The organism is Methylocella sp. (genome assembly GCF_044226135.1).
Taxonomy (GTDB): Bacteria; Pseudomonadota; Alphaproteobacteria; order Rhizobiales; family Beijerinckiaceae; genus Methylocapsa.
The window spans coordinates 1-53731 of record NZ_JBGAHM010000011.1; the positions used below are offsets into that span (position 1 = coordinate 1).

Annotated in this window: 56 protein-coding genes and 1 pseudogene (1 of these 57 cut by a window edge); 21 read left to right on the forward strand and 36 right to left on the reverse strand. The window is 69.6% G+C overall.

What is annotated here, in order from left to right:
- Nucleotides 1-543, forward strand: a pseudogene (locus ACILRB_RS07055) (hypothetical protein); the annotation flags it as partial.
- A 99-nt stretch (nucleotides 544-642) separates the two neighbouring features.
- Here ACILRB_RS07055 and leuC read toward each other — a convergent pair.
- A complete protein-coding gene (gene leuC / locus ACILRB_RS07060) occupies nucleotides 643-2049 on the reverse strand; it encodes a 3-isopropylmalate dehydratase large subunit (protein ID WP_395665590.1) in 1407 nt (468 codons plus the stop codon).
- 159 nt (nucleotides 2050-2208) lie between these two features.
- Between leuC and ACILRB_RS07065 the strand changes: the two genes are divergently transcribed.
- On the forward strand, nucleotides 2209-2610 hold the full coding sequence (locus ACILRB_RS07065) for a VOC family protein (protein ID WP_395665591.1): 402 nt from the start codon (nucleotides 2209-2211) through the stop codon (nucleotides 2608-2610).
- Nucleotides 2611-2703: 93 nt separating this feature from the next.
- On the opposite strand, the gene rplS is transcribed toward ACILRB_RS07065, so the two are convergent.
- On the reverse strand, nucleotides 2704-3144 hold the full coding sequence (gene rplS / locus ACILRB_RS07070; protein WP_395665592.1) for a 50S ribosomal protein L19: 441 nt from the start codon (nucleotides 3142-3144) through the stop codon (nucleotides 2704-2706).
- A gap of 71 nt (nucleotides 3145-3215) precedes the next feature.
- Entirely contained in the window at nucleotides 3216-4010 is a 795-nt protein-coding gene (locus tag ACILRB_RS07075; RefSeq protein WP_395665593.1) for an alpha/beta hydrolase, read from the reverse strand.
- A 210-nt stretch (nucleotides 4011-4220) separates the two neighbouring features.
- Here ACILRB_RS07075 and ACILRB_RS07080 point away from each other — a divergent pair, with 210 nt between their 5' ends.
- From ACILRB_RS07080 to ACILRB_RS07105, 6 genes are all read left to right on the forward strand, one after another.
- Nucleotides 4221-5396, forward strand: a complete 1176-nt coding sequence (locus ACILRB_RS07080) for a glycosyltransferase (protein WP_395665594.1) — start codon at nucleotides 4221-4223, stop codon at nucleotides 5394-5396.
- Between the two features lie 143 nt (nucleotides 5397-5539).
- A complete protein-coding gene (gene rsfS, locus ACILRB_RS07085) occupies nucleotides 5540-5938 on the forward strand; it encodes a ribosome silencing factor (protein ID WP_395665595.1) in 399 nt (132 codons plus the stop codon).
- Between the two features lie 27 nt (nucleotides 5939-5965).
- Nucleotides 5966-6439 (forward strand): 23S rRNA (pseudouridine(1915)-N(3))-methyltransferase RlmH, encoded by a 474-nt coding sequence (rlmH, locus tag ACILRB_RS07090; RefSeq protein ID WP_395665596.1) that lies wholly within the window; start codon nucleotides 5966-5968, stop codon nucleotides 6437-6439.
- A 151-nt stretch (nucleotides 6440-6590) separates the two neighbouring features.
- Nucleotides 6591-8021, forward strand: a complete 1431-nt coding sequence (locus ACILRB_RS07095) for a murein hydrolase activator EnvC family protein (protein ID WP_395665597.1) — start codon at nucleotides 6591-6593, stop codon at nucleotides 8019-8021.
- Nucleotides 8021-9358: a S41 family peptidase gene (locus ACILRB_RS07100; RefSeq protein WP_395665598.1), complete on the forward strand. Its 1338-nt coding sequence runs from the start codon at nucleotides 8021-8023 to the stop codon at nucleotides 9356-9358. Before ACILRB_RS07095 ends, ACILRB_RS07100 begins: the two co-directional genes overlap by 1 nt.
- A gap of 192 nt (nucleotides 9359-9550) precedes the next feature.
- Nucleotides 9551-10093 (forward strand): RNA pyrophosphohydrolase, encoded by a 543-nt coding sequence (locus tag ACILRB_RS07105; RefSeq protein WP_395665599.1) that lies wholly within the window; start codon nucleotides 9551-9553, stop codon nucleotides 10091-10093.
- A gap of 86 nt (nucleotides 10094-10179) precedes the next feature.
- Here ACILRB_RS07105 and infC read toward each other — a convergent pair whose 3' ends face one another.
- Complete coding sequence (gene infC / locus ACILRB_RS07110) at nucleotides 10180-10707, reverse strand: translation initiation factor IF-3 (RefSeq protein WP_395665600.1); 528 nt, start codon at nucleotides 10705-10707, stop codon at nucleotides 10180-10182.
- A 201-nt stretch (nucleotides 10708-10908) separates the two neighbouring features.
- Between infC and ACILRB_RS07115 the strand changes: the two genes are divergently transcribed.
- The gene (locus tag ACILRB_RS07115) at nucleotides 10909-11841 is read left to right on the forward strand and encodes an alpha/beta hydrolase (RefSeq protein WP_395665601.1); all 933 of its coding nucleotides are present in this window, start codon (nucleotides 10909-10911) and stop codon (nucleotides 11839-11841) included.
- 35 nt (nucleotides 11842-11876) lie between these two features.
- Here the strand turns inward: ACILRB_RS07115 and ACILRB_RS07120 are convergent, their stop codons facing one another.
- From ACILRB_RS07120 to ACILRB_RS07145, 6 genes are all read right to left on the reverse strand, one after another.
- A complete protein-coding gene (locus ACILRB_RS07120) occupies nucleotides 11877-12362 on the reverse strand; it encodes a MerR family transcriptional regulator (RefSeq protein ID WP_395665602.1) in 486 nt (161 codons plus the stop codon).
- Between the two features lie 32 nt (nucleotides 12363-12394).
- Nucleotides 12395-12733, reverse strand: a complete 339-nt coding sequence (locus ACILRB_RS07125) for an integration host factor subunit alpha (RefSeq protein WP_395665603.1) — start codon at nucleotides 12731-12733, stop codon at nucleotides 12395-12397.
- A gap of 365 nt (nucleotides 12734-13098) precedes the next feature.
- Complete coding sequence (locus tag ACILRB_RS07130) at nucleotides 13099-14088, reverse strand: beta-ketoacyl-ACP synthase III (protein ID WP_395665604.1); 990 nt, start codon at nucleotides 14086-14088, stop codon at nucleotides 13099-13101.
- Entirely contained in the window at nucleotides 14085-15161 is a 1077-nt protein-coding gene (plsX, locus tag ACILRB_RS07135; RefSeq protein ID WP_395665605.1) for a phosphate acyltransferase PlsX, read from the reverse strand. The genes ACILRB_RS07130 and plsX overlap by 4 nt, the downstream gene beginning before the upstream one ends.
- Nucleotides 15162-15334: 173 nt before the next feature.
- On the reverse strand, nucleotides 15335-15883 hold the full coding sequence (locus tag ACILRB_RS07140) for a YceD family protein (protein WP_395665606.1): 549 nt from the start codon (nucleotides 15881-15883) through the stop codon (nucleotides 15335-15337).
- 37 nt (nucleotides 15884-15920) lie between these two features.
- A complete protein-coding gene (locus ACILRB_RS07145; RefSeq protein WP_395665607.1) occupies nucleotides 15921-16457 on the reverse strand; it encodes a ubiquinol-cytochrome C chaperone family protein in 537 nt (178 codons plus the stop codon).
- Nucleotides 16458-16698: 241 nt separating this feature from the next.
- Between ACILRB_RS07145 and ACILRB_RS07150 the strand changes: the two genes are divergently transcribed.
- The gene (locus ACILRB_RS07150; protein ID WP_395665608.1) at nucleotides 16699-17190 is read left to right on the forward strand and encodes an outer membrane protein assembly factor BamE; all 492 of its coding nucleotides are present in this window, start codon (nucleotides 16699-16701) and stop codon (nucleotides 17188-17190) included.
- Nucleotides 17191-17243: 53 nt separating this feature from the next.
- Complete coding sequence (sugE, locus tag ACILRB_RS07155) at nucleotides 17244-17564, forward strand: quaternary ammonium compound efflux SMR transporter SugE (protein ID WP_395665609.1); 321 nt, start codon at nucleotides 17244-17246, stop codon at nucleotides 17562-17564.
- A 43-nt stretch (nucleotides 17565-17607) separates the two neighbouring features.
- On the opposite strand, the gene ACILRB_RS07160 is transcribed toward sugE, so the two are convergent.
- The 4 genes from ACILRB_RS07160 to ribH all read right to left on the reverse strand — a co-directional run bounded on the left by ACILRB_RS07160 (nucleotide 17608) and on the right by ribH (nucleotide 21923).
- Nucleotides 17608-19743 carry a sodium-translocating pyrophosphatase gene (locus tag ACILRB_RS07160; RefSeq protein ID WP_395665610.1) on the reverse strand — a complete coding sequence of 712 codons (2136 nt, stop codon included), beginning with the start codon at nucleotides 19741-19743 and terminating at the stop codon, nucleotides 17608-17610.
- A gap of 173 nt (nucleotides 19744-19916) precedes the next feature.
- Nucleotides 19917-20903 carry a thiamine-phosphate kinase gene (gene thiL, locus ACILRB_RS07165; protein WP_395665611.1) on the reverse strand — a complete coding sequence of 329 codons (987 nt, stop codon included), beginning with the start codon at nucleotides 20901-20903 and terminating at the stop codon, nucleotides 19917-19919.
- Nucleotides 20904-20937: 34 nt separating this feature from the next.
- On the reverse strand, nucleotides 20938-21417 hold the full coding sequence (gene nusB, locus ACILRB_RS07170) for a transcription antitermination factor NusB (RefSeq protein WP_395665612.1): 480 nt from the start codon (nucleotides 21415-21417) through the stop codon (nucleotides 20938-20940).
- Nucleotides 21414-21923, reverse strand: a complete 510-nt coding sequence (ribH, locus tag ACILRB_RS07175) for a 6,7-dimethyl-8-ribityllumazine synthase (protein WP_395665613.1) — start codon at nucleotides 21921-21923, stop codon at nucleotides 21414-21416. Before ribH ends, nusB begins: the two co-directional genes overlap by 4 nt.
- A 196-nt stretch (nucleotides 21924-22119) precedes the next feature.
- Here ribH and ACILRB_RS07180 point away from each other — a divergent pair, with 196 nt between their 5' ends.
- From ACILRB_RS07180 to ACILRB_RS07190, 3 genes are all read left to right on the forward strand, one after another.
- Nucleotides 22120-23664: an AAA family ATPase gene (locus ACILRB_RS07180; RefSeq protein WP_395665614.1), complete on the forward strand. Its 1545-nt coding sequence runs from the start codon at nucleotides 22120-22122 to the stop codon at nucleotides 23662-23664.
- An 83-nt stretch (nucleotides 23665-23747) separates the two neighbouring features.
- The gene (locus ACILRB_RS07185; protein WP_395665615.1) at nucleotides 23748-24527 is read left to right on the forward strand and encodes a hypothetical protein; all 780 of its coding nucleotides are present in this window, start codon (nucleotides 23748-23750) and stop codon (nucleotides 24525-24527) included.
- Nucleotides 24528-24631: 104 nt separating this feature from the next.
- Complete coding sequence (locus ACILRB_RS07190; RefSeq protein WP_395665616.1) at nucleotides 24632-25054, forward strand: hypothetical protein; 423 nt, start codon at nucleotides 24632-24634, stop codon at nucleotides 25052-25054.
- 76 nt (nucleotides 25055-25130) lie between these two features.
- Here the strand turns inward: ACILRB_RS07190 and gatB are convergent, their stop codons facing one another.
- From gatB to gatC, 3 genes are all read right to left on the reverse strand, one after another.
- Nucleotides 25131-26618, reverse strand: a complete 1488-nt coding sequence (gene gatB, locus ACILRB_RS07195) for an Asp-tRNA(Asn)/Glu-tRNA(Gln) amidotransferase subunit GatB (RefSeq protein WP_395665617.1) — start codon at nucleotides 26616-26618, stop codon at nucleotides 25131-25133.
- Between the two features lie 174 nt (nucleotides 26619-26792).
- On the reverse strand, nucleotides 26793-28274 hold the full coding sequence (gene gatA, locus ACILRB_RS07200; protein WP_395665618.1) for an Asp-tRNA(Asn)/Glu-tRNA(Gln) amidotransferase subunit GatA: 1482 nt from the start codon (nucleotides 28272-28274) through the stop codon (nucleotides 26793-26795).
- 31 nt (nucleotides 28275-28305) lie between these two features.
- On the reverse strand, nucleotides 28306-28593 hold the full coding sequence (gene gatC, locus ACILRB_RS07205) for an Asp-tRNA(Asn)/Glu-tRNA(Gln) amidotransferase subunit GatC (RefSeq protein WP_395665619.1): 288 nt from the start codon (nucleotides 28591-28593) through the stop codon (nucleotides 28306-28308).
- Nucleotides 28594-28800: 207 nt separating this feature from the next.
- On the opposite strand from gatC, the gene ACILRB_RS07210 reads away from it, so the two are divergent.
- Nucleotides 28801-29628: an alpha/beta hydrolase gene (locus tag ACILRB_RS07210; RefSeq protein WP_395665620.1), complete on the forward strand. Its 828-nt coding sequence runs from the start codon at nucleotides 28801-28803 to the stop codon at nucleotides 29626-29628.
- Here the strand turns inward: ACILRB_RS07210 and ACILRB_RS07215 are convergent.
- On the reverse strand, nucleotides 29625-30329 hold the full coding sequence (locus ACILRB_RS07215) for a metal-dependent hydrolase (RefSeq protein WP_395665621.1): 705 nt from the start codon (nucleotides 30327-30329) through the stop codon (nucleotides 29625-29627). The genes ACILRB_RS07210 and ACILRB_RS07215 overlap by 4 nt on opposite strands.
- A 148-nt stretch (nucleotides 30330-30477) precedes the next feature.
- On the opposite strand from ACILRB_RS07215, the gene ruvX reads away from it, so the two are divergent.
- Nucleotides 30478-30975 (forward strand): Holliday junction resolvase RuvX, encoded by a 498-nt coding sequence (gene ruvX, locus ACILRB_RS07220; protein WP_395665622.1) that lies wholly within the window; start codon nucleotides 30478-30480, stop codon nucleotides 30973-30975.
- Here the strand turns inward: ruvX and ACILRB_RS07225 are convergent.
- Nucleotides 30959-32512 carry an amino acid permease gene (locus ACILRB_RS07225; protein ID WP_395665623.1) on the reverse strand — a complete coding sequence of 518 codons (1554 nt, stop codon included), beginning with the start codon at nucleotides 32510-32512 and terminating at the stop codon, nucleotides 30959-30961. The genes ruvX and ACILRB_RS07225 overlap by 17 nt on opposite strands.
- 74 nt (nucleotides 32513-32586) lie before the next feature.
- Here ACILRB_RS07225 and ACILRB_RS07230 point away from each other — a divergent pair, with 74 nt between their 5' ends.
- The 3 genes from ACILRB_RS07230 (at nucleotide 32587) to ACILRB_RS07240 (ending at nucleotide 35657) form a co-directional block, all read left to right on the forward strand.
- Nucleotides 32587-33858, forward strand: a complete 1272-nt coding sequence (locus ACILRB_RS07230; protein WP_395665624.1) for a flavin monoamine oxidase family protein — start codon at nucleotides 32587-32589, stop codon at nucleotides 33856-33858.
- Between the two features lie 71 nt (nucleotides 33859-33929).
- Nucleotides 33930-35156 (forward strand): GNAT family N-acetyltransferase, encoded by a 1227-nt coding sequence (locus ACILRB_RS07235; RefSeq protein WP_395665625.1) that lies wholly within the window; start codon nucleotides 33930-33932, stop codon nucleotides 35154-35156.
- Nucleotides 35157-35222: 66 nt separating this feature from the next.
- The gene (locus tag ACILRB_RS07240) at nucleotides 35223-35657 is read left to right on the forward strand and encodes an HIT family protein (protein WP_395665626.1); all 435 of its coding nucleotides are present in this window, start codon (nucleotides 35223-35225) and stop codon (nucleotides 35655-35657) included.
- A gap of 101 nt (nucleotides 35658-35758) precedes the next feature.
- On the opposite strand, the gene clpA is transcribed toward ACILRB_RS07240, so the two are convergent.
- From clpA to ACILRB_RS07255, 3 genes are all read right to left on the reverse strand, one after another.
- On the reverse strand, nucleotides 35759-38242 hold the full coding sequence (gene clpA, locus ACILRB_RS07245; RefSeq protein WP_395665627.1) for an ATP-dependent Clp protease ATP-binding subunit ClpA: 2484 nt from the start codon (nucleotides 38240-38242) through the stop codon (nucleotides 35759-35761).
- A gap of 11 nt (nucleotides 38243-38253) precedes the next feature.
- The gene (gene clpS, locus ACILRB_RS07250) at nucleotides 38254-38688 is read right to left on the reverse strand and encodes an ATP-dependent Clp protease adapter ClpS (protein ID WP_395665628.1); all 435 of its coding nucleotides are present in this window, start codon (nucleotides 38686-38688) and stop codon (nucleotides 38254-38256) included.
- A 467-nt stretch (nucleotides 38689-39155) separates the two neighbouring features.
- Nucleotides 39156-39497: a phasin family protein gene (locus ACILRB_RS07255; RefSeq protein WP_395665629.1), complete on the reverse strand. Its 342-nt coding sequence runs from the start codon at nucleotides 39495-39497 to the stop codon at nucleotides 39156-39158.
- Nucleotides 39498-39736: 239 nt separating this feature from the next.
- On the opposite strand from ACILRB_RS07255, the gene ACILRB_RS07260 reads away from it, so the two are divergent.
- Nucleotides 39737-41578, forward strand: coding sequence for a D-alanyl-D-alanine carboxypeptidase (locus tag ACILRB_RS07260; protein WP_395665630.1), 1842 nt, complete (start codon nucleotides 39737-39739; stop codon nucleotides 41576-41578).
- A 72-nt stretch (nucleotides 41579-41650) separates the two neighbouring features.
- Here ACILRB_RS07260 and ACILRB_RS07265 read toward each other — a convergent pair whose 3' ends face one another.
- The 3 genes from ACILRB_RS07265 to ACILRB_RS07275 all read right to left on the reverse strand — a co-directional run bounded on the left by ACILRB_RS07265 (nucleotide 41651) and on the right by ACILRB_RS07275 (nucleotide 43925).
- A complete protein-coding gene (locus ACILRB_RS07265; RefSeq protein WP_395665631.1) occupies nucleotides 41651-42430 on the reverse strand; it encodes a DnaJ domain-containing protein in 780 nt (259 codons plus the stop codon).
- 112 nt (nucleotides 42431-42542) lie between these two features.
- Nucleotides 42543-43250: a VWA domain-containing protein gene (locus ACILRB_RS07270; protein ID WP_395665632.1), complete on the reverse strand. Its 708-nt coding sequence runs from the start codon at nucleotides 43248-43250 to the stop codon at nucleotides 42543-42545.
- Between the two features lie 24 nt (nucleotides 43251-43274).
- The gene (locus ACILRB_RS07275) at nucleotides 43275-43925 is read right to left on the reverse strand and encodes a glutathione S-transferase family protein (protein ID WP_395665633.1); all 651 of its coding nucleotides are present in this window, start codon (nucleotides 43923-43925) and stop codon (nucleotides 43275-43277) included.
- A gap of 114 nt (nucleotides 43926-44039) precedes the next feature.
- Here ACILRB_RS07275 and ACILRB_RS07280 point away from each other — a divergent pair, with 114 nt between their 5' ends.
- Complete coding sequence (locus ACILRB_RS07280; protein ID WP_395665634.1) at nucleotides 44040-44723, forward strand: DUF599 domain-containing protein; 684 nt, start codon at nucleotides 44040-44042, stop codon at nucleotides 44721-44723.
- A gap of 4 nt (nucleotides 44724-44727) precedes the next feature.
- On the opposite strand, the gene ACILRB_RS07285 is transcribed toward ACILRB_RS07280, so the two are convergent.
- From ACILRB_RS07285 to ACILRB_RS07335, 11 genes are all read right to left on the reverse strand, one after another.
- Complete coding sequence (locus tag ACILRB_RS07285; protein ID WP_395665635.1) at nucleotides 44728-45522, reverse strand: YdcF family protein; 795 nt, start codon at nucleotides 45520-45522, stop codon at nucleotides 44728-44730.
- Nucleotides 45523-45528: 6 nt separating this feature from the next.
- Nucleotides 45529-45753 carry a DNA gyrase inhibitor YacG gene (yacG, locus tag ACILRB_RS07290; protein ID WP_395665636.1) on the reverse strand — a complete coding sequence of 75 codons (225 nt, stop codon included), beginning with the start codon at nucleotides 45751-45753 and terminating at the stop codon, nucleotides 45529-45531.
- A gap of 20 nt (nucleotides 45754-45773) precedes the next feature.
- The gene (locus ACILRB_RS07295; RefSeq protein ID WP_395665637.1) at nucleotides 45774-46418 is read right to left on the reverse strand and encodes a Maf-like protein; all 645 of its coding nucleotides are present in this window, start codon (nucleotides 46416-46418) and stop codon (nucleotides 45774-45776) included.
- Between the two features lie 87 nt (nucleotides 46419-46505).
- The gene (gene infA, locus ACILRB_RS07300) at nucleotides 46506-46724 is read right to left on the reverse strand and encodes a translation initiation factor IF-1 (RefSeq protein WP_102844496.1); all 219 of its coding nucleotides are present in this window, start codon (nucleotides 46722-46724) and stop codon (nucleotides 46506-46508) included.
- 229 nt (nucleotides 46725-46953) lie between these two features.
- Nucleotides 46954-47829, reverse strand: a complete 876-nt coding sequence (gene pssA / locus ACILRB_RS07305; protein WP_395665638.1) for a CDP-diacylglycerol--serine O-phosphatidyltransferase — start codon at nucleotides 47827-47829, stop codon at nucleotides 46954-46956.
- A 57-nt stretch (nucleotides 47830-47886) separates the two neighbouring features.
- Nucleotides 47887-48591 (reverse strand): hypothetical protein, encoded by a 705-nt coding sequence (locus ACILRB_RS07310; protein WP_395665639.1) that lies wholly within the window; start codon nucleotides 48589-48591, stop codon nucleotides 47887-47889.
- 43 nt (nucleotides 48592-48634) lie between these two features.
- Entirely contained in the window at nucleotides 48635-49321 is a 687-nt protein-coding gene (locus ACILRB_RS07315; protein WP_395665640.1) for a DUF4396 domain-containing protein, read from the reverse strand.
- Nucleotides 49322-49432: 111 nt separating this feature from the next.
- A complete protein-coding gene (locus ACILRB_RS07320) occupies nucleotides 49433-50434 on the reverse strand; it encodes a phosphotransferase family protein (protein WP_395665641.1) in 1002 nt (333 codons plus the stop codon).
- Nucleotides 50435-50437: 3 nt separating this feature from the next.
- Nucleotides 50438-51841 (reverse strand): ribosome biogenesis GTPase Der, encoded by a 1404-nt coding sequence (der, locus tag ACILRB_RS07325; RefSeq protein WP_395665642.1) that lies wholly within the window; start codon nucleotides 51839-51841, stop codon nucleotides 50438-50440.
- Complete coding sequence (locus tag ACILRB_RS07330) at nucleotides 51841-52914, reverse strand: tetratricopeptide repeat protein (protein WP_395665643.1); 1074 nt, start codon at nucleotides 52912-52914, stop codon at nucleotides 51841-51843. Before ACILRB_RS07330 ends, der begins: the two co-directional genes overlap by 1 nt.
- Before the next feature lie 127 nt (nucleotides 52915-53041).
- On the reverse strand, nucleotides 53042-53731 hold the 3' portion of the coding sequence (locus ACILRB_RS07335; RefSeq protein WP_395665644.1) for an aldo/keto reductase. The gene runs 177 nt beyond the window's last position; 690 of the gene's 867 nt are visible here — the last part of the coding sequence; its start codon lies beyond the right edge, outside the window; its stop codon occupies nucleotides 53042-53044.

Here is a 53731-nt window from a genome sequence, read left to right on the forward strand (position 1 = left end):
GACGTTCTGGCCGCGGCCCGGCCGAGCGTCCCCGACGCAGCGCCGGCCTCGAGTGAGGCCGCCTCCGAAGTCGCGGCCATGGAGCCCGCCGCCGCGCCCGCCCCGCTCGCCGCCGACCGCGCGCCGGTCGCGCCGCCGCTCGCCGCGCCGCCGCTCGCGGAGCCGCCTCTTGCCGCGCCCGTTCTCGCGGAGCCGGCGGTCAGCGGCCATGTCGCCGCGCCAAAACCCGTCGCCGCGCCCGAATCCGCCGCCGCCGCGCCGCGGCCGCCGCAGAAGCCGGCGATGGAGCCCGCGGCGAAGCCCGCGCCGCGCAAGGCGTTTGAGCCGCGCACGCGCCAGACCCGCGTCGCCGCCGCCGAGCGGCGCCATGGCGGGCGCGAGCCGGCGCCCCAAGCGCGTGGACAGATCTACGCCGCGCGCTGGCCTGTCGCCCCGGCAGTCCAGCCGGGCGCCGCGCCGCTGCGCTTTTCGGGCTCCTTCGGCGGCTGCCGCTATCGCGGCGTCGTCACGCCCGACGGCTACCGGATCGAAAGCGCCTGCTGAGCGCGAAAGCGCCGGCCCTTCGGACGGTCAAAATCAGCAAAGGAAAAAGGCGCTCCTCGCGGAGCGCCTTTTTCCGTCTGTGGCGAAAGCCGGCCCTGTTCAACGCCAGTTGCGGATGTCGACGAAGCGGCCGGCGACGCCCGCCGCGGCGGCCATGGCCGGCGAGACGAGATGGGTGCGGCCCTTGAAGCCCTGCCGGCCCTCGAAATTGCGGTTCGAGGTCGAGGCGCAGCGCTGGCCGGGCTCAAGCCGGTCGGGGTTCATGGCGAGGCACATGGAGCAGCCGGGCTCGCGCCATTCAAACCCCGCCTCGCGGAACACGGCGTCGAGCCCCTCGGCCTCCGCCTGCTCTTTCACGAGGCCGGAGCCCGGCACGACGATGCCGTTGACATGAGCGGCGATATGCTTGCCGGCGACCATCGCGGCGGCGGCGCGCAGATCCTCGATGCGGCCGTTGGTGCAGGAGCCGATGAACACGCGGTCGATCGGAATGTCGGTGATTTTCTCGCCGCCCTTGAGGCCCATATAGTCGAGCGCGCGGGCGATCGAGGCGCGCTTGGCTTCGGTCGCGCCCGAATCGACCCTCGGCACCTCGCCCGTCACCGTCGCGACGTCCTCAGGCGAAGTGCCCCAGGTGACGATCGGCGGCAGCAGCGCGGCGTCGAGACGGATTTCGCGGTCGAAATGCGCGCCTTCGTCGGTGTGGAGCGTGCGCCAGTGCGCGACCGCGCGCTCCCAGGCCTCGCCCTTTGGAGCCATCGGCCGGCCCTTGAGGAAGGCGAAGGTCTTTTCATCGGGGGCGACGAGGCCGGCGCGCGCGCCGCCCTCGATGCTCATGTTGCAGACCGTCATGCGGCCTTCCATCGACAGGGCGCGGATCGCTTCGCCGGCGTATTCGATGACATGGCCGGTGCCGCCGGCCGTGCCGATCTCGCCGATGATGGCGAGGATGATGTCCTTCGCGCCGACCCCCTCCGGCGCGACGCCGTCGACGGTGACGCGCATGTTCTTCGCCCGGGTCTGGATCAGCGTCTGGGTCGCGAGCACATGCTCGACCTCGGAGGTGCCGATGCCATGGGCGAGGGCCCCGAACGCGCCGTGCGTCGAGGTGTGGCTGTCGCCGCAGACGATGGTCGCGCCCGGCAGGGTGAAGCCCTGCTCCGGCCCGATGATATGCACGACGCCCTGACGGCGGTCATGCTCGTTGAAATACTGGACGCCGAACTCCTTCGCGTTGATCGCGAGCTGCTCGACCTGCGCGCGGCTCTCGGGATCGGCGATCGGCAGGCTGCGGTCGGTCGTGGGCACGTTGTGGTCGACGACGGCGAGGGTCTTTTGCGGCGCGCGCAGCTTGCGCCCGGCGGCGCGAAGCCCCTCGAAGGCCTGCGGGCTCGTCACCTCATGCACGAGATGGCGGTCGATATAGATGAGGCTCGATCCGTCCGGCGCCTCATGGACCAGATGTTCGTCCCAGATCTTGTCGTAGAGCGTGCGCGGCTTGGCCATTGTCCCTGTCCGTGATGCGCCGGAAGCGCGGTCCTCAAACAAAATATCTGCGCGGCCGACGAAAAGTCGCTCGCAAGCGGGGAGGCGGGCAAGTAGGTTACGCCCGCACACAAGCCGAATGCCCCGCCCCTGCGGCTGCATATAAGCGCGGAGAAGCAGATGCGCCCCCCCGTCGCGCCTTATCTCACCGTTTCGCCCGCGCTGGCGGCGATCGCCTATTACACTGCGGTGTTCGGCGCGAAGCAGAAATCGATCATGCCGGCCTTCGACGGTCTGCGCATCATGCATTGCGAGCTGGCGATCAACGGCGGCGCCGTGATGCTCGCCGACGCCTTTCCCGAGCTCGGCCATACGCGCATGTCGGTGCCGGGCGAGCTCGTCACCACTTCGGTCAGCCTCGAATTCGACAAGGCCGACGACGTGGACGAAGTGTTCGCCAGAGCCACGTCGCTCGGCGGCAAGGCCGAGACGGCGCCCACGAAAAGCTTCTGGGGCACGCGCTTCGCGACCTTCCGCGACCCGTTCGGCCATCGCTGGATTTTGAACGGGCCGCTGCGCTAGCAGGACGCCCCGCGGCCGGGCGAAAGCCGTCCGGCCCGAGATTTCGCGCGCGCCAAGGGCGGGCGCCCCGGCTGCGGGGCGCGGGCGCCGGCCTTATTCGGCGGCGGGCGCGGCCTTCTTCTTGGCGGCCTTGGCCTCCTTCTTGGCGGCCTCGCGCTGCGCCTTCTGGGCCGGCGACTCCATCTTTTCGGCGATGCGGGCCGATTTGCCGCGGCGGTCGCGCAGGTAATAGAGCTTGGCGCGGCGCACCTTGCCGCGGCGCACGACCTTGATCGAGTCGATGTTCGGCGAATAGATCGGGAAGACGCGCTCGACGCCCTCGCCATAGGAAATCTTGCGAACCGTGACGCTCTCGTTGAGGCCGCCGCCGTTGCGGGCGATGCACACGCCCTCATAGGCCTGCACGCGGGTGCGCTCGCCTTCCTTGACCTTGACGTTGACGACCACCGTGTCGCCGGGCTGGAAGTCGGGGATCGTCCTGCCGGCCGAGAGCTTCGCCGCCTGCTCGGCTTCGAGCTGTTCGATGATGTTCATGAGTTTGACCTTGCCGTTTCGCCGCTTGCGCGGCGAGCGTTTCGGAACGCTGTTTTCATTTGAAGGCGGCCTCATACAGGAGACGACGGGATTTGTCGAGACTCTAGCGCCTCGATCCCCTCGACCGCCGCCCAGATCAGCGCCAGATCCTGCGGCCGCGACAGCCTGTGGCCGCCGTCCCTCGCCAGCGTCAGGGTCACGGGGTCGGCCGGCATGTGCTCGACCAGCTTCAGCGCGTGGCGATAGGGCGCGTCCTCGTCCTGCATGCCCTGCACGATATGGACCGGGCAATGGCTGCGCACCGTCGCGCCGAACAGAAGATGCCGCCGCCCCTCCTCCAGAAAGCCCGCGCCGACCGGATAGGGCCCGTCGCCATAGCGCGAGGGGCGCAAAAAGACGCCCGTCTCGGCGAGCTCGCGGCGCTGCGCGGCGCTCATGCGCTCGCAGATCAGCGCCTCGGTCATGTCGACCGCCGGCGCGGCCAGCACGAGGCCCGCGAGCCGATCCGCCTCGCCGGCGCCGGCGAGCGCCCGCGCGGCGAGCAGCGCGAGCCAGCCGCCCATCGAGGAGCCGACGAGAATCTGCGGCCCCTCGGTCAGGCCGCGGATCAGGGCGAGGCTTTCGTCGAGCCACCGGCCGATCGTCCCGTCCTCGAAGCGGCCGCCGGAGTCGCCATGGCCGGAATAGTCGAAGCGCAGGAAGGCGCGCCCCGTCTCCAGAGCCTTCGCGGCGAGAAAACTCGCCTTCTCGCCGCGCATGTTCGAGCGGAAGCCGCCAAGAAAGACCACGCCCGCCGCCTCGACGCCGGGGCGCGCGGCGAGGCGGCGACAGGCGAGCCTGCGCGCCGTCTCTCCCGCGCCCGCCATGAAGCTCCGCGCCTCGTCGCCGGCGCCATGAGCGCGCGCGACTGAGGACTGGGCGCGCGCGGGAAAAGATTGTTCAGATTTTATCATTATCCTGCGTCCGGTCGTCGACCGCCTTTTCCTTCTCGCGCCGAAGCCCGTTTCCGACGCATGTCCTCAGGCTCAAGCTCACCCTTCCGTGGCGGAACCGCGCATCCGCTCTCCGGCGCCACCGTGCTCCAGATCACCCCCGATCTCGAGGACGACCCCGGCGCGCGAGCGACGATCGAGATCGCGGCGGCGCTGGTGCGCGTCGGCGCGCAGGCGCTGGTCGCGGCGCGCGGCGGGCGGCTCGTGCCCGAACTGCAGGCTCGCGGCGGCCTGTTTACGCCATTTCCGGCCGACGCCGCCAATCCGCTGAGCCTCGTCCTCAACGTGCGCCGGCTGGCGCGGCTCGCGCGGACCGAGCGCGTCGACCTTGTGCACGCCCGTTCACGCGGCGCCGCCTGGTCGGCGCGCGGCGCGACGCGGCTCGTGAAAATCCCTTTCGTCACCTCCTTCCAGAGCGCCTACGCCCGCGGCGGCCCGCTCGCGCTGCGCTATGGGTCGGTGATGGCCGAAGGCGACGCGGTGATCGTCGGCTCGACCGCCGCGGCGCAGGAGCTGGCGCGGCTTTATCCCGCCGCGGCGCGCCGGGCGCATGTGGTGGTCGGCGGCGTGGACTGCCGCCAGTTCTCGCCGCGCGGCGTCGCGCCGCTTCGGGTTCAGGCGGCGCGACGGCTGTGGGAGGCGCCGCCCGACGCGCGTCTCGCCCTTGTCGCCGCCCGCGACGCCGAGGACGCCAGGCCTGCGCTCTCGGCCTTCCGACGGCTCGCCGAAGCCGGCGACCCCTGCCTCGCCGGCGTGCGGATCGTGCTTGTCCTTGAAGGCGCGGACGCGGGGCTGCGGGCGCAGGCGGCGCTAAAGGCCGCCGGCCTCCAGGGCGCGGGGCGCGGCGCGGCGCTCGGCGACGACCGTCCCGCGGCGCTGCTCGCCGCAGCCGCGGTCGTCACGGCCACGCGTGATCTTGAGGCCTATTGCGCGCTGGCCCTTGAGGCGGAGGCGATGGGCGCCGCCGTGCTGACCGCCGGAGACGGCGCCGCCGCCGAATCGATTCTCGCGCCGCCCGAGACGGACGCGGCGCGCCGCACCGGCTGGCGGGTCCCGCTCGACGACGCCGACGGCTTCGCGGCGGCCCTGCGCGAGGCGCTCTCGCTCGGCGCCAGCGCGCGCGACCGCCTGAGCCTGCGCGCGCGGGCGCATGTCGAGACGCGCTTCTCGATGGAGCGGATGTGGACCCAGACGCTCGACGCTTACGCCTCGGCGCTCGCCCTGCATGAGGCGGCGCAGGCTTCGGCGCGGCGGCGCTGATCCGGCGCGTCCGCGCCGGCCGGGCGCCCGTCCGGGCGGCGGACGCGCCGCGCAATATTGCAAATCGACTGGATTTACGCCATCTTAAGTTTTGCTTTCGGCGCAATGGCCGAGCGGTGCAAGAGGATCGCAAACTGACGCCCATGATTTCCGTCGAAGCGGCCGCGCAGCCGCTTCCCCCGGTCTCCGGTCAGCCTCGACCGCAAGCCGGAACGCTCGTGCGGGATATCCTGACGGCTCTCGACGACGGCAAGGCCGAAGACGTCGTCTCCATCGATCTGCACGGAAAAACCTCCCTCGCCGACGTCATGGTGATCGCCACCGGACGCTCCAACATGCATGTCGGGGCGCTCGCGGACCGCGTCGTCAAGGCGTTCAAGGAGGCCGGAGTCACGCCGCGCGTCGAGGGCCTCCCGGCCGCGGACTGGGTGCTGATCGACGGCGGAGACGTCATCATGCACATCTTCCGCCCGGAAGTGCGCCAGTTCTACAATCTCGAAAAGCTGTGGGGCGTCGGCCGGCCGGGCGAACTGCGCGCCTGACCCTTCGGCTCCTGCCCCTCTGGCGCCATGCGGCTGCTTCTCCTCTGCGTCGGGCGCGCCAGGGCCGGCGCTGAGCGCGACCTCGCCGCGCGCTATCTTGACCGCGCCGCCGCCGCCGGGCGCCCGCTCGGCTTCTCCAGGATCGAGGCGCGCGAACTCGACGAAAGCCGCGCGCGCGACGCCGCCGCGCGCAAGGCGGCCGAAGCCAGGGCTCTGCTCGCCGCGGCGTCCGGCGCCATTTTCGCGCTCGACGAAAAGGGCGAAACCCCGACGAGCCGCGAATTCGCCGCCCTGATCGGAGCCGTGCGTGATTCGGGCGCGGGCGCGCTCACATTGCTGATCGGCGGGCCGGACGGCCTTGGCGACGACGCGAAAGCCGCCGCGCGGCTCGTGTCCTTCGGGCGCATGACCCTTCCGCACCAGCTCGCGCGGATCATGGCGGCCGAACAGATCTACCGCGCCATGACCATTCTCGGCGGCCATCCCTATCACCGCGACTGAGCGAAATTTTTCGCGCCACGACGAGGCTCCCGACCTTCTGACTTGCGGACGGCCGGCGTTCCGGCTTTCCTCCGCCGCCGTGATCGCCGATGATCGCCGCGGCGCCCCGACCGGCGTCGCAGGGACCGGCGCCAAAAGGAGACACAGGGGAATGCGCGCGGCGCCGACGGCTGCCCCGACCTCGTCGACGCGACCGTCCTGGCGACTTTTCGGGTCGCTTGCCGGATCGCTCGCCGGACTGCGCCTGTGCGCCGCGCTGGCCCTTTGCGCGGCGGGCGCGGGCGACCCCGGCAGAGCCGTCGCCGCGGGCGCGCAGGACGAGGGCGCGGCGCGCAAGCCCGCGGCGCCCGAAGATCTCGAAGGCCGCAAGCTCGAACTGCGCGGCATGGAGGACACGCTCGGCGCCTCGCAGGCGCAGCGCGCCAGGATCGAGGCCGAGGCCGCGGCGCTGCGCGAAGACCGGGCGCGGCTGACCGAAACGCTGGTCGATCTCGCGCGCCAGATCGACGAACGCGACCGCAAAATCGCCGAGGCGGAGCAGCGTCTCGACACGCTGACCGGCAGCGAGGAGGCGATCCGCCGCTCGCTTGCGAGCCGCCGCGCGCTGATCGCCGAGATTCTCGCGGCGCTGCAACGCATGGGCCGCAAGCCGCCGCCCGCCCTGCTCGCCTCCCCGGACGACCTGCTCGCGGCGCTGCGCGCCTCCATGACGCTTGGCGCGGTGCTGCCCGAGATGCGCGCCGAAACCGAGGCGCTCGCCGCCGACCTCGCCGACCTCACCCAGTTGCGCCGCTCGATCGCCGCCGAGAAGGAGACCCTGTCGGACGAGCGCGCGCGTCTCGCCCTCGACCGCGAGCGGCTCGCCGCGCTGATCGACGCGCGCCAGTCGTCGCTCTCCGCGGCGCAGCAGGCGCTCGGAGCCGAGAACGCGCGCGCCGCCGAGCTTGCGCGCCAGGCGGCGAGCCTCAAGGACCTCATCTCGAAAATGGAGAGCGAAGTCGCGGCCGCGGCGAAAGCCGCCGAGGCCGCGCGCCAGGCCGACGAGGCGCGCAAGGCCGCCGAAGCCGCCTCGCCCGAGGCCCAGACGAAGCTCGCGCTCGCGCCCTTCGCCGATCCCGGGCGGCTCGCTCCGGCGACGGCCTTCGCCAATCTCAAGGGACGCCTGCCGATGCCGGCGGCGGGAACGCCGCAGCGCGGCTTTGGCGCGCCCGACGGCTTCGGCGGCTTTGAAAAAGGCATGCTGCTTGCGACGCGCCCGCGCGCCGGCGTCGTCTCGCCGACCGACGGATGGGCGGCCTACGCCGGCCCCTACCGGGGGTATGGACAAGTCTTGATCATCAACGCCGGGCAAGGCTATTATGTCATTCTTGCCGGAATGGACCGGATCAACGTGAACGTCGGGCAGTTCCTGGCGGCGGGAGAGCCTGTGGCGACGATGGGAGACGGCGCGGCCAGAACGGCGGCCGCCATTGCAATCGGCGCGGCGCAGCCCATTCTTTACATCGAATTCCGGAAAGACGGGGCGGCGATCGACCCTAGCCCATGGTGGGCGAGGCCAGAATTGCAAAAGGTTCGCGGATAATGCGCAAAGCGTCACTTGTCATGCTCGGCGCCGTGATGGGCGCCACCGTCGCGACGGTCGGAACGCAGACGAGATTCATTTCGGAGGGCATGGCGCGCGCCGCCGCTTCCGACACCTATCGCAATCTCAATCTCTTCGGCGACGTGTTCGAGAAGATCCGTTCTGACTACGTCGAGAAGCCGGACGAGCAGAAGCTCGTCGAATCGGCGATCAACGGCATGTTGACCTCGCTCGACCCGCATTCGAGCTACATGGACGCGAAAAGCTTCCGCGACATGCAGGTGCAGACCCGCGGCGAGTTCGGCGGCCTCGGCATCGAGGTGACGCAGGAGGACGGGCTGATCAAGGTCGTCACCCCGATCGACGACACGCCGGCCTCGCGCGGCGGCGTCCTTTCGGGCGACGTCATCTCGGCCATCGACGGCGAGCCGGTGCAGGGCCTGACCCTGAACCAGGCGGTCGACAAGATGCGCGGCGCGCCCAACACCCAGGTGACGCTGAAGATCCTGCGCGGCCCGAACAAGGAGGCGCAGGACGTCAAGCTGACCCGCGCCGTCATCCAGATCAAGTCGGTGCGCTCGCACGTCGAGGACGGCGACATCGGCTATATCCGCATCACCCAGTTCAACGAGCAGACCGGCGAAGGCGTCGCCGCGGCCATGAAGAAGTTCCAGAGCGAGATCCCGGCCGACAAGTTCAAGGGCTATATCCTCGACCTGCGCAACAATCCGGGCGGCCTGCTCGACCAGTCGATCGCGGTCTCGAACGCCTTCCTCGACCGCGGCGAGATCGTCTCGACGCGCGGCCGCAACGCCGACGAGACGATGCGCTACAACGCCCATCCGGGCGACCTCTCCAAAGGCAAGCCCGTGGTCGTGCTGATCAACGGCGGTTCGGCCTCGGCCTCCGAGATCGTCGCCGGCGCGCTGCAGGACCACAAGCGCGCGACCATTCTGGGCACGCGCTCCTTCGGCAAGGGCTCGGTGCAGACCATCATTCCGCTCGGCCAGAGCAACGGCGCCGTGCGCCTCACCACGGCGCGCTACTACACCCCGTCGGGCCGCTCGATCCAGGCCAAGGGCATCGACCCCGACGTCGTCGTGCTGCAGGACGTGCCGGACGAGCTCAAGGGCAAGGACGACACCAAGGGCGAGGCGTCGCTCAAGGGCCATCTCAAGAACGGCGACGATGAAAAGGGCGGCTCGCAGGCCTATGTGCCGCCGGACCCCAAGAACGACAAGCAGCTCGCCGCGGCCCGCGACATCCTGCGCGGCGTCAAGACCTCCAGCAAGACGCCCGTCCCGCCGGAAAGCGACTCGAAGAAAGTGCCGAACTGACGGCGCCCGGCGCCGGCCGCCCCCGTGTGGCCGCCGGCGCGCAAAATTCGGGACGGCGAGGCGCAGGGCCTTTCGCCGGCCCGCCCGAGAGGACGCGCAGAGCCGAAGGCTTCGCGCGTTCACGCGCAATAAGGAGCCGGGGCTAGGGCGCGAGCCCTGCGACCGTGGCCGGAACGGCGATGAGGCGCGCAGATGACGCAGACCGGCAATTATCGTCCTTGCGTCGGAATCATGCTCCTCAACCGCGAAGGACGCGTCTTCGTCGGCCGGCGGCGCGCCAAGAAATCCCTCGACGTCCCCCGCATCGGCCATGAATGGCAGATGCCCCAGGGCGGCATCGATTCCGGCGAAGGGCCGCTCCAGGCGGCCGTCAGGGAGCTGCGCGAAGAGACCAACGTCGTCTCGGTCTCCCTGCTCGCCGAATCGCCGGACTGGCTGTCCTACGATCTCCCGGAAGAGTTTTCGCGCCGCTCCTGGAAGGGCCGGTTCCAGGGACAGCGGCAGAAATGGTTCGCCTTCCGCTTCGAGGGCGACGACGCCGAGATCAACATCGACGCGCCGGCCGGCGGCTGCCGGCCGGAATTCGACGCCTGGCGCTGGGCCGGGATCGACGAGCTCGTCGGGCTCATCATCCCGTTCAAACGTCCGGTCTATGAGAAAGTGGTCGAGACGTTCCTCCCCCTCGCCGCGCCCGGCGAGGCCGTTCGCGGCGGCGCGACGACGTCCGCGTTCTGACGCAAACGGCCTCGCCCTGACGCAACGCGCGGGCTCATGACGGAAAGCGTCCTCAAGGTCAGCGGGACGACGTCCGGCGGCTCGCGCTATTTGGGCGCGAGCACCATGATCATCTGGCGTCCTTCCATGGAAGGCTCGGCCTCGACCTTGGCGAGGGCGCCGGTCTCGCTCTTGACGCGCTCGAGCAGGCGAAATCCGATGTCCTGATGCGCCATTTCGCGGCCTCGGAAGCGCAGGGTCACCTTGACCTTGTCGCCTTCCTCGAAGAAGCGCCGCACGGCTTTCATCTTGGTGTCGTAGTCATGCTCGTCGATGCCGGGCCGGAGCTTGATCTCCTTGATCTCGACGATCTTCTGCTTCTTGCGCGCCTCGGCGGACTTCTTCTGCTCAAGGAAGCGAAATTTCCCGTAATCGAGAATCTTGCAGACCGGAGGATTGGCGTTGGGCACGATCTCGACCAGATCGAGACCCGCCTCTTCGGCCGTCTGAAGGGCGGCCAGCAGATCGACCACGCCCTTGTTCTGGCCTTCGGCGTCGATCAACTGGACTTCACGAGCGCGGATTTCACGGTTGGTGCGTGGCCCTTCCTTTTGCGGGACCGGAGGCGCTTTCATGGGTCGGCGAATGGGGTGTCTCCTTGGCTGTTGACTGGAACGGGTTCTGACGGAAAAAGCGGCAGGGACGGCCGGCGCTCTCGCGCCGCGCCGCTGCGGCTCAAACTATAGAGATCGGGCGATTGCGCGCCAAAGTCAATGCGCCGCATCGTCTTGGCGCGCGCGGCGTCACGGCTCTTCGCGCCCGCACAAATTCACGCTATGGCGAATGAGCCCTTCCGCCACTCTTCGCGAGGCTCGCACATCGCCATGGTCAGCCCACAGGCGCGTCAGTTCTGGACCTTCATCGCCAACAGCCCGCGGCTGTTCGAACTGCCGCTCGACATGCGCCGGCGCGCCGCCGACCGCGCCGAAACCATGACCGGCGATCCGCGCGGGGTCGCTTATTCGGCGCCGCGCCGGCCGGCCGGGCTTCTCGCCGAGCCGGCCGAATCACGCGAAGGCGCGGCGATCGTCTATTTTCACGGCGGCGGCTATGTCTGCGGCTCGCCCGCATCGCGGCGCAAGACCATCGGCCATCTCGCCAACGCCGCCGCCGCGAAAACCTATGCCCCCGCCTATCGGCTCGCGCCCGAGCACCCCTTCCCGGCCGCCGTCGAAGACGCGCTGTCGGCCTATGAGGCGGCGATCTCGCAGGGCGCGGAACCCGGCCGGACGATCCTTGCGGGCGATTCGGCCGGCGGCGGGCTGGCGCTCGCCTGCGCCCTCGCCGCGCGCGAGAAGGGCCTTGCGCCCTGCGCCGGCCTCGCCCTCATTTCGCCCTGGACGGATCTTTCCCTGTCGGGCGCGAGCCATGAGAGTCGCGCCGGGCGCGACCTGACCTGCGGCCGGCGCGCGCTCGAGGAAATGGCCGCGAGCTATCTCGGCGGCGCGCCGGCGCGCGATCCGTTCGCGTCGCCGCTGTTCGCCGATCTTACGGGCCTGCCGGCGATGTTCGTCATCTGCGGCGGCGAGGAGACCCTGCTCGACGACACGCTGTCGCTTGCGCGCCGCGCCGCCGACGCGAAGATCGACGTGGCGGTCCATGTCGCGGCCGACATGCAGCATGTCTATCCGATCTGGGCCGGCCTGCTGCCCGAGGCCGACGACGCCATCGCCGCGCTCGGCGACTTCATCCTGACGCGGACGGCCTGAGCGCGCGCGGGGCGGGCCGCGGTCCTGACGGGCGTTCAGGCCGGACGGCGCACGGCGTCGAGCAGGCGCTCGCAGTCCTCGAGGTCGCGCAGCGCCGCGCGCAGGCGCTCGATCGATTCGGGAGGAACGGCGACCGCCGGGGCCGGGGCGAAAAGGTCGGCCGGCTCCGGCCGGCCGTCGCCCGTTTCGGCGAAGGGCGCGTCGTCGCCGGGGTCGGCCGCGCCCTCGAATGCGAAGGGGGCGCTTCGCTCCGCGTCGCCCGCGACGATCGCCGCGCGCCCGCCCTGCTCCTTGAGGATGCGCTGCACGCCGCGAATCGTATACCCCTCATTATAAAGAAGGCGGCGGATCGCGCGCAGGATCTCGACGTCGGCGGGGCGGTAGAAACGGCGGCCGCCGGCGCGCTTCAGCGGCCTGATCTGCGGAAAGCGCGTCTCCCAGAAGCGCAGCACATGCTGCGGCAGATCGAGCTCCTCGGCCACCTCGCTGATGGTGCGGAAAGCGTCGACGTTCTTGGTCATGGGACGTAAGGCTCCCGCTGCGGTTGCGGCCCTCAATCCTCGTTTGGCGCGACCTGGCCGTTGACGCGCGCCTTGAGAACGCTCGACGGCTTGAAGACGAGCACGCGGCGCTGGGTGATCGGCACCTCGATGCCGGTCTTGGGGTTGCGCCCGACGCGTTCTGACTTCGAGCGCACGACGAAGGAGCCGAAGGAGGAGAGCTTCACGGCGTCGCCTTCGGTCAGCGCTTCGGCGAGTTCGTTCAGCACCATCTGGACGAGCGCCGCGGATTCCTTGCGCGACAGCCCGACGCAGCGGTAAACCGATTCGGCGAGATCGACGCGGGTGACCGTGCGCCCGTTCGTGGCGGGTTTTCCAAATTCTTCAACCATTCGTCGCGCCGAAGCCTCCCCAAGCTCATCCGCGGCAGTTATGGCCGTCACCTTCGTCATTCTGCAGTCTCGTCATGCTCGCGCGGTCCGCTCACGACCGCAGATGGCGCGTCGCGCGGACGTATCCCGTGGCCGCGCCGCAAAATCCTTCAAGAAGCGGGCCAGACAGGAACGCCGGTAGGTTGAAGCGAGGGCAGCATATCGAAGGCCGGCCGGATGTCCATCGCCCCAATCAAATTGATAAAAAAAGAGTTTGGCGCGTGCCCGGATTCAATGGCGATGACGTCCTTCCCGGGGCGGCGGCGAGACTAGTCGAACTTCGCGCCAAATCAAGGGCCGGTTTTCCGGCCCCGCCCCGGCTCGCCTCACCAGCGGATCAGCGCCGCCCCCCAGGTGAATCCGCCGCCCATCGCCTCGATCATCACGAGATCGCCGCGCTTGATGCGCCCGTCGGCCTTCGCCACGGACAGGGCGAGCGGAATCGAGGCGGCCGAGGTGTTGGCGTGCAGATCGACCGTCAGCACGACTTTGGAGGGCGCGACGCCGAGCTTTTCGGCCGAGGCTTCGATAATGCGCCGGTTCGCCTGATGCGGCACGAACCAGTCGAGATCCTCGGCGTTCGTCCCCGTGGCGGCGAAAGCGTCCTCGGCGACGTCGGTCGCCATGCCGACCGCATGGCGGAACACCTCGCGTCCGGCCATCCGCAGCACGCCGGTCGTGCGCGTCGTCGAGGGCCCGCCGTCGACATAAAGCTTCTCGCGGTGGCGTCCGTCCGAGCGCAGGTGGGTCGTCAGCACGCCCCTGCCCTGCGCCTGTTCGCGGCTTTGCGCCTCGAGCACGATCGCGCCGGCGCCGTCGCCGAACAGGACGCAGGTCGAGCGGTCGGTCCAGTCGACCAGGCGCGAGAAAGTTTCGGCTCCGACCACCAGGGCGCGCCGGTGCGAGCCCGAGCGCAGGAACTTGTCGGCGGTCGCGACGGCGAAGACGAAGCCCGAGCACACCGCCTGAAGGTCGAAGCCCGCGCCATGGGTCATGCCGAGGCCCGCCTGGATCTGCGTCGCGACCGAGGGGAAGGTGTGGTCGGGCGTCGAGGTGGCGACGATCACGAGGTCGACGTCGTCGGGCGAGAGCCCGGCGTCGGCGAGCGCCGCCTGCGCCGCGCCGAGGCCGAGCTTCGAGGTCGGCTCGTCCTCGCCCGCGACATGGCGCTGGCGGATGCCGGTGCGCTGGACGATCCATTCGTCGCTCGTGTCGAGCGACTTCTGAAGATCCGCGTTGCTGACGATCCGCTTCGGCAGGCGTGAGCCGACGCCGACGACGACGGAGCTGAGGCCGCCTTCCGTAAGATGTGTCAAACTTTGGAATCCATGCGCAGCTGCGGGCGGGCCGGCTCCCCCGCCGGCGCGTCCTTGTGAGCGTCCGCGAGCGCGGCGCGGATCTGCCCGAGCAATTGATGATGGGCGACGCGGTAGGCGATCTCGACGGCGTTGGCGGTGCCGACGGCGTCGGACCGGCCGTGGCTCTTGATCACGGCGCCTTCGAGGCCGAGAAAGACGCCGCCGTTGACGTTGCGCGGATCCATCTTGGCCTTGAGCGTGGCGAGCCCGCGCCGCGCCAGGAGATAGGCGATCTTGGACAGGAGGTCGCCGCCGAGCGCCTCGCGCAGATACTGGCCCATCTGGCTCGCGGTGCCTTCCGCGGTCTTCAGGGCGATGTTGCCGGCGAAGCCCTCCGTCACCACGACGTCGGCCGCGCCGCGGCCGATCTGGTCGCCTTCGACAAAGCCGATGTAGTCGAAGTCGGGCGGCGGCGCTGCGCGCAGGAGCTTCGAGGCGGCGCGCACCTCGTCCACGCCCTTCATCTCCTCGGAGCCGATGTTGAGCAGGCCGACGGTCGGGCGCGGCGCGTCGAACACGGCCCGCGCCATGCCCGCGCCCATGATGGCGAGATTGACGAGATGGCGCCCGTCGGCGCCGATCGACGCGCCGACGTCGAGCACGATCGACTTGCCGCGCAGGGTCGGCCACATGGCCGCGAGCGCCGGACGGTCGACGCCCGGCAGGGTGCGCAGGCAGGTCTTGGCCATGGCCATCAGCGCGCCGGTGTTGCCGGCCGAAAGCGCGACGTCGGCTTCGCCCTTCTTGACCGCCTCGATGGCGAGCCACATGGAGGAGTTGCGCCGCCCCGCCCGCAGCGCCTGCGCCGGCTTGTCGTCCATGCGCACGAAGACGTCGGTGTGGCGCGTCTGCGAGGCCGCGGCGAGCGCCGGCGCCGCGTCGAGATGCGGACGCATCCGCGCCTCGTCGCCATACAGGATGAAGAAGGCGTCAAGCCCGCGTTCGAGCGCGAGCGCGGCGCCCGGCACCATCACCTGAGGGCCGAAATCGCCGCCCATGGCGTCGACAGCTATGCGCACTGTTTTCGTCATCGCGCCGCGATCAACCTCGCCCCAAGGGGCGCCTCAAGAACTGCCTTGCCCGGCGTGCGGACGCCGGCGCGATCAAATATAGGATAAAGGGCGCAGAACATAGTGGCGCAAACGCGCCACGACCGAGAAATCTTGCGCCGCCAGGCCCCGCGCCCCCGCCTTCACGCCGGCGCTTACTCTTTTTTAAGACCTTTGAGCGCCGCGAAGGGAGACGCCTCGCCTTCAGCCGGAAACTGAGCCGCGTCGAATCGGGCGCCGGGCCGGCGCGGATGGGGATCGAGGTTCAGCGTAAAAAACTCCTCGACCAGCGCCCCGAGGTCGATCTCGCCGTTGACGATCGGATCGGCGTCGTCCATCGCCGCCTCCTGCGGCGCGTCCTGCGCCTCGCCACGCCCGCCGCGCGGGCGGCGCGCTTCAGCCGCGGCGGCGAAGCGGGCCTCGATCTCGGCTTCAAGCGTCGTCTCGAAGGGTTCGAGCGTCACGACGCACATCTGCGTGAGGCGCGCGCGCAGCCGCCCCGAGACCTCGGCCCTGCGCTCGCCCTTTCTGACCACCGTCAGATCGGCGGAAAGGCTTTCGAGCGAGACGAGCGCGTCGGCGCCGGCGATCGCCGCCCGCTCGGCCGGGTCGGCCTCGATCCTGACGTCAAGGCCCGTCTCCGGCACGTCGGCGAGCCTGACGGGGCGCGTCATGAGCGGCTCTCGCGCGTCATCGTCGGTCATGGCTTGTTCTCTCACGCCTTCATCATGGTTTCGCGGCTCAGGCGACGCGCAGCGGGTCGGGAAACGGCGGGCGCCCTTCGAAGAAAGCCTCGACCGGCGCGACGTCGAGCGCGGCCCGCGCGGCCTGCGCATAACGCGCGAGGCGGGCGGCGTCGCCCGCGCCCGCATAAACATTTCGCTTCAGCGCGGCTTCGAGCCTCGCCCCGTCGCCGAGCGCCGTCTCATAGGCGAGGCTGCGGCCCAGAAAGGCCTCGGCCAGGGTCTTCATGCGCTTCGGCACCGACGGGTCGCCGACGCCCATCTCGCGCAGCGTCGCGTCGAAATGGGCGAACACCGCGTCGACGAGGTCCTGCGCGAGCTCGGGCCCCGGCGCGGCCATGGCGTTGAGGCGGCGCAGCGCGAGCGCGGCGTGCAGCGTCAACATTTCGAAGCGGCCTTCGAGCGTGTCCGGCGCGCCATAGTCGAGGAACAGAGCCGGCGCGCGCGCGGCCTCGACGATCGCGCCATGCAGGCGGTCGACGGTCCGGCGGCTCGAGGCGCGCGCCGAAAGCCAGGAGAACAATTTCGCAAACATGCGCGCAGCTAACCCATTCGCGCGCGCGCGTCCATATGCGCTTCGGCGCGCCCGCATCGTTCACGCCGGCTTAACCTGCGCCAGGCAGATTGGCGCCGGAACGCGCGCGCCCTTCGCACGCGCGTCTTGCAATTGCGCCGGCCCAAGGCTAGGCAACGCCGTCCGGCCCTGCGCCGGCCTCGCGCCCTTGTCCCGTTCCTCGCGCGTCTGTCGTAACTTGCACCCTGCGGAGAGTTAACCCATGGCGCTGGCGCTGGCCTCCAAATTCCGCCCGGACGCGACGACCCCCCGGCGCACGCGCCCCGCTCCGGTCAGGATCGCTCTCGCGACGGCGCTCTGCCTCGGCCTTGGCGGCTGCCTCGGCTATGACGGCACGGTGACGCATGGCTATCAGGCGGACGCGCGGCTTTATGATCAGGTGCGCGTCGGCTCGTCCGCGGAGCAGGTGCTGACCCTGCTCGGCACGCCGACGACGACCTCGACCGTCGGCGGCTCGGCCTGGTATTATGTCTCCCAGACGACCGACCGCTCCCTCGCCTTCATGAAGCCGCGGGTCGTGGACCAGCGTGTGTTCGCCGTCTATTTCGACAAGAACAAGAAGGTCGAGCGCATCGCCAACTACGGCCTCCAGGACGGCAAGGTGTTCGACTTCGTTTCGCGCACGACGCCGACGGCGGGCGCCGAATCGACCTTCCTCAAGGGCATGTTCCTGAACCTGATGCGCTTCCAGTAGGCGCGCGCCAGCCCGCGCGGCCGGCGGCCCTCGCTCCTCCAGCCGGAGGCCGCATGGCCTGGATCGTCCTGATCGCCGCCGGGCTGCTTGAGGTCGTCTGGGCCTTCGCGATGAAGCGCTCGGAGGGGTTCACGCGGCTCGCGCCGAGCGTCGTCACAGTCGTGGCGATGGTCGCAAGCGTCGGACTTCTCGCCTACGCCATGCGCAGCCTGCCGCTCGGGACCGCCTATATGATCTGGACCGGGATCGGCGCGCTCGGCGCCTTCGTCGCGGGCGTGGTCTTTCTGGGCGAGGACGCAGGCGCCATGCGCCTTCTCGCCGCCGGCCTCATTCTCGCCGGGCTCATCCTGATGAAGACGGCCTCATCGGCCTGAACCGGCGCGCGCGGCGCGCCGGCCTGGCTTCGGCCGCTCGCGCTCAGCGCGCCAGAAAGGCGAGCAGCAGCAGCGCGACGATATTGGTGATCTTGATCGCCGGATTGACCGCCGGGCCGGCGGTGTCCTTGTAGGGGTCGCCGACCGTGTCGCCGGTGACGGAGGCCTTGTGCGCCTCGCCGCCCTTGAAGTGCTTGACCCCGTCCTTGTCGGTGAAGCCGTCCTCGAAGCTCTTCTTGGCGTTGTCCCAGGCGCCGCCGCCGGACGTCATCGAGATGGCCACGAACAGCCCGTTGACGATCACGCCGAGCAGCGAGGCGCCGAGCGCGGCGAAGGCCGAGGCCTTCGAGCCCGAGATCAGCAGCACGCCGAAATAGACGACGAGCGGCGCGAGCACCGGCAGCAGCGACGGGATGATCATCTCGCGGATCGCCGCCTTGGTCAGCATGTCGACGGCGCGGCCGTAATCGGGCCGCTCCGTCCCCTGCATGATGCCGGGCTTCTCCTTGAACTGGCGGCGCACCTCCTCGACGACCGAGCCCGCCGCGCGGCCGACCGCCGTCATGGCGATGCCGCCGAAGAGGTAAGGCACGAGGCCGCCAAAAATCAGCCCGGCGACGACATAGGGGTTCGAGATGTCGAAGGACACCTCGCCCATGCCGCGGAAGTAGGGGAACTGCTCAGGGTTCGCCGAAAAATAATGCAGATCGTGGCTGTAGGCCGCAAACAGCACGAGCGCGCCAAGGCCGGCCGAGCCGATGGCGTAGCCCTTGGTCACCGCCTTGGTGGTGTTGCCGACGGCGTCGAGCGCGTCGGTCGCCTGGCGCACCTCCTTCGGCAGGCCGGCCATCTCGGCGATGCCGCCGGCGTTGTCGGTGACCGGGCCGAAGGCGTCGAGCGCGACGATCATGCCGGCGAGGCCGAGCATGGTGGTCACCGCGATCGCCGTTCCGAACAGGCCGGCGAGCTGGCTCGTGGCGATGATGCCGGCGATGATGACGAGCGCCGGCAGCGCCGTCGATTCGAGCGAGACGGCGAGGCCCTGGATGACGTTGGTGCCATGGCCGGTGACCGAGGCCTGGGCGATCGACACCACCGGCCGCTTGCCCGTGCCCGTATAATATTCGGTGATGACGACGATGCAGCCGGTCACGACAAGGCCGACGACGCCGCACAGGAACAGGTGGAATCCGGTCACGGGATGGCCGTCGGCCATGCCGATCGTCCCCCAGCCGACGCTGAGCGTGACGGCGAGCGCGAGGCCGACGACGGACAGGAGCCCGGCGGCGATCAGCCCCTTGTAGAGCGCGCCCATGATCGAGCCCGAGGGGCCGAGCTTGACGAAGTAAGTGCCGGCGATCGAGGTGACGATGCAGGCGGCGCAGATGGCGAGCGGCAGCAGCATGGCGCCATAGAGCGACGGCTGGCCGGCGAAGAAGATCGCCGCGAGCACCATGGTCGCGACCACCGTCACGGCGTAGGTCTCGAACAGGTCGGCGGCCATGCCGGCGCAGTCGCCGACATTGTCGCCGACATTGTCGGCGATGGTCGCGGGATTGCGCGGATCGTCTTCCGGGATGCCCGCTTCGACCTTGCCGACGAGATCGGCGCCGACGTCGGCCCCCTTGGTGAAGATGCCGCCGCCAAGCCGCGCGAAGATCGAGATCAGCGAGGCGCCGAAGCCGAGCGCGACCAGCGCGTCGATCACCGGGCGGCTGTTTGGCGCATGGCCGAGCGGCACGGTCAGCACGAAGAAATAGACGGCGACGCCGAGCAGCGCGAGGCCGGCGACCAGCATGCCGGTCACCGCGCCCGCCTTGAAGGAGATGTCGAGCCCCTCGGCGAGCGATTTGGTCGCGGCCTCGGCGGTGCGGACATTGGCGCGCACCGAGACGTTCATGCCGACGAAGCCGGCCGCGCCCGACAGGAGCGCGCCAATCAGGAAGCCGATGGCGATCTCGCCGCCGAGCAGCAGCCAGAAGGCGACGAAAATGACGGCGCCGACGACGCCGATGGTGAGATATTGCCGCTTGAGATAGGCCTGCGCGCCTTCGGCGATGGCCCCCGCGATCTCCTGCATCCGCGCCGTGCCGGCGCTGGCGCTCATGAGCTTCGCGGACGTGACATAGCCGTAAGCGACAGACAGCAGACCTGCGAGGATGACGAGCCAAATGGCCATCTGCTTCCACCCCTGGGAGTATTGTTGTTTATGGATTTTGGAGCGCCGAATTGGCGAACGCCCGCGCCCGATCGAAGGGAGCCTATAGAAAGCGCGAAAGCTCCGCAATCGGCCGGATCAAATTCGCGCACGGCTCACAAACGTCCCATTCTGCAAGCTGCGCCAAGGACTTGTCAGAAATGGCCGAAGCTTGCGCGCTTGAGCGCGACGGGCGCGCCGTCCTCCCCGATAAAGCGCGGCGCGCCCTCGCCGCGCCGCGCCGCGCCGATTCGTTTCACCGCGACGCCGGCGCGCGCCGCCGCCCCCGCGAAGGCCTCGGCCCGCCCGGGCGCGCAGACGCAGAGGATTTCATAATCGTCGCCGCCGGACAGGATCGTTTCAATCAGCGCCGGCTCGCGCGCGAGCGCCGCGGCGGCGGCCGCCGAAAGCGGCAGATCGCGCGTTTCGATCTCGGCTGAAAGCCCGTCGAGGCGCAGCATTTTCGCCAGATCGCCGGCGAGCCCGTCGGAGACGTCCATCGCCGCCCGCGCATGGACGCGCAAGGCGTCGCGCAGCGCGAGGCGCGGGCGCGGCAGAAGATAGCGCTCGGCGAGGAAGCCCGCGTCGGCGGCGCCGAGCGCGTCGATCCAGCCGCGGTCCTGCGCCGCGCCGAGACGCATCCGCAGGCCGAGCGCGGCGTCGCCGACCGTGCCTGACAGAAAAAGCGCGTCGCTCTCGCAAACGCCGCCGCGGCGGATCATGCCGGCAGGCGGCGACGCGCCGAGCGCGGTGACGGAAATCGTGAGCGGCCCCGGCGTCGCAACCGTGTCGCCGCCAAGCAGCGGAAAGGCGTATTCGGCGGCGTCGGCCCCGAGCCCCTGCGCGAAACGTTCGAGCCAGTCGGCGTCCGCCGCCGGCAGGGCGAGGCCGAGCAGAAAGCCGAGCGGCGCGGCGCCCTTGGCCGCAAGGTCCGACAGGTTGACGCGCAGCGCCTTGCGGGCGATGGCGTCCGGCGGATCGTCGGCGAAGAAATGCACGCCGGCGACGAGCATGTCCTTGGTGAGCGCGAGCGCGCCCTGCGCCTGAAGCTCGGCGGCGTCGTCGGTCAGGCCAAGGCCCGCCGCCCCCGCGAGCGGCGCGAAGAAACGCGCGATCAGCTCGTCTTCAGTGAGGCCGGCCATCTCGCCCCGCTTCGCCCTGCCCCCTTGCCGCGCCTCAGCGCGGGCGTTCGAACTCGGCGGCGCGCAGGCGCCGCGCGAGCGCGTCGAGCACGGCGTTGACCATGCCGGCCTCCTCGCGCTCGAAGAAGGCGCCGGCGACGTCGACATATTCCTTGATCGCGACCCGCGCCGGCACGTCGGCCCGCGCCTTCAATTCATAGGCGCCGGCGCGCAGAATGGCGCGCAGCACCGCGTCGACCCGCGCCAGCGGCCAGCCTTCGGCGAGCGTCTGGTCGACCACGCGGTCGATCGCGCCCTGGTCCGACTGCACGCCGGAAAGCACGTCGCGGAAAAAGACGACGTCGGCCTGCTTGTAGCGCTCGCCCTCGACTTCGCCGCCGATCCAGAAGGACTCGAATTCGGCCAGGGTCTCGGCGAGGCCCTTGCCGCCAAGGTCCATCTGGTAGAGCGCCTGCACGGCGGCGAGCCGCGCGGCCGAGCGCCCTTCGGCCGAAGTCACGCGCCCGCCGCTCATCGGACGGCCCCATGCCGCGACGCTTCGAGGCGACGCTTCAGCCCATGAAGCGCAAGCGCCGCCCGCGCGGCGTCCCCGCCCTTGTCGCCACGCGTCGGATCGGCGCGCTCGATCGCCTGCGCCTCGTTTTCGACGGTGAGGATTCCATTGCCGAGCGCAAGGCCGCGTTCGAGGCCGAGCGTCGTCAGGGCGCGCGCGCTCTCATTGGCGACGATTTCGAAATGATAGGTCTCGCCGCGAATGACGCAGCCGAGCGCCAGCGCGCCGGCGAAAGGCGCGCCGGCGGCCTCGGCCGCATCGAGCGCGATCTTCATGGCGACGGCGATTTCGAGCGCGCCCGGCACGTTGACGAGTTCATGGCGCGCGTCCGCCGTCGCGAGCGCCGCGCGCGCGCCCTGGAGCATCATGGCGCCGATCTCGTCATAATAGCGCGCTTCGACGATGAGGAAGCGCGCGCCCTCCGCAGTCTGCGCGAAGGCGTCGCTCGAGCGCCGCGGATGAGCCATAAGAGTCAAAAACCCGGAGATTGTGGCGCGTCACGGCGCCGGTCGGGCCTTGCAGTATCAAGGCGCGGCGGGAGCCGCAAGGCCGCCGCCCCGGAGCGCGCCGGAAACTCGCGGATCAGCCCTGCGGCGGCGCGCGCAGGCGAAGCGGACGGCGCGCGTTTGCGCCGCTGTGGCGGATTTCATTGAGGGAGGCCCCATGGACCAGCATCAGGCCGACGACCAGAGCGCGGCGTTCGCCTTTCTCGCCGACCCGGCGACGCATGGGCTCGGCGCCGGCGCCCCGGTCGCGCGCGTTTCGACCCATGGCGCGGAGCTCTTTCTCGCCGGACCCGACGTGTACAAGGTCAAGCGGGCGGTGCGCTTTCCCTTCATGGATTTCTCGACGCTCGAAAAACGCCGCGCGGCCTGCGAGGCCGAGATCGCCGTCAACCGGCCGAACGCGCCGCAGCTCTATGTCGAGGCGCTGCCGATCACGCGCCGGAACGGGGGGCTCGCGCTCGGCGGCGAGGGCGAGATCGTCGAATGGGCCGCGCGCCTGCGCCGCTTCGACGCTGAGGCGACCTTCGACCGGCTCGCCGCCCGCGGCGCGCTCGACGAGACGCTGGCGCGCAAGCTCGGCGCGACGATCGCCGCGGCGCATCGCAAGGCGGCGCAGCGGCGCGACAGTGAGGCCGCGGCGCGGCTCGAAGGCGTGATCGAGGACACGACGCAGGCGATCGCCGACGCGCCCGAACGGTTCGACGCCGCGACGACGACAAAGCTGGCGCGCCGCATGCGAACCGCCCATGCGGCGCTGCGCTCCCTGCTCGAACGCCGCGAGGCGCACGGCTTCGTCCGGCGCTGCCACGGCGATCTTCATCTGCGCAACATCGTGCTCCTCGACGGAGAGCCGACGCTGTTCGACGCGCTCGAATTCGACGAGCGGCTTGCGACCTGCGACGTGCTTTATGATCTCGCCTTCGCGCTGATGGACCTCTGGACCCGCGGGCTCGAGGCGCAGGCGAACGCCGTCATGAACAGCTATCTGGCCACGGCCGGCGAAATGGAGGCGGCGCTCGAAGGGCTCGAAGCGCTTCCGTTGTTTTTAAGCCTGCGCGCCGCGATCCGCGCGCGCGTCGCGCTTCTCGAGCCAGAGCTGACGCCGGACAAGATCGCGGCGGCGCGCAGGCTGTTCGAGCAGGCCTGCGCCTTTCTGGACGAAAGGCCGCCGGCGCTCGTCGCCGCGGGCGGACGGTCGGGGACCGGAAAGACGCGCTTCTCGCAAGCGCTCGCGCCGCGGCTTGGCCGGGCGCCGGGCGCCGTGCATCTGCGCAGCGACGTCGAGCGCAAGCGGCTGAACGGCGTCGGCGAACTGGACAGGCTGCCACCTGACGCCTACCGGCCGGAGCTCTCGGCGCCGGTGTATCGCCGCCTCGAGGCGCTCGCCGCCGTCGCGCTCGGGGCCGGCCAGGCCGTCGTGCTCGACGCGGCCTTTCTCAAGCCCGCCGAGCGCGCCGGGGCGGAGCGCACGGCGACTGACGCCGGAACACGCTTCTGCGGCCTGTGGCTCGACGCGCCGCTCGCGCTGCGGCTCGAACGCGTCGCCGCGCGCAGGTCCGACGCGTCCGACGCGGGCGTCGAGGTCGCGCGCGCTCAGGAGGATTATGAGACCGGCGTCATGTCATGGACGCGGCTCGACGCCGCCGCGCCGCTCACGGCGATGACGAAGGCCGCGCTCGAAGCGCTCGACGCGAAGGGCTGACCCGCCGCGCGGAGCGGCCGGCGGATCAGCGGCTCCCTCGTCAAAGCGAGGCGGCGCGCGCTGGCCAGGCCCGCGTTCAGGCCATGGGCGGGGCCGACGCCCTGGCCTTGCGCGTCGTCTTCTTCGCGGTCGTCGCCTTCTTCGCCGCCGACTTCGGCGCGCTCAGCTTGGATGCGACGGCCTTTGGGGCGGCGGCTTTCGTCGACGTCTTCTTCGCGGCGCCTGGCTTCGACCCGGTCGATTTGGCCACAGTCGATTTAGCGGCGGGTTTCGCAGCGGACTTCGGCGCAGCGGACTTGGGCGCAGCGGCTTTGGGCGCAGCGAACTTGGGCGCCGTCGATTTGGCGACGGCGGGTTTCGTCGCCGGCTTGGCCGCAGCCGTCTTCACGGACGCCGCCGTCTTCGCCGCGGCGGCGGCCCTGGCCGGCTTGGAGGCGGACGGTTTGGCGGCGGCCGGCTTCGCCGCTTTCGTCTTCGCCGCTTTCGTCTTCGCCGCTTTCGTCTTGGACTCGAGCGCCTTGAGCGCGGACGACTCGGTCACGGCCGGCTTGGCCGCAGCGGTCTTCGCCGCAGCGGTCTTGGCCGTAGTCGTTTTGGCCGCAGTCGTTTTGGGCGCGGCGGCTTTCACGGCCGGCTTCGCGGCGGCCGCCTTGGCCGTGGACTTTTTGGCCGTGGTCGTCGTCTTGGCCGTGCTCGTCGTCTTGGCCGTGCTCGTCGTCTTGGCGGCGGCCGTTTTGGCCGGCGTCTTCGTCGCCGTCTTGGTCGCCGCCGTCGTTTTCGCAGGCGTCTTTTTGACGGTCGCCTTCACCATGCTGAAATCCCTCCGATGCGTCATCCGTCGGTTGCTGCCGACCAGAGGCTGAAACAGGGTAGCGACGTTGGGCGCCCGCGCAAGAGGCGCGCCCGGCGCGGACGCCGGGCGAGACGCGCAAAGGACGCCGGCGCGCGCGGACGGCCGGGCAGGCCATTGGATGACGCTCATAATAGGATTATCATCATAAAATTGCCGCCGCCGCGCGCGTCGAAGGCGGCGGGCAGGCCCTGCGCCGCGTGCGCCGCCTTCGCAAAGCCGCCCGTCGCGCACGGCGTGGCGCCGGCCGTCAATTTCAAAGCCGTTGTTTTTGCGGCTTCTCTCGTTTTTTTTCCGATGCGGGCCGAGCGTCCGCCGCGCGGACAGCCCGGGCTCCGGGCGCGCGGCCCCCTCCGCGCGCGCCCGGCGCCCGCTTTGGACGAGATCATGCAAGACGCTGAAATCGCGGCGCGCGCGCGCGTCGTGACCATGCGCGGGACGGGCATAAAAAAAATTTCGTGCAAAGGTGATGATGACGGCGCGAAAGCGCCGAAAACGGCGCCCGCGCGCGACGCGCGCGGCGCGAATCAGCGTCACTGAGGCCGCGCGTCTTTGCACGACGACATGAGCGACTTTCCCGCGCGCGGGATTGCAAGGCCGCCGCGCGCGTGAAAATTCAGATGCCGAGCTTCGCCTTCAGCTCGTCGTTGACGGCCTGCGGATTGGCCTTGCCGCCGGTCTGCTTCATCACCTGCCCGACGAACCAGCCGAGCATGGAGGGCTTGGCCTTCGCCTGCGCGACCTTCTCCGGGTTCGCGGCGATGATCGCGTCGACGGCCGCCGCGATCGCGCCCGTGTCGGTCACCTGCTTCAGGCCGCGCGCCTCGACGAGCGCGCGCGGGTCGGCGTCTTTCTCTTCGCCGATGAGCAGCGCGAGCACGTCCTTGGCGATCTTGCCCGAGATCACGCCCTCGGCGATGAGATCGACGAGCGTCGCGATCTGCGCCGGCTTCAGATGCGTCTGCGCGACGCCGACGCCGACCGAATTGGCGTAGGCCGCGACGTCGCCGGTGATCCAGTTCGCCACCATCTTGGCGTCGCGCTTCGCGCCGCCATGGGTCGCGGCGGCCTCGAAATAATCGGCGTTCTCACGGTCGGCGACGAGCACGCCGGCGTCATAGGCCGGCAGCCCGTAGTCGCGCATGAAGCGCTCCTTCTTGGCGTCCGGCAGCTCCGGCAGGCCGGCGGCGAGCGCGTCGACATAGGCCTGGTCGAATTCGAGCGGCAGCAGGTCCGGGTCGGGGAAATAGCGGTAGTCGTGCGCCTCTTCCTTCGAGCGCATCGAGCGCGTCTCGCCCTTGCCGGGGTCGAACAGCCGCGTCTCCTGCGCGATCGTTCCGCCGTCCTCGATGACGCCGATCTGGCGGCGCGCCTCGACCTCGATCGCCTGGCCGATGAAGCGGATCGAATTGACGTTCTTGATCTCGCAGCGCGTGCCGAGTTTTTCGCCGGGGCGGCGCACCGAGACATTCACATCGGCGCGCAGCGAGCCCTGCTCCATGTTGCCGTCGCACGAGCCGATGTAGCGCAAAATGGTGCGCAGCTTCGAGACATAGGCGCGCGCCTCGTCGGCCGAGCGCATGTCGGGCTTCGACACGATCTCCATCAGGGCGACGCCGGAGCGGTTGAGGTCGACGAGCGAATCCGCCGCGAACTGGTCGTGCAGCGACTTGCCGGCGTCCTGCTCGAGATGCAGCCGTTCGATCCCGACGCTGATCTGCTCGGTCGGCGAGACGTCGACGGCGACGATTCCCTCGCCGACGATCGGGTTCTTGTACTGCGAGATCTGATAGCCCTGCGGCAGGTCGGGATAGAAATAGTTCTTGCGGTCGAACACCGAGCGCAGGTTGATCTGCGCCTTGAGCCCGAGCCCCGTGCGCACCGCCTGCGCCACGCATTCCTCGTTGATGACGGGCAACATGCCGGGCATCGCCGCGTCGACCAGCGAGACATGGTCGTTCGGCTCGCCGCCATAGGTCGCCGAGGCGCCCGAGAACAGTTTCGAGCGCGAGACGACCTGGGCATGGATCTCCATGCCGATCACGACCTCCCAGTCGCCCGTCGCGCCCTTGACGAGCTTTGCGGGTTTGCCCTGCGTGTTCATCCGCGTCTCCTCCTTAGAGGCTGTAAAGAAACGTCCCTCATCCTGAGAAGGGCCCGCCGGGGCCGTCTCGAAGGATGAGGGTTCATGCGCCTGCCGGAGCATCCTTCGAGACGCCGTCGCTGACGCAACGGCTCCTCAGGATGAGGGCCGCAAGGACTTCTCCAAAACGGTCTCTCAGGCCCACCATTTCGCCGGCGCGCCGATCTTCGGCGCGGCCTTCTCGATCACGCTCGCCGCGGCGAACAAGGTCTCCTCGTCGAACGGCCGGCCGATGAGCTGGAGCCCGAGCGGCAGGCCCTCCGACGAGACGCCCGCCGGCACGGAAAGGCCCGGCAGGCCGGCCATGTTCACCGTCACGGTGAAGACGTCGTTCAGATACATTTCGACCGGGTCGCCCGACCCTTTCTCGCCGAAGCCGAAGGCGGCCGAGGGCGTCGTCGGCGTTAAAATCGCGTCGACGCCCTGCGCATAGGCCGTCTCGAAATCGCGCCTGATCAGCGTGCGGATTTTTTGCGCGCGAACATAATAGGCGTCGTAATAGCCGGCCGAGAGCACATAGGCGCCGATCATGATGCGGCGCCTGACCTCGCGGCCGAAGCCGGCGGCGCGGGTTTCCTCATACATGCCGACGATGTCCTTCGCCGGGGCGCGCAGGCCATAGCGCACGCCGTCATAGCGCGCGAGATTGGACGAGGCTTCGGCGGGCGCGACGATGTAATAGGCCGGCAGCGCATAACGCGTATGCGGCAGCGAGATGTCGACGACGCTGGCGCCGGCCTCCTTCAGCCATTCGACGCCCTGGCTCCACAGCGCGTCGATCTCGGCCGGCACGCCCTCGACGCGATATTCGCGCGGCACGCCGATCTTCATGCCTTTGACGCCGCGCGACAGCGCCGCCTCATAGTCCGGCGCCGGCGCGTCGACGCTGGTCGTGTCCTTCGGGTCGTGGCCGGCCATGGAGCGCAAGAGGATCGCGGCGTCCTGCACGGTGCGCGCGATCGGCCCCGCCTGGTCGAGCGAGGAGGCGAAGGCGACGATGCCCCAGCGCGAGCAGCGCCCATAGGTCGGCTTGATCCCGACCGTGCCGGTGAAGGCCGCGGGCTGGCGGATCGAGCCGCCGGTGTCGGTCGCCGTCGCGCCGAAGCACAGGCCCGCCGCGACCGCCGCCGCCGAGCCGCCGGACGAACCGCCGGGCACGATCCTGGCGTCCGAGCCCCTGCGCCGCCAGGGCGAGACGACGGGGCCGAAATAGGAGGTTTCGTTCGACGAGCCCATGGCGAACTCGTCGAGATTGAGCTTGCCGAGCATCACCGCGCCGTCGCGCCAGAGATTGGCGCTGACGGTCGATTCATAGGCCGGCGTGAAGCCTTCGAGGATGTGGCTCGCCGCCGTCGTCTCGACGCCGTTGGTGCAATAGAGATCCTTGATCCCGAGCGGGATCCCTTCGAGCGGGCCCGCCTCGCCGCGCGCGATGCGCGCGTCGGAGGCCTGCGCCATCGCGAGCGCCTGCTCCGGCGTCTCCGTGATGAAGGCGTTGAGGACGCGCGCCTTCTCGATCTCGTCGATCTGCGCGCGGGCGAGCTCGACGGCCGAGAAGTCGCGCTTCAAAAGCGCGTCGCGCGCCTGGGCGAGGGTGAGGTCGGTGAGGCTGGCCACAGTCTGATCCGTATTCTTTTCGAGGCTTCGTCTATTCGACGACTTTCGGAACCTTGAAGAAATGGTCTTCGCGCTCCGGCGCGTTGGCGAGGATGACGTCGGCGACGCCGCCGTCGGTCACGACGTCCTCGCGCTTCTTCATCGGCATGGGCATGACCGAGGTCATCGGCTCGACGCCCTCGACGTCGACCCCCGAAAGCTCCTCGACAAAGCGCAGGATGGCGTTCAGCTCCTGCTGCAGATGCGGGACGTCTTCGTCGCTCACCCTGATGCGCGCGAGATGCGCGATGCGGCGCACCGTCGCCTGATCGACGGACATGTGTGTTTCCCTGAAAATCGAATGAAGAGGCAGCCTATAGCATCGCCGCTCGCCGCGGATCAAATGGCGGGCGCCGTTTTGCGCGGCCTTGCGAAAAAATGCGCGCGGGCGCGCCGCGAAAGCCGCGCCCTTCGCGCCTGAAGCGGCGAGGCGGAAGGGCGACGCAAATAGGCAAGACGTGTTTTGGCGTCCCCCGGCGGACGCGCTATGATCTTGCATCGCACAATAGGGTTTTCCATTTTGAAACAGGAAATTCTCCACGAACGTCCGACGTCGCCGCGCCAGCCGCCGATTCTGTTCGTCCATGGCGCCTATTGCGGCGCCTGGATCTGGGCCGAATATTTCATGCCCTTTTTCGCGGCGCAGGGCTTTCCGACTTACGCAGTCTCGCTGCGCGGCCATGGCGGCAGCGAGGGCGATCTTTCGCGCGCGACCTTCGACGACTATGTGGACGACGTCGTCAGGGCCGCCCAGACGATCGGCGACGCGCCGATCGTGATCGGCCACTCGATGGGGGGCCTCGTCGCGCAGCATTTCGCCGCGCGCCGTCCGGAGGTCAGGGCGCTGACGGCGCTCGCCTCCGCCCCGCCCTCCGGACTGCGCTCCTCGGCGCTGCACATGACGATGTTCGCGCCCGACGTTCTCTTCCAGCTCGCGCTCCTGCAAAGCCTCGGCCCGCGCATGGCGGCGCCGTCGGTGATCGCGAGAGCGCTGTTCTCGCCGCAGTCGGCGGCGGAAGGCGCCCAGAAGCTCGTCGAAAAGCTGCAGCGCGAATCCCCGATCGCGAGCGCCGAGCTGTTCGCCCCGCCAAAGCTCATTCCGCTGCCGCGGCCGACGCCCCTGCCCGCGCTTTCGCTCGGCGGCGACGCCGACGTGTTCCTGCCCCGCTCGGCCTTTCAGGAGACCGCGGACGCCTGGCGCGGGACGCTCGAAATCCTGCCCGGCGGCCCGCATGCGCTCATGCTCGATCCAGCCTGGCGGGACCTCGCCGCAGCCCGCATCCTCGCGTGGCTGCGCGACGTTCTCGGAGACTAGGCGAGCGCGACTTCGCCGCCGATCTGCGGCGTCTCGACGCGCAGGATGGTCGAGGCGAGCCCGGCCACGAAGGCGTCAGGCGTCTGGTCGAGAACGTCGAACGTGCCGAAATGGCAGGGTACGACCGTCTCGAAATCGAAGAAGCGCCTGACAGCCAGCGCCGCCGTCTTCGCGCCCATGGTGAAGCGGTCGCCGATCGGCACGATGCCGATTTTCGGCGCGTAAAGGTCGCGGATCAGCGCCATGTCGGAGAAAATATCGGTGTCGCCCATGTGCAGAAGCGTCGGCGATCCGTCCTTCGGCGTCAGCACGAGACCGTTCGGATTGCCGAGATAGATCGAGCGCCCGTTCTCGGTCGTTCCCGACGAATGCAGCGCCGGGGTGAAGCTCACGAAAAAGGGGCCGCAGTCGATCGTGCCGCCGGTGTTGCCGGGATTGACGCTCTGGGCGCCCTGCGCCTGCAGATGCATGCAGATTTCAAAATTGGAGACCACCTGCGCGCCGCTCTCCCGCGCGATCTGCGGCGCGTCGCCGACGTGGTCGTCATGGCCATGGGTCAGCAGGATATGCGTGACGCCGCGCGACGCCTCCGCGACGTCGCCCGAAAACTTCGGATTGCCGCTGAGAAAGGGGTCGATCAGCACGACCGCTCCCGGCAGCTCCACGCGAAAAGCCGAATGTCCAAGCCAGACCAGTTTCATGGGGCCAATCCTTCGCCGTCGCCCGCCGCCCGGCGGGCCCTTCGCCCGGTTCTAGCGCCGCGCGCGGCGGCGGGACATGGACATCGGGCGAAGATCCGCGCATTTGATGGGGACGGACACGGCGGGCCGGGCCCGCAAGAGGAGCCGCATGGCCGCCGACGTCATCGAAATCGCCGACATTCCCGCCCGCGTCGCGTCGCGACAGCGCCTGATCGGCGTCGATCTCGGCACGAAGACCATCGGCCTCGCGCTGTCCGACGTCGAGCGCCGCATCGCCACGCCGCTCGAAACGATCCGCCGGGTCAAGTTCACCCGGGACGCGCAGCGCCTCATCGAGCTTGTCGGCAAGTTCGACGTCGGCGCTCTCGTCGTCGGCCTGCCGCTCAACATGGACGGGTCCTCGGGCCCGCGCGCGCAGGCGACCCGCGCCTTCGTGCGCAGCCTCTCGGAGCTCGTCGCGCTGCCCGTCGCCTATTGGGACGAGCGGCTGTCGACGGCGGCCGTCACGCGCTCGCTGATCGAGCAGGACGTCTCGCGCGGCAAGCGCGCCGAGGTCGTCGACAAGCTCGCCGCCGCCTATATTTTGCAGGGCGCGCTCGACCGGCTGCGGCTCGCCGCCGCCGCCGCGCCTAGTCCGCCTGCGTGAGCCCGCGCGCGAGCCGGCTGCGCTTGCGCCCATAGAAGAAATACAGCGCGAGCCCGATCGCCAGCCAGACGCCGAGCCTGATCCAGGTGTCGTGCGGCAGGCCCAGCATCAGATAGACCGCCGACGCCGCGCCGAGCGGCGCCGTGGCGAACACGAAGGGCGCCCTGAACGGGCGCTCGATCTCCGGCCGCCGGACGCGCAGGAACACCACGCCGGCGCAGACGATGGCGAAGGCGAACAGCGTGCCGATGCTGACGAGCTCGCCGACGAGGCCGATGGGCAAAACCCCGGCGAGCGCCGCGACGACCGCGCCGGTCGCCAGCGTGGTGAGAAAGGGCGTGCCGAAGCGCGGATTCACGGCGCCGGCCGCCTCGGGCAGAAGTCCGTCGCGCGCGACCGAATAGAGGATGCGGGTCTGACCCAGCATCAGCACAAGCACGACCGAACTCAGCCCCATGATCGCGCCGAGCTTGACGAGCGTGGCGAGCCAGCCGAGGCCGATCGCGTCGACGCCGAGCGCGATCGGGTCCGGCACGCCGAGCTGGTCGAACGGCGCGACGCCGGTGAGCACGAAGCTCACGAGCACGTAAAGCACGGTGCAGAGCGCGAGCGAGCCCAGAATGCCGCGCGGCATGTCGCGCTGCGGATTCTTCGCCTCCTGCGCCGCGGTCGAGACGGCGTCAAAGCCGATATAGGCGAAGAACACCACCGCCGCGCCGCGCACCACGCCGCTCCAGCCATAGACCCCGTCGCCGGCCGCCGGCGGAATGAAGGCGCCTTCGGGGTTTGCGTCCGTGACCCAGTTCGCGGTGGTGACGGAGCCGAATCCGGCGAGGATGAAAATGACGATGATCGCCAGCTTGATGACGACGAAGACGTTGTTCACGCGCGCCGATTCGCTCACGCCCACGGCGAGCAGGAGCGTGACGGCGACGACGATCGCGACCGCCGGAAGGTTGACGAGCGCCCCCGTCATGGTCCATGTCGCGCTCGCCGGATCGAAGGCGAGCGGCGCGGAGGCGAGGCCGGGCGGAATGGCGAGCCCGAAATCCTTCAGGAAGCTCGTCACATAGCCCGACCAGCCGATCGCCACCGTCGTCGCGCCGAAGGCGTATTCGAGCAGCAGGTCCCAGCCGATGATCCAGGCGATGAATTCGCCGAGCGTGGCGTAGGCGTAGGTGTAGGCGCTGCCGGCGACGGGCGCGATCGACGCCATTTCGGCGTAGCAGAGTCCGGCGAGCGCGCAGACGGCGCCGGCGAGCACGAAGGAGAGGCTGATCGCCGGGCCGGCGTAGGCCGCCGCCGCATGGCCCGTGAGGACGAAGATGCCGGCGCCGACGATGGCGCCGACGCCGAGAGACATGAGGCTCGTCGCCGAAAGGCTTCGGCGCAGCGCATGCGCGCCCTCGCCGAAGCCGCCGCCCTCGGCTTCGGCCTGCAGCGCCGCGATGGATTTGCGGCTCCAGATGCTTGTCACTGAGTCTCCCGCCATGGTTTCAAAGCTCGAATCATCCTGCGTCGGGACGGACGAGCGCATTGTCGTCGAGCTTCGTCCCGGCGCAATGAAACAGTGCAAGAACACGGCCGCGCGAAAGGGATTTCGGAGCCTTCATGTCGCACGCTTCACCGGATTATGACGCGCTCGTCGTCGGCGCGGGGGCCGCGGGTCTTTCGGCCGGGCTCAGGCTGAAGGAGGCGGGGCTGAGCGTCCTCGTGCTTGAGGCGAGGCGACGCGTCGGCGGCCGCGCCTTGACGAAGACCATCGCCGGGTTTCCGCTCGACCTCGGCTGCGGCTGGCTGCATTCGGGCGACCGCAACCCCTGGACGCGGATCGCCGCCGGTCTCGGCTTCACCATCGACCGCGCCGCGACGCGCTGGGGCGAGCAGGATTTCGACCGCTCGTTTTCGGCCGAGGACCGCGACCGCGCGCGCGCCGCGCGGGCGGCGTTCCATGCGCGCATCGAAAGCGTCGACCTTGGCGCCGGCGACATGGCGGCGGCGGCGCTGCTCGAACCCGGCGGGCGCTTCAATCCGACGATCGCCGCCGAATGCGCCTTCATCAACGGCGACGGGCCCGAAAAAATCTCCGTCGCCGACTGGCGCCGCTATGAAGACTCGGGCGTCAACTGGCGCGTTCTCGAAGGCTATGGCGCGGCGATCGCGGCCTATGGCGCGGACGCGCCCGTGCGGCTTGGCTGCGCCGTGCGGCGCATCGACCATTCGGGCGCCTGCGTCCGGGTCGAGACGGCCGAAGGCGCGCTTTCGGCGAGAGCCGTCGTCGTCGCCGCGCCCGCGAGCCTTCTCGCCGCCGAGGCGATCGCCTTTCATCCCGCCCTGCCCGACAAGACCGCCGCCGCGCGCGGCCTGCCGCTTGGCGTCGCCGACAAGCTCGTCTTCCGGGCCGAGCCCTCGACGCTGCCGGCCGAAGGGCATTTCCTCGGCGACCCCTTCTCGGAGAAAACCGGCAGCTACAGCGTGCGCCCGTTCGGCCGGCCGCTGATCGAATGCTATTTCGGCGGCGACCTCGCCCGCGGCCTCGAAGCCGGGGGGCCCGGCTCCTTCATCGCGTTCGCGCTCGGCGAGCTCGCGCATTTCTTCGGCGCGGGCCTCGTGTCACGGCTCGTCCCCGTGGTCGAAACCCGCTGGGGCAGGGACCCGTTCTCGCTCGGCTCCTATTCCTACGCCTCGCCCGGCTGCTCCGACCAGCGCGCGGCGCTCGCCGCCCCCGTCGACGACCGGATTTTCTTCGCCGGCGAGGCCTGTTCGCGCGCGAGCTTTTCGACCGCCCACGGCGCCCGCCTGACCGGGATCGAGGCGGCCGAACGGATCATCGCGGCGCATGGCCGCGGCGGCGCGCGCGCGGCCCGGTCCCGCGCTCCTTGACCTTTCGGAGGGCGCGGGTGTCTTCTTGGAGGCCCTGCGCGCGCCCAGCCACGGGAGACGAGACGCCCCCGATGCCCCAGTCCTACACGGTCGAAATCGCGACCTCCATGGCTGCGATCGACGCCGCCGAATGGGACGCCTGCGCCAACCCCGCGGTCTTGCCGGCGGCCGCCGGGCAAGACCCCGGAGAGCGCTACAACCCTTTTATCTCACATGCTTTTCTCAAGGCGGCCGAAGCCTCGAAGTCAGTGTCTGCGCTGGTCGGCTGGGCCCCTGCGCATGTGCTCGTGCGCGATTCCGCGCGACGCCTTACGGCCGCCGCGCCGGCCTATCTCAAAAGCCATTCGATGGGCGAGTTCGTGTTCGATTTCGGCTGGGCCGACGCCTATCGCCGCGCGGGCCTCGACTATTATCCGAAGCTCGTCGTCGCCGCGCCTTTCACCCCGGCGACAGGGCGCCGCCTGCTCGTTTCGCCCGACGCCGGAGAAGCGGCGCGTCAGGCGCTGATCGGCGGCCTGCGCGCGCTGCGCGAGAAAATGAACGCCTCGTCGATCCATGTGAACTTTCCGACGCGGCAGGATTGGGACGATCTCGGCGCGGCGGGCTTTCTGCGGCGGACCGGCCAGCAGTTCCACTTCGTCAATCGCGGCTATGGCGATTTCGCCGACTTCCTCGACGCCCTCGCCTCGCGCAAGCGCAAGATGATCCGGCGCGAGCGGCGCGAGGCGCTTGCCGGCGGAATTGACGTCGAGCGGCTCGTCGGCCGGGACATCACGGAGCGGCACTGGGACGCCTTCTTCGACTTTTACGCCGACACCAGCGCGCGCAAATGGGGCCACCCCTATCTGACGCGGCCCTTCTTCTCGATGGTCGGCGAAACGATGGGCGAGCATATTCTGCTCGTCATGGCGAAGCGCGGCGGGCGCCTCATCGCCGGGGCCATCAATTTCATCGGCTCCGACGCGCTTTATGGGCGCAACTGGGGCGCGATCGAGGACGTGCCCTTCCTGCATTTCGAGGTCTGCTATTATCAGGCGCTGGAATTTGCGATCGAGCGCGGCCTGAAGCGCGTCGAGGCCGGCGCGCAGGGCGAGCACAAGCTCGCGCGGGGCTATGAGCCGGCGCCGACCTACTCCGCCCATGAAATCGCCGACCCGCGCTTTTCCGCGGCGATCGCCCAATATCTGCGCCGCGAGCGCGCCCAGTCCGACCTCGCGCTCGAGGATTATGCGACGCTGACCCCTTTTCGTCGCGACGGCGGCGCGCCGCAGGAGGAGCCGGAGGAGGACGGAGTCTGACGGGCCTTGACGCCGACTGGCGCGCCGCTATTGCCTGCCCCGGCGCAATCTTCTCGGAGCAGCCAGATGACGACGCCCGCCTATGACGACGCCAATATCTTCGCCAAAATCCTGCGCGGCGAGATTCCTGCCGTGAAGCTGTTCGAGGACGACGCCGTCCTCGCCATCATGGACGTCATGCCACAGACGGAAGGCCATGTGCTGGTCATTCCCAAGGCCGCGTCGCGCAATGTCCTCGACGCCGACCCGGCCGTCCTCGCGGCCCTCGCGCCGCGCGTCCAGAAGATCGCCCGCGCCGTGAAGACGGCTCTGGGCGCCGAGGGGATCACCATCATGCAGTTCAACGAGCCGGCCGGCGGGCAGACGGTGTTTCACCTGCATGTCCACATCCTGCCGCGCTTTGCGGGCGTCGAGCTCAACCGCCACGCCGGCGGGATGGCGAAGCCCGAAACGCTGATCCCCGTCAGGGACAGGATCGCCGCGGCGCTCGCGGCCGCCTGACGCTCTTTCCCGAAGAAAGGCGGTTGGTCCGACGAAAAAAGCCGCGACTCGCGTCGCGGCTTCTGGTTGCGGAGGTCGGCCGGCGCGGCCGACCGAACGCTTCAGTGCTTGGTCTCGGATTCGTCGGCGAAGGGCTCGGCCTCGTCGTCGTCGTCGAAATCCTCGTCGACCTCTTCTTCCTCGTCGTCGCCCTTCTGCTTGCGCGACTTGGCGCGACGGACCTCAGGCTCGGCGCGCACGCGTTTCTTGCCGGCCTCGACGATGTCTTTCTCGGGCCGCGGCTGCACGGGGCCTTCGGGGAAAACGAAGCCGAGCTTCTTGACGCCGTCTTCTTCCGTGACCACCACGCGGACCGTGCCGCCGTTCTTGAGCCGCCCGAACAGCACCTCGTCGGCGAGCGGGGTCTTGATCGTCTGCTGGATCACGCGGGCCATGGGGCGGGCGCCCATGCGCTCGTCATAGCCGTTCTCGACCAGCCAGGCGCGGGCGTCGTCGGCAAGTTCGATCGTGACGTTGCGGTCGGCGAGCTGCGCCTCGAGCTGCATGATGAACTTGTCGACGACCTTCGAGATCACCTCATGCGGCAGATGGCCGAAGGCCACGATCGCGTCGAGGCGGTTGCGGAATTCGGGCGCGAACAGGCGGTTGACCGCCTCGACGTCCTCGCCCGTCCGCTTGCCGGCGGTGAAGCCGTAGGACTCCCGCGCCATGTCGGCCGCGCCCGCATTGGTCGTCATGATCAGGATGACGTTGCGGAAATCGACCTGCTTGCCGCTGTGGTCCGTCAGCTTGCCATGGTCCATCACCTGCAGAAGGATGTTGTAGAGGTCCGGATGCGCCTTCTCGATCTCGTCGAGCAGCAGCACGCAATGCGGATGCTGGTCGATCGAGTCGGTGAGCAGGCCGCCCTGGTCGAAGCCGACATAGCCCGGAGGCGCGCCGATCAGCCGCGACACCGTGTGGCGCTCCATATATTCCGACATGTCGAAGCGCACGAGCTCGACGCCGAGCGCGGTGGCGAGCTGGCGGGCGACCTCGGTCTTGCCGACGCCGGTCGGGCCCGAGAACAGATAGCTGCCGATCGGCTTCTCGCCGTCGCGCAGGCCGGCCCGCGCCAGCTTGATCGCCGAGGTCAGGGCGGCGATGGCGCTGTTCTGGCCATAGACCACGCGCTGCAGCGTCTCGGTGAGATGCTCCAGCACCTCGGCGTCGTCCTTCGAGACGGTTTTCGGCGGAATGCGCGCCATCGTCGCGATGGTCGCCTCGACCTCCTTGACGCCGATCGTCTTCTTGCGCTTGGCCTCGGGCAGCAGCATCTGGCTCGCGCCGGTCTCGTCGATCACGTCGATCGCCTTGTCGGGCAGCTTGCGGTCATGGATGTAGCGCGCCGAGAGCTCCACCGCGGCCTTGATGGCCTCGTTGGTGTAGCGGATCTTATGGAACTCCTCGAAATAGGGCTTCAGGCCCTTCATGATCTCGATCGCGTCCGGCACCGACGGCTCGTTGACGTCGATCTTCTGGAAGCGGCGGACGAGCGCGCGGTCCTTCTCGAAATACTGGCGGTATTCCTTGTAGGTGGTCGAGCCGATGCAGCGCAGCGTGCCCTGCGCGAGCGCGGGCTTGAGCAGGTTCGAGGCGTCCATCGCGCCGCCCGAGGTCGCGCCGGCGCCGATCACGGTGTGGATCTCGTCGATGAACAGAATCGCGTTCTTGTGGTTCTCGATCTCCTTCATGACCTGCTTCAGGCGTTCTTCAAAGTCGCCGCGATAGCGCGTGCCGGCGAGCAGCGTGCCCATGTCGAGCGCGAACACGGTGGCCTCGGAGAGCACCTCCGGCACCTCGCTCTTGACGATCTTGCGGGCGAGGCCTTCGGCGATCGCCGTCTTGCCGACGCCCGGGTCGCCGACGAGCAGCGGATTGTTCTTGTGGCGGCGGCACAGCACCTGGATGGTGCGCTGCACCTCGGCCTCGCGGCCGATCAGCGGGTCGATGCGGCCGTCGCGCGCCTTCTTGTTGAGGTTGACGCAATAGGCTTCGAGCGCGCCTTCCTTCTTCTTGGCCTCGGCGCTCTCCTTCTCCTTGCCCTCGCGGTTCTCGCCCTCTTCGTCAGCCCCGCGGGGCGTCTTCGAGGGGTCGGAGAGGCCGGGACGCTTGGCGATGCCGTGGCTGATGTAGTTGACGGCGTCGTAGCGCGTCATGTCCTGCTCCTGCAGGAAATAGGCGGCGTGGCTTTCGCGCTCGGCGAAGATGGCGACGAGCACGTTCGCGCCCGTGACCTCCTCGCGGCCCGAGGACTGCACATGGATCACGGCGCGCTGGATCACGCGCTGGAAGCCGGCCGTGGGCTTGGCGTCCTCGCGGCCGTCGCCGACGAGATTGTCGAGCTCCTGCTCAATGTAGTCCTTCAGGCTTTTCTTGAGCTGGTCGATGTCGACCGAGCAGGCCCGCAGCACGGCCGAGGCGTCGGCGTCGTCGGTGAGGCTCAACAGCAGATGCTCGAGCGTCGCATATTCGTGGTGGCGTTCGTTGGCGACGGCGAGAGCGCGGTGGAGCGACTGTTCGAGATTGCGCGAGAAGGACGGCATTGGCTCCTACCTCATTTCTTTTCCATGATGCACTGCAGGGGGTGCTGGTGTTTGCGGGCGTAATCCATGACCTGCGTTACCTTGGTCTCGGCGACTTCGTACGTGAAGATCCCGCATTCGCCGACCCCATGCTGATGAACATGGAGCATGATCCGCGTGGCCTCCTCCGGCCCCTTGTTGAAGTATTTCTTGAGCACGGCGACGACGAACTCCATGGGAGTATAGTCGTCATTCAACAGCAGGACCCGGTACATGCTGGGCTTGCGGGTCTGCGTCTTCGTGCGGGTGATGACGGCGGCGCCGGAGTCGCCGCCCGGCTTCTTGTCGTCCGATCCGGACGCGGCGCGAGGGGCGCGCCGCGCCGGAGCGGCATGCGCCGCGCGCGGGAGATCCGACTGTTTAAGCGTAGCCTGCGCCACGATGCTTTCCGCCTCCGCCTTCGACATGATCCGATGCGTCGAACATGAAGCTCCAGTGAACAACGCGCCGAATGATCCCGCAAGAGCGAATTGGCCGCCGAACTTTCAGCCCCGCTCCAACGTTCCGGCGCGGCCGGGGTTCGGATTCCAGCAATATGGGTAGCAAAATCCGCGCCGCAAAGGGCGCCCCGGCGCGAAGCGCGGACGCGGCTCGAGGATCGGCTTCAGGCGCGGCGGACGGGGCGCGAAAACGGACAAAGAAAAGCGGACAAAGAAAAGCCCGGCGCGAGCCGGGCTTCTGGACGTCCAGTCGAAAGCGGCGCAAACCTCGCCGGCCGGAGGCGGCGCGAAAATGTCTTGACCGACATTTGCGCCCACGACGGCCGCGCGACATTGTTTCGCGCGACGCGCGGATTCCTGCGGAGCCGGGCCCGCCGCGCGCGACGCGCAGTCCGGCCACGGCTCCCGACCCGGAACCCTGAGCGTGACGCGGCTCAGTCCTTGAGGGTCTGGACCTTGGCGACGATCGCCTCGAGCGGCTTGAAGGCCTCCTTGGCGAGGGCCGAGTAAAGCTCGCCGAGCTTGGTCGACTCGGCGACGAAATCGGCGTAGGCGCTCTTGGCGTATTCGGACTGGAGCTGGATCGCCGATTCGAGCGACTTCACGCCAAGCAGCTTCTCAAGAAACGCCTGGCCGTTCTCGAAGCTCTTCTTGGAGTAGTCGGTCGTCTCGGCGGCGATCGCCTGGAGCGCCTTCACGACGCTCTGCGAAGAAGACGTCGCCGTCTCGAACTGAGCCTTGCCGAACTTCTGAAAGTCTTCGATCGTATTCGCCATTAGTCTGTTCCCTGGTCGAATGTGCGCCGGCTCTTGCGGAGTTCGAGGCGGCCTGGTGAGAAGCGGCGTCAAGCTGCTCCGAGTCACTTTATAGTGCGCTGCACAATTTACGTCAATCTCATTTCTGCATTGCAGCATCGCGGGGCGAAGCCGTGGCGCCTGCCTCTTAACTCCGCGCTAACCCTGACGAACTAGCGTCCGACGACCGTCGCGAGAGCGGCGAGCGGGGGATGCAGGGAATGACCGAGCCGAGTGCGACTGTTCGCCGCAATCCTGGAGCGCGAACCGGCGCCGCGAAGCTGTTCGTCGTCGCCGCCGGCTTCGTCGGCCTTTTCGCCGTCGGACTCGTCGCCGTCGGCGTCTCCTCCTCCGACGCAGAAGCGCGCCAGCGGCCCCGGGCGCATGCCGCCAAGAGCCCGGTCAAGCAGTTCTCGCGACGCTATGCGCTCGGTCAGAAGCATCGCTCCCTGCGCTACATGCAGCCGCGTCCCTTCGCGCCCGCGAAAAACTTCGCCGCCATCGTCGTCGACGCGAACAGCGGCGAGACGCTCTATGGGCGCAACGAGAACGAGCCGCGCCACCCGGCCTCGGTCACCAAGGTGATGACGCTCTACCTGCTGTTCGAGCGGATCGAGGCGGGCGACGTCAGCCTCGACGACGAGATCGCGATCTCGCCGCACGCGGCGGCGCAGAAGCCGACCAAGCTTGGCCTTCGGCCCGGCCGCACGATCAGGGTCGACGACGCGATCAAGGCGCTCGTGACCCGCTCCGCCAACGACATCGCCGTCGCCATCGCCGAGGCGATCGGCGGCGACGAGGCGAACTTCGCCCGGATGATGACGGAGAAGGCGCGCGAGCTTGGCATGTCGGGCACGACCTACGTCAACGCCTCGGGCCTGCCGGCCGACGAGCAGATCACCACGGCGCGCGACCTCGCCCTGCTCGGCCGCGCCGTCGAGGAGCGCTTCCCGCGTGAATACCGCTATTTCTCCACGCGCGCCTTTTATTACGGCGGCGCGACCATCATGAACCATAACCGGCTGATGTCGCGCGTCGAGGGCATGGACGGCATCAAGACCGGCTACACCAACGCCTCCGGCTTCAACCTGCTCGCCTCGGTCAAGCGCGACGGGCGCTATATCGTCGCCGTGGTGATGGGCGGGGTCAGCGCCCCGGCGCGCGACCGCATCATGGCCGACCTCATCGAAGAGCATATCGAGGACGGCTCGAAGACGCGCGTCGCCTCGGTGCTGCGCGACGCCGAGAAGCTCGCCGCCGCGACGCCGTCCGCGGCGCCCGCCGGCGCCGGCGTCGAGCCGCTCGCCTATGTCGAGACGCGGCCGGCGGCGCAGACCGAAGCGCAGCAGGCGGCGCTCGCCGCCGTGACGCCAAAAACGCAGGAGTTCGATCAGACCGCGGTCGCCGCCATCGCGCCCGCCGCGCCAAAGCCCCGCACGGCGTTCACGCCCGGCGCCCTGCGTCCGACGCCCTTCGCCGCGATTCCCCCGCTGTTCCTGTCGGCGGCGAACGCACGCCAGCTTGGCGTGCGCACCGCTTCGCTCGACGGCTCGGTGTATTTCGCGCCGCCGACGAAGGCGCCCTCGCCGTCGCTGCGCTGGATGGCCGGCGCCGTCCCGGCGAAGCCGCGCGCCGCCGACCGGCGTTCCGACCCGAACCGGAAGATCGCGCTGCGCGTCGCCGACGAGGACGAAACGGCGAAGGCGCTGCGCGAGACGCTTGCGTCGGAGCGCGAGGCGAAGGCGGCGGAGGCTGAAGCGGAGGTTCCCGAAGGCGACGCGTCGGTCGAGGCCGAAGGCGACGCGCGTCCGGCCGGCGCGCGGACGGGGTGGATGATCCAGGTCGGCGCGGCCGACGACGCGGCCAAGGCCCAGTCGCTGCTCGCGCGGGCGAAGAGCGCCGTGCTGGCGCTGCGCGGCGCCGAGCCCTTCACCGAAAAGACGTCCCGGGGCTCGGGCGCGCTCTATCGCGCGCGGTTTGCCGGATTTGACGAAAAAAGCGCGAAAAAGGCCTGCAAGGCGCTGAAGCACAGCGGGTTTTCGTGCTTCGCAACGAAAAACTAACCGATTTTCGGCATGATCGAAATGTGAGCGCAGATCGCCCTCGCCTGTGTCTTCAGCGCCAACATCTGGATCCTACGGATGACGCCGCATCAGGACTTCTTTCGCTTCATTGACCCGCGCCGCCAGATCCGTCGTCCCGCCATGATCTGGATGAAGCTTTTTCATAAGCGAGCGGTGCGAGCGGACGACCTCTTCGCGCGAGGCTCCCTTGCGAAGCCCCAGAACCTCATACGCTTCATCCTGGGTCATGGCGCCGGAGTTCCGGCGCGACGCGCCGCTCCCCGCGTCGCTCTCGCTCTTTCGTGCCTCACGCCAGCCCGCAAACCGGCGATCGAGATAAGCTTCCAGAAGCCTGGCGCCCTCAGGATCGTCTCGACGGCAAAAGTCGTAGAGGGCTTCGCACTCCGGGCGAGTCAGCGCGTCTAGCTCGCGGCCTTCCTGCGCGCCGGCGAGCACAGCGCCCCACATGCGCCCCGTGTCATGATCGAGCTGCATCTCGATCGTCGCCGATCGCACGCAGGAGACCCTGGGGCCGCCGCCCGAAGGCGGGGCGGCGGAGCCGGAGCCGAACGGAAAGCCGCCCGCGCCGCCCCAGCCGCCAAAGAAGGGCCAGCCGAACGGACGCCCGCCGCCGCCGGGGCCGGAGTTCAGGAGCCAGAAGCCGAGGGCCCCGAAGCCCATGGCGAAAGGCGCCGCGCCGCGCGCGCCGAGAAAGGCCGCAAACAGCAGCGCCGCCGCGCCGCCGCCGCGCCGGAGCGCGCGCGCCAGCGCGACCGGATTGGCCCGGGCGAAGGCGCGCAGCGCGACCATCGTCATCCACAGCGCGATCAGGGACGCGGCGAGCACGATCATCGCCGGCCGGCCTCCCTTCCGCTGCGGGCGCGCGCGCCGCGCCGGCCTGGCGACCCGCCCATCGTCTCCCCGCGCCCTGTCGCGCCCGTCATAAGAGAAAACCCGTCCTGCTTCATTTCATCTGGCCGAGAAGCAGCCCGGCCCGCGCTTCCCGCCGCGCTTCGATCTCGAGCGCTCCGCGTCCGCCCGCGGCATAGGCCGCGGCCGCGGACAAAAGCGCGGCGAGGCGCTCCGCCGCGCCGGCGTCAAATGTGGCATAGGCCCCCCCGGTCATCAAGGCGATCCGCCGGAACAGGCGCGCGGCGAGGCGGTCTTCGCCTTCCTGGAACATGAACGCCTTGACGCCCAGAAGCCCGAGCCGGCCGGCGAGGTCGCAGAGCTCGTCGGCGCTTTCCTCCATGGCGTCGCCCACGAAAACCAGCGCGGCGATCGGCGCGGCCTTCGCTTCGTCGAGGGCGTGGCGCAACACTTTCGCGATCTGCGTGCGCCCGCCGGCGACGCGGATGCGCGTCATCGCCGCCGCAAGCTCCCGCCCGCCGCTCATGAAGCGCGAGGCGCGGCACTCGCCGAAGCCGCGATAGAACACGAGCTGCGCGTCAAGCCCGCCATGCGCCGCCGCGGTCGCGAACATGCGCGCCTGCACGGCCATGGCGAGATCCCAGCTCGGCTGGCGGCTCATGGTGGCGTCGAGCGCGAAGATGAGCCGCCCGCGCCCCCGCGCCGCGGCGAGCGGCGTCGCCGCCGACAGAAAGGCGTCGATGTCGGCGCGCGGGCTCCCCCCTGCGGGCAGGCCGCCCGGCTTTTCCCTGTCTGCGCTCATGACCGGCGCCTGCGGCCGCGCGTGTCATTTTTCATATTTTTCGATGATCCACGGTTCGGCGAAGGCGCCCGCGCTCCAGTCCCGCCAGGCCGGCAGCGCCTTCATGGCCTCCATATAGGCGCGCGTCGGCGCGCCGACCGGAACGGCGTAGACGTCGAGCCGGTTGACGACCGGCGCGAACATGGCGTCGGCGGCGCTGAAGTCGCCGAACAGGAACGGGCCGCCGGCGCCGAATCTGCCGCGCGCCCCGGAAAAAGCGGCCTCGAGCCGGGCGACGTCGGCGCTCGCCTCCGGCGTCAGCGGCAGGGGCGAGGGCTTGCGCCGCATGTTCATCGGCAGGAGCGCGCGCAGCCCCGTGAAGCCCGCGTGCATTTCGGCCGCGAGCGCCCTCGCCTCGGCCCGCGCCGCCCGCTCGCGCGGCCACACCGGCAGTTCGGGATGGGTTTCGGCGAAATATTCGACGATCGCGAGCGACTCCCACACGAGCGCGTCGCCGTCCTTCAGGATCGGGCATTTTCCCGCCGGCGAATGGCGCAGGATCTCCTCGCGCGTCTGCGGCCGGGCGAGCGGGACGACGATCTCCTCGAAGGGCGCGCCGAAATGGCGCATGAGAATCCACGGCCGGAACGACCACGAGGAATAGGCCTTGTTGGCGATGACGAGGACGGCGGTCACGGGATCGTCCCTGAAGAAGCGGCGCGGGCGCCGACTATAGCGCGCGCGAACGGACGGTTAAGCAAAAACGCGATAGGCTCGCGCAAGGGCGCGTCAGACGTTGCGGAAAAAACCATGGCCGGCTTCACCTTGTGGGACGTCTTCGCGGTCGTCTTCTTTCTCGCGGCCTGGATCTTCTACCGATTTGTCAACGAGCGCGGCTTCTGGGGCCACCAGAGCCTTTCCGTGCTCATGAACCGACACCGCCGCGGCTGGATGGAGTCGATGGCGGCGCGCGACTCGCGCATCGCCGACGCCGGCATCATGGCGAGCCTGCAGAACGGCGCGGCGTTTTTCGCCTCGACCTCGCTGATCCTGCTCGGCGGCGCGGCCGCGACCATGCGCGCAGCCGACGACGTGCTGAAAATCGCCGGCGACTTCTCCTTCGGCCCGGCCATGACGCGCGGCATGTGGGAGGCCAAGGTCATGGGCCTCGCGCTCGTCTTCGGCTACGCCTTCTTCAAATTCGCCTGGGCCTACCGGCTGTTCATCTACGCCGCCATCCTGCTCGGCGCGACGCCCGCGCCCGACTCCCCCGACGCGACGGCGCGGGACTTCGCCGCGCGCCGCGCCGGCGCCATGACGATCGACGCCGGGCTGCATTTCGCCAAGGGCCTGCGCAGCTTCTATTTCGCCTTCGCCTATCTCGGCTGGTTCGCCGGGCCCTTCGTCTTCGTCGCGACCACGATCGCGATCCTCGTCATCGTCATGCGGCGGCAGTTTTTTTCGGCCGCGCGCCGCGCCCTGACCGACGACTGACCGCTCAGGGCGCCGGAAACAAGACGTCGGTCCTGCCCGAGAGACGATAGGCCAGAAGCCCGATCCATTCGCGCGCCGCATAGGAGACCAGCGGCGCGCGCTCGATCGCCGAACGCAGGACGCGCCAGTCGCGCGCGTCGCCGAACGTCCGGTAGGCGACCGGAAACGCGACCACGTCGAAGCCGACGCGGCGAAAGATTCCCATCGAGCGCGGCATGTGCCAGGCCGAGGTGACGAGCAGATATTTTTCGCCGGGCTTCGGCTTCAAGAGGTCGCGCGTGAAGAGCGCGTTCTCCCAGGTGTTGCGCGACCGGTCCTCGAAGACCATGCGCCCGGCGGGCGCGCCGAGGTTCTCCCAGAGCCGTCGCGCCGCAGGCGCCTCGGGCGGCTCGTCGCCCGAGAGCGCGCCGGAGCCGCCGGTGAAGACGAGCCGCGCCCCGGGAAAGCGTCGCGCGAGTCCGAGCCCGGCCGTCATGCGCTCGCCGTCGGCGCCAAGCCCCGCCGTCCCGCGCGCCTCGGCGAGCGCGGGGGCGATGGCTCCGCCGAGCACGATGATTCCGGCGGGCTCGGCCATGTCGGCCGGCGGCGGCGGAAACCTGTTTTCGAGCGGACGCATCAGGACGACGCCGAATGGCGTCAGAAAGGCGAGCGCGAGCAGCGCCGCCCCGCCGGCGGCGAGGACGCGGCCCGCGCGGCGAAAGCGGGTGAAGAGCAGGAGCGCCCCCGTCGCCGTGACGAGAATGAGCAGCGTCAGCGGCTCGGCGAGCAGCCAGAAGATTTTCGCGGCGGGAAAGAACATGCGCCGCTAGTCGTCGGGCCGGCGCGGCGGCGGGGCTTCGTCGTCCTCTTCGGCGGGAATGGCGTAGGCGCCGCCGAGCCAGCGATGCAGGTCGACGTCGGCGCAGCGCTTCGAGCAGAAGGGGCGCGCCTCGAAGACCGAAGGCTTGCCGCAGATCGGACACGGCCTCGCCCTGAAGCCCGCGCCGGGCTTGTCCGGTTCGCCGTGCGGATTTTCGTCCTGCTGGGCCACGTCTCGCGCCTTTCGCCCGGTCATGCGCGCTCGAACCAGCCCGCGAGCGCCGGAAAGCCCTCGCCCGCGAGCAGCGAGACGGTCTCGTAGAGCGGCAGCCCGACGACCGATGGGTAGGAGCCGACGAGCTTGACCACAAAGGCGCCGGCGAGGCCCTGAACGGCGTAGCCGCCCGCCTTGCCGCGCCATTCGCCAGAGCGAAGATAGGCTTCGACCTCAAGCGCCGAAAGGCGCTTGAACCGCACCCGCGTCTCGACGAGGCGCGCGCGTTCGCGGCCCTTCGGCGTGACGAGGCAGACGCCGGTGTAGACGCGATGCGCCCGGCCCGACAGAAGCTCGAGGCAGTCGCCGGCCTCGACGCTCGTCTCGCATTTGGGCAGGATGCGGCGGCCGACGCAGACCACGGTGTCGGCGCCGAGCACATAGGCGCCGGAAAACGCGGGGTCGGCGGACGCGACGCGCGCCCCGGCGCGGGCCTTCTCGCGCGCGAGCCGCGCCGCGAGCAGACGCGGCGCCTCGGATTTCCCGGGCGTTTCATCGAGGTCGCAGGGAAGAAGAAGGTCGGGCTCGATCCCGATCTGCTGGAGCAGTTCGAGCCGGCGCGTCGAGGCCGAGGCGAGGATCAGAAGCGGACGGCCGCCCTCGCGCGTCGTCGTCCCGGTCATGCGGCGTCTCCCGGCGCTCCGGTCGGCGCCTTATCCGGCGTCGCGCCGAAAAAGGCGGGGCGGCGCGGAGCCGTCATCGACGGCGCCTCACTTGAAGCGATAGGTGATGCGTCCCTTGGACAGGTCATAGGGCGTCATTTCGACGAGAACCTTGTCGCCCGTGAGGACGCGGATGCGGTTCTTGCGCATCTTGCCGGCGGTGTGGGCGATGATCTCATGCTCGTTCTCGAGCTGGACCCTGAAGGTCGCGTTGGGCAGGAGTTCGACGACGACCCCCGGAAATTCGAGCAGTTCTTCCTTCGACATATGCGTCCTTGCGGCTGCGCGCCGGCCCGCCGACGCGCCCGGCCATGACGGTCGGGACCTTTCGGCGAGCGCCAAAGCTTGCCGCAGGAGTTCAGGCGAGGCTTCAGATTTCGGCGCAGAATCCGTCCGCGGCGCCTGGAAATCGGCGGCCGGGACGACGGTCGCCGCGGACCCTAATCGAGAACGGCGAATTTGTGAACAGCCGCGTCGCGACGCCGCGGCGGGCGGCTCAAATTTTGGGCGGCGCGGCGGCGTCGGCCGCCTCATAGGCCCTGAAGCGGCGCACCGCGAAGGGAATCGAGGCGAGATAGGCGAGCGACAGGGCGATCAGCATCTCCATCGGGAAGGTCGCGAGCAGCAGCAGGCAGGCGATCGCGCCGAACATCACCACGATCACATAGTCGCGTGGCACGCGGCCGATCTTCTTGCCGGAAAAATGCGGAATCCGGCTCGCCATCAGGAGCGCGACGCCGATCAGATAGACAATATAGAAAACGACGGTCGCCCTGTTGGCGGGGACGCCGAGAACCGAAAGATTGAGGTAGATCGGCAGAAGGCCCACGATCGCGCCGGCCGGCGCCGGCATGCCGGTGAAGAAATGGGCGGCCCAGGCCGGGCGGTTCGGGTCGTCGGCCGTCACGTTGAAGCGGGCGAGGCGCAGCGCCGCCGCGATGGCGAAGACGAGCGCCGCGAACCAGCCGAAGCTCTTGAAGGCGTCGAGGCCCCAGAAATACAGGACAAGCGCCGGCGCGACGCCGAAATCCACGAAATCCGCCAGCGAATCGAGCTCCGCCCCAAAACGCGTCGTGCCCCGCAGGGCGCGCGCGATGCGCCCGTCGAGCCCGTCGAGCACGGCGGCGACGATCACGGCGATCACGGCGATCTCGAAATTGCCCTCCATGGCGAAGCGGATCGCCGTGAGCCCCATGCACAGCGCGAGCAGGGTCACGAGATTGGGCAGGATGACCCGCAACGGCACGGCGCGAAAGCGCGGCCGCCGGACGGGCGGCGGCCCGAAGGCGTCGGCGTCGTCCTCGCCCTCATGCGCGAAGCTCTGGCGGCCATGGCGCGGGCCGAAATCGTGTCGGGGCGAAGGTCCGGTCATGTCAGATCCCGTCGGAGCGCCAAAATAGAAGCCCGGCCGCGCGGCGGCAAGGCCGGCTCAGCGTGCGAATCGGGCGCGCAGCCTCGCCCAGACGGCGGCGGCGCCGGCCGAAACCTCGCGCGTCAGCGGCGCGAGCCGCGCTTTCGTCTCCATGAACAGGGCGTAGGCCCGGGAGGCGCGCGCGAAGGCGTAGAAGCGCTGCTGCGTCTGCGCCGCGAAATCGGCCACGCGCGCGAACCAGCCGATCCGGCGCAGTTTCTCCCGGCCGGCGGAATAGCCGCGTTCGAGCACGATGAGGCTCAACGCATAGGCGAGCGTCATGACCACGGCGCCCTTGATCCAGCTCCCCTGCGCGAACAGGAGCAGCGCATAGATCTTCGCGGGCTCGGCGAAGGCGAAGGGCGCGGCGAGCGCGGCGAGGATGGCGTAGGGCGGCAGCGCCGCGACGAACGCCTCGAACCGCCGCATCAGCCGAAGCTGCGCCGCCCAGCCGAGCAGCAGGCGATAGGGCGGCCCGAACACGGCGTTCACCGCCAGAATGACGATGATGGCCGCGCGCAGAATCGCCGCCGGAATTCCGCTGATCGCGACGCCCGACGTGTTTTGTCCCGGCGCGTGCCGCCCCGAGGCGCCCTGCCCCGGCGCGGGCTTCGCCGCCGCCTTTATCGGCGCGGCGCGCCCGGGCTCCGGCGCCGCCGCCTCATGCGGGCTGCGGACGGCTGGCGCGTGTTTCCTGGCGGGCCTGCGGCGACGATAGCTCATGTCTGCTCCACACATCGTTCCATGAAGGGCGCATAGGCGGACCTCACGCCCGCATCTTTTCATCCTCGTTCGAAGGCGAAAAAAGGCCCCCGACAAAAAACGCGGCCGCAAATCCGCACAGCATGGCGATCTGGAGGACGAACCAGAACACGAAGTCGCCCGGGCCGGTAAGGCCGCCAAAGGCCGGGCGCAGCCAGAAAAATTGCGCGCCGCCCATGGCGGCGAAAACCGTGAGCTGCCACACGACGATCAAAATCGCGTCGGACCGCACGATCTCGGAGATCGTCCGCCGCGGCGTGGCCTTCGCCTGGATCGCAAGACCGAACGCGAGCGCCAGCACGAGGTCGAAGGCCCAGACCGCGAAGATTGGCTCCTTGAACAGCGTGCCGAAGCCGAAGGCCGGCGCAATCTGCGGAAAAACGAGGGCGAGCGTCTCGCCGGCGAAATTGCCGAGCACGACGCCGACGCCGCAGCAATTGACCCGCAAGCCGCGCGCGACCGGCTCGCGCGCAGGGGCCGGCGGCGCCCCGGCGCGCCCCCAGCGCGCATAAAAGGCGAGCCACAGAGGGCCGCCAAACAGCGTCGTCAGCGGCCAGACCAGATTCATGACCCATCGCCGCTGCGGCCGGCGCGTCTCGTCGATGACGATGAAAGCGACGCACAGGATCGCGAGCAGCAGCGAGATGATCGCCAGGATCACGAGCCAGGACGGGAAGGCGGCGGCGGTCATGGGTTCGACGAGGCCCTGCGGGAACAGCCGGGCGCGGCCGGAGGAGACATGGCGGCTCTTTCTGACATGGCGGGGTTGTTCGACATTGCGGCGTTCTCCGACATGAACGTCTCAGCCGCGCGACGGCGCGACGCGCTCCCCGGTCAGGCGCTCGATCATGTCGCGCGCGGAACGGGCGGCCGCCGCGCCGCAAAAGGGCTGGGCCAGAAAATCGGCCCATGACAGCAGGTCCGCGACCCGCGCCGCCTCGCGCCAGTCGGGGGGCAAAACCCCGCCGGCCGCGCGATAGGCCGCGCAGAGCGCGTCGATGAATCGCGCGTCGTCGCCAAGCGGCGGGCGCAGCAGATGGCCGAAGTCGAAGGCCGGGCCGCCGGCGAAGGCGAACTCCCAGTCGAGCGCGGCCGCGGCCTCGAAGCCGTCGGGGCCGCGGCGCACCAGAATGTTGCTCGGATCATAATCGCCATGGCTCAGGCAGGGCTTCAGCGCCCAGTCCGAGGCAAGCGCCGCGCCGCGCCGCGCCACGAACGCCATGAGCCGGTCGAACAGCCCGTCGCCGAAGCGCGCCCTGGCGAACGGCGCGGCGCAGGTCGACGCGAGCCATGCGAGCTGTCCCTCGACGCTTGCGTCATAGCCTGCGGCCGGCGACAGATGTTCGTCAAAAAATCCCAGCCGCGCGAAAGTCGTCTCATGGACGCGGGCGAGCAGCGCGCCGGCGGCGCGGCCGAGCGCCGCGACCTCGACGCCGCCCGCGCCTTTGGCGGCGAGGTCGAGCCGCTCGCCCTCCATCCATTCGAGCAGCGCGCAGGGCAGGCCGAAGTCGGGATCGGCCGCGCGCGCGAAAATGACCTCCGGGACCGGCAGCCCCGGCCGCAGGCGGCGCAGCAGCGCGACCTCCATGCCGGCCTGCGCCGGCCCGCGCCGCCAGTAGCGCAGCAGGACGAAGCGCGGCGCGGCGCCGTCAAGCTCCAGCCGGAAATTGTCGTTGACGAGCCCCGCGCGCGCCGGCTCGAAGCGCAGCGGCGTCGCGCCCGGAAAGGCCGCGCGCACGAGGGCGGCGACGGAGGCCGCGCGCGGTTCGAGCGGCGGCGCGGCCCTTTCCCATGCCTCGCGCAAGGCTCAGGTCCGCTTCGGCTTCTTGCCGGCGTAAGGGTTGTCGCTGGTTTTTTTCGAAATGCGGATCGGCACGCCGGGAAGATCGAACGTCTGCCGCAGCCCGTTGACGAGGTAGCGCTCATAGCTCGTCGGCAGGGCGTCGAGCTGGTTGCCGAACAGCAGGAAATAAGGCGGGCGGGCGCGCAGCTGGGTGATGTAGCGGATCTTGATGCGCCGGCCGGAGACGGCGGGCGGCGGGCTCTGCTCCAGCGCGCCGGCGAGCCAGCGGTTGAGCTTCGCCGTGGCGATGCGCCTGTTCCAGACCTCATGCACGCGGAAGATCGCCTGCATCAGCCGCTCGACGCCTTCGCCCGAGGCGCCCGAGAGCGGCACGACCGGCGCGCCCCTGACCTGCGGCAGCAGCCGCGCCGCGTCTTCGCGCAGCTCGGGCAGCTTCGCGCCGCGGTTCTCGATCAGATCCCATTTGTTGAGGCCGATGACGAGCGCCCTGCCCTCGCGCTCGACGAGGTCGGCGAGCGTCAGGTCCTGCTTTTCGAACGGGATGGTGGCGTCGAGCAGCAGCACGACGACCTCGGCGAACTTCACCGCGCGCAGGGCGTCATGGCCGGCGAGCTTTTCGAGCTTGTCCTCGACCTTGGCGCGGCGGCGCAGGCCGGCCGTGTCGAACATCTTGACCTTGCGACCGCCCCACTCGAACTCGACGCCGATGGTGTCGCGCGTGAGGCCGGGCTCGGGGCCGGTGAGCAGCCGCTCCTCGCCGAGCACGCGGTTCAGCAGCGTCGACTTGCCGGCGTTGGGGCGCCCGATCACGGCGATGCGCAGCGGCTTGGTCGGATCGAGCTCCGAGCCGTCCTCCTCGTCGCCGAGCACGAGCGGCGCGGCGCGCTCGTCGTCCTCGTCGGGCTCTTCGGTGAGCTCGGGGAGGGCCTCGCGCAGGGCGGCGTAAAGTTCAGCGAAGCCGTCGCCATGTTCGGCCGAAAGCGGCACGGGGTCGCCGAGGCCGAGATCATAGCCTTCGATCGCGCCCGCCTCGCCGACGCGGCCCTCGGCCTTGTTGGCGATCAGGATCAGCGGCTTGTCGGCGCGGCGCACGAGATTGGCGAAGACGCGGTCGTCGGGCGTGAGCCCCTGGCGCGCGTCGAACAGGAAGAACACGGCGTCGGCCGCCTCGATCGCCTTTTCGGTCTGGGCGCGCATGCGGCCCGAGAGCGACTCCTGGGGGCCCTCCTCGAGCCCGGCGGTGTCGATGATCGTGAAGGTCAGGTCGCCGAGCTTCGCCTCGCCCTCGCGGCGGTCGCGCGTCACGCCCGGCCGATCGTCGACGATCGCGAGTTTCTTGCCCACGAGCCGGTTGAACAGGGTCGATTTGCCGACGTTGGGGCGGCCGATGACGGCGACGGTGAACATTATTGCGAAGGCTGCTCATGCGCCGGCGCCGAGGGGGCGGGCGCGGGTTCCGGGGCGGAGTCCGGGGTCGCCGCCGGCGCGGCCGGCGCGGGCGCGGTCTCGGGCTTCGCCTCGGCGGCGGGAGCCTCGGCCGGCTGTTCGACGGCCGGCTTGGCGGACTGAGGCTCGGGCGATTGAGGGTTGGCGGCCTCCGGCGCGGCGGCGTCCGCCTTCGGCGCTTCGGCCGGCGCGGGCGCAGTCTCAGGCGCGGCAGGCGCGGCCTCCGCAGCCGGAGCGGGGGCGCCCTCGGCCTTCGGCGTCGCCGGGGCTTCGGCGGGAGCCGCGGGCGCTTCGGCGGGAGCCGCGGGCGCTTCGGCGGGAGCCGCGGGCGCTTCGGCGGGAGCGACGGACGGCGCCGGCTCGGCCGGAGCCGGCGGCGGCGCGACGAGCTTGCCGGCCTGCACGATGCCCAAAAAAGCCTCGGCGCGCTGGCGCAGCGCGGACGGCGCCTGCGGGTTGGCCAACACCATCTCGAACCAGCGGCCGGCGGCCTCATAATCCTGCCGCTTCAGCGCCGCGAGGCCGAGCAGCTCGCGCATCATGTCGTGATAAACAAAGGACGGGCCCGCCAGCGCGCGGTATTTTTCCTCGAACGCCTTCGGGTCTTCGCTGTCGACGCGCAGCGCGGCGGCCCGCAGCTGCGCGAGGTCGCGGAACGACGGCGCGAGGCTCTGGTCGGCGGCGATCGCGTCGAAGGCTGAAACGCCCGCGGCCGGATCGCGCGCGGCCTCGGCCTCGGCGACGCGCAGCCGCGCGAGCGTGGCGTAGCCCCTGGGGCCGTTCTTCGCGATGTCGCGGAAAGCCGCCTCGGCCTCCGCCGTCTTGCCCTCCTGCGCCAGTTGCGTCGCCGCCTGGAAACGCGCGCCCGCGGCTTCTGCGGCGGAGGTCTCGATATGGCGATAGAGCCGCCATCCGCCCGTCGCGACGACGATCAGCAAGGCGAGGACGATGATCAGCGCCTTGTATTTCGTCCAGAACTGGATGATCCGCTCGCGGCGGTAGTCCTCGTCGACTTCGCGGAAAAAATCGGTCATGTGTCTCTTGCGTCAGCGCGGCGGCGAAGGCGCGCGGCGGGCCGCGCGGCCCGTCAGCTAGCACGCCCGACGCCGAAAGGCGACCCGGCGGGCCTGTTTTCATGGCGCCAGGCGCAGGCCCGGCCGCTCAGTCGGCGGCGGCCCTGCCCTCCGCGTCGAGCCGGGCGAACTCTTCGTCGGTCAGCGTCAGGGCCGCGGCGGCGACGTTTTCCTCAAGGTGCCGCACGCTTCCCGTGCCGGGGATCGGCAGCATGACGGGGCTGCGCTTCAAAACCCAGGCGAGCGCGACCTGGCTCGGGCTCGCGCCCCTGCCGCGCGCGATCCTGTCGAGCAGGCTCCCCTCACGCGCGAGCTTTCCCGCCGCCAGCGGAAACCACGGGATGAAGCCGATCCCCTCGCCCGCGCAGAAATCGAGCACGGCCTCGCTGCGCCGGTCGACGAGATTGTAGAGGTTCTGCGCCGAGACGACCCTGAAATAGGCCTGCGCGGCCTTGATCTCCTCGACCGAAACCTCGCTCAGGCCGACGTCGCGGATCAGCCCTTCCTTCTGCATGTCGGCGATCACGCCGAACTGCTCCTCGCGCGGCACTTTGGGGTCGATGCGATGGAGCTGCCAAAGGCCGATCTGCTCGACCTTGAGGCGGCGCAGGCTCATCAGCACGCATTGGCGCAGATATTCAGGCCGCCCGACCGGCGCCCAGACGTCGGGCCCGAGCCGGGCCAGCCCGCCCTTGGTGGCGATCAGGAGCCCGTCATAAGGGTGCAGCGCTTCGGCGATCAGCTCCTCGCTGACGAAAGGCCCGTAGCTGTCGGCCGT

Excerpts from the sequence above, each read along its gene's own strand:
- clpS (WP_395665628.1), bottom strand. The coding sequence starts at position 38,688 with ATGTCGAAGGCGGAGGCGGAAAGCATCGTGGCGCAGGCTACGCTTAAA.
- rsfS (WP_395665595.1), top strand. The coding sequence starts at position 5,540 with ATGATTTCCGTCGAAGCGGCCGCGCAGCCGCTTCCCCCGGTCTCCGGT.
- thiL (WP_395665611.1), bottom strand. The coding sequence starts at position 20,903 with ATGGCCGGCCTCACTGAAGACGAGCTGATCGCGCGTTTCTTCGCGCCG.
- ribH (WP_395665613.1), bottom strand. The coding sequence starts at position 21,923 with ATGGCTCATCCGCGGCGCTCGAGCGACGCCTTCGCGCAGACTGCGGAG.
- ACILRB_RS07075 (WP_395665593.1), bottom strand. The coding sequence starts at position 4,010 with ATGGCGGGCGCGGGAGAGACGGCGCGCAGGCTCGCCTGTCGCCGCCTC.
- ACILRB_RS07160 (WP_395665610.1), bottom strand. The coding sequence starts at position 19,743 with ATGGCCATTTGGCTCGTCATCCTCGCAGGTCTGCTGTCTGTCGCTTAC.
- ACILRB_RS07185 (WP_395665615.1), top strand. The coding sequence starts at position 23,748 with ATGGGCGGGGCCGACGCCCTGGCCTTGCGCGTCGTCTTCTTCGCGGTC.
- ACILRB_RS07105 (WP_395665599.1), top strand. The coding sequence starts at position 9,551 with ATGACGCAGACCGGCAATTATCGTCCTTGCGTCGGAATCATGCTCCTC.
- ACILRB_RS07065 (WP_395665591.1), top strand. The coding sequence starts at position 2,209 with ATGCGCCCCCCCGTCGCGCCTTATCTCACCGTTTCGCCCGCGCTGGCG.
- ACILRB_RS07315 (WP_395665640.1), bottom strand. The coding sequence starts at position 49,321 with ATGACCGCCGCCGCCTTCCCGTCCTGGCTCGTGATCCTGGCGATCATC.
- clpA (WP_395665627.1), bottom strand. The coding sequence starts at position 38,242 with ATGCCGTCCTTCTCGCGCAATCTCGAACAGTCGCTCCACCGCGCTCTC.
- rlmH (WP_395665596.1), top strand. The coding sequence starts at position 5,966 with ATGCGGCTGCTTCTCCTCTGCGTCGGGCGCGCCAGGGCCGGCGCTGAG.
- leuC (WP_395665590.1), bottom strand. The coding sequence starts at position 2,049 with ATGGCCAAGCCGCGCACGCTCTACGACAAGATCTGGGACGAACATCTG.
- ACILRB_RS07180 (WP_395665614.1), top strand. The coding sequence starts at position 22,120 with ATGGACCAGCATCAGGCCGACGACCAGAGCGCGGCGTTCGCCTTTCTC.
- der (WP_395665642.1), bottom strand. The coding sequence starts at position 51,841 with ATGTTCACCGTCGCCGTCATCGGCCGCCCCAACGTCGGCAAATCGACC.
- nusB (WP_395665612.1), bottom strand. The coding sequence starts at position 21,417 with ATGAGCGGCGGGCGCGTGACTTCGGCCGAAGGGCGCTCGGCCGCGCGG.
- ACILRB_RS07235 (WP_395665625.1), top strand. The coding sequence starts at position 33,930 with ATGCCCCAGTCCTACACGGTCGAAATCGCGACCTCCATGGCTGCGATC.
- ACILRB_RS07265 (WP_395665631.1), bottom strand. The coding sequence starts at position 42,430 with ATGATCGTGCTCGCCGCGTCCCTGATCGCGCTGTGGATGACGATGGTC.
- ACILRB_RS07215 (WP_395665621.1), bottom strand. The coding sequence starts at position 30,329 with ATGAAACTGGTCTGGCTTGGACATTCGGCTTTTCGCGTGGAGCTGCCG.
- ACILRB_RS07100 (WP_395665598.1), top strand. The coding sequence starts at position 8,021 with ATGCGCAAAGCGTCACTTGTCATGCTCGGCGCCGTGATGGGCGCCACC.
- pssA (WP_395665638.1), bottom strand. The coding sequence starts at position 47,829 with ATGACCGGACCTTCGCCCCGACACGATTTCGGCCCGCGCCATGGCCGC.
- sugE (WP_395665609.1), top strand. The coding sequence starts at position 17,244 with ATGGCCTGGATCGTCCTGATCGCCGCCGGGCTGCTTGAGGTCGTCTGG.
- plsX (WP_395665605.1), bottom strand. The coding sequence starts at position 15,161 with ATGACGAAAACAGTGCGCATAGCTGTCGACGCCATGGGCGGCGATTTC.
- ACILRB_RS07225 (WP_395665623.1), bottom strand. The coding sequence starts at position 32,512 with ATGCGCTCGTCCGTCCCGACGCAGGATGATTCGAGCTTTGAAACCATG.
- ACILRB_RS07150 (WP_395665608.1), top strand. The coding sequence starts at position 16,699 with ATGGCGCTGGCGCTGGCCTCCAAATTCCGCCCGGACGCGACGACCCCC.
- ACILRB_RS07120 (WP_395665602.1), bottom strand. The coding sequence starts at position 12,362 with ATGACCAAGAACGTCGACGCTTTCCGCACCATCAGCGAGGTGGCCGAG.
- ACILRB_RS07310 (WP_395665639.1), bottom strand. The coding sequence starts at position 48,591 with ATGAGCTATCGTCGCCGCAGGCCCGCCAGGAAACACGCGCCAGCCGTC.
- ACILRB_RS07115 (WP_395665601.1), top strand. The coding sequence starts at position 10,909 with ATGGCGAATGAGCCCTTCCGCCACTCTTCGCGAGGCTCGCACATCGCC.
- ACILRB_RS07125 (WP_395665603.1), bottom strand. The coding sequence starts at position 12,733 with ATGGTTGAAGAATTTGGAAAACCCGCCACGAACGGGCGCACGGTCACC.
- rplS (WP_395665592.1), bottom strand. The coding sequence starts at position 3,144 with ATGAACATCATCGAACAGCTCGAAGCCGAGCAGGCGGCGAAGCTCTCG.
- infC (WP_395665600.1), bottom strand. The coding sequence starts at position 10,707 with ATGAAAGCGCCTCCGGTCCCGCAAAAGGAAGGGCCACGCACCAACCGT.
- gatB (WP_395665617.1), bottom strand. The coding sequence starts at position 26,618 with ATGAACACGCAGGGCAAACCCGCAAAGCTCGTCAAGGGCGCGACGGGC.
- ACILRB_RS07230 (WP_395665624.1), top strand. The coding sequence starts at position 32,587 with ATGTCGCACGCTTCACCGGATTATGACGCGCTCGTCGTCGGCGCGGGG.
- ACILRB_RS07330 (WP_395665643.1), bottom strand. The coding sequence starts at position 52,914 with ATGACCGATTTTTTCCGCGAAGTCGACGAGGACTACCGCCGCGAGCGG.
- ACILRB_RS07285 (WP_395665635.1), bottom strand. The coding sequence starts at position 45,522 with ATGTTCTTTCCCGCCGCGAAAATCTTCTGGCTGCTCGCCGAGCCGCTG.
- infA (WP_102844496.1), bottom strand. The coding sequence starts at position 46,724 with ATGTCGAAGGAAGAACTGCTCGAATTTCCGGGGGTCGTCGTCGAACTC.
- ACILRB_RS07240 (WP_395665626.1), top strand. The coding sequence starts at position 35,223 with ATGACGACGCCCGCCTATGACGACGCCAATATCTTCGCCAAAATCCTG.
- ruvX (WP_395665622.1), top strand. The coding sequence starts at position 30,478 with ATGGCCGCCGACGTCATCGAAATCGCCGACATTCCCGCCCGCGTCGCG.
- ACILRB_RS07260 (WP_395665630.1), top strand. The coding sequence starts at position 39,737 with ATGACCGAGCCGAGTGCGACTGTTCGCCGCAATCCTGGAGCGCGAACC.
- ACILRB_RS07095 (WP_395665597.1), top strand. The coding sequence starts at position 6,591 with ATGCGCGCGGCGCCGACGGCTGCCCCGACCTCGTCGACGCGACCGTCC.
- ACILRB_RS07145 (WP_395665607.1), bottom strand. The coding sequence starts at position 16,457 with ATGTTTGCGAAATTGTTCTCCTGGCTTTCGGCGCGCGCCTCGAGCCGC.
- ACILRB_RS07210 (WP_395665620.1), top strand. The coding sequence starts at position 28,801 with ATGATCTTGCATCGCACAATAGGGTTTTCCATTTTGAAACAGGAAATT.
- ACILRB_RS07280 (WP_395665634.1), top strand. The coding sequence starts at position 44,040 with ATGGCCGGCTTCACCTTGTGGGACGTCTTCGCGGTCGTCTTCTTTCTC.
- ACILRB_RS07255 (WP_395665629.1), bottom strand. The coding sequence starts at position 39,497 with ATGGCGAATACGATCGAAGACTTTCAGAAGTTCGGCAAGGCTCAGTTC.
- ACILRB_RS07295 (WP_395665637.1), bottom strand. The coding sequence starts at position 46,418 with ATGACCGGGACGACGACGCGCGAGGGCGGCCGTCCGCTTCTGATCCTC.
- ACILRB_RS07140 (WP_395665606.1), bottom strand. The coding sequence starts at position 15,883 with ATGACCGACGATGACGCGCGAGAGCCGCTCATGACGCGCCCCGTCAGG.
- ACILRB_RS07270 (WP_395665632.1), bottom strand. The coding sequence starts at position 43,250 with ATGAGCGCAGACAGGGAAAAGCCGGGCGGCCTGCCCGCAGGGGGGAGC.
- gatC (WP_395665619.1), bottom strand. The coding sequence starts at position 28,593 with ATGTCCGTCGATCAGGCGACGGTGCGCCGCATCGCGCATCTCGCGCGC.